The 57,671-nt window shown below is 69.4% G+C and carries 47 protein-coding genes (2 of these 47 cut by a window edge); 16 read left to right on the top strand and 31 right to left on the bottom strand.

Translation table 11 applies throughout. From position 1 onward, the window contains the following. Nucleotides 1-87: the final stretch of a hypothetical protein gene (locus tag ACFY3L_RS29580; protein ID WP_389331020.1), read on the top strand. Its footprint begins 681 nt before the window's first position; only the last 87 of its 768 coding nucleotides appear in the window; its start codon lies off the left edge, out of view; its stop codon occupies nucleotides 85-87. A 73-nt stretch (nucleotides 88-160) separates the two neighbouring features. Here ACFY3L_RS29580 and ACFY3L_RS29575 read toward each other — a convergent pair whose 3' ends face one another. Next, nucleotides 161-772 (bottom strand): hypothetical protein, encoded by a 612-nt coding sequence (locus ACFY3L_RS29575; protein WP_389331017.1) that lies wholly within the window; start codon nucleotides 770-772, stop codon nucleotides 161-163. Nucleotides 773-945: 173 nt separating this feature from the next. On the opposite strand from ACFY3L_RS29575, the gene ACFY3L_RS29570 reads away from it, so the two are divergent. From ACFY3L_RS29570 to ACFY3L_RS29560, 3 genes are read left to right on the top strand one after another with little or no spacing between them, the layout of a single operon-like run. After that, nucleotides 946-1,680, top strand: coding sequence for an NUDIX domain-containing protein (locus ACFY3L_RS29570; protein WP_389331014.1), 735 nt, complete (start codon nucleotides 946-948; stop codon nucleotides 1,678-1,680). Beyond that, a complete protein-coding gene (locus ACFY3L_RS29565) occupies nucleotides 1,677-2,831 on the top strand; it encodes a purine phosphorylase (RefSeq protein ID WP_389331011.1) in 1,155 nt (384 codons plus the stop codon). The genes ACFY3L_RS29570 and ACFY3L_RS29565 overlap by 4 nt, the downstream gene beginning before the upstream one ends. Further along, complete coding sequence (locus ACFY3L_RS29560; RefSeq protein WP_389331008.1) at nucleotides 2,828-4,819, top strand: hypothetical protein; 1,992 nt, start codon at nucleotides 2,828-2,830, stop codon at nucleotides 4,817-4,819. The genes ACFY3L_RS29565 and ACFY3L_RS29560 overlap by 4 nt, the downstream gene beginning before the upstream one ends. Here ACFY3L_RS29560 and ACFY3L_RS29555 read toward each other — a convergent pair. Further along, nucleotides 4,800-6,539 carry a hypothetical protein gene (locus ACFY3L_RS29555; protein ID WP_389331005.1) on the bottom strand — a complete coding sequence of 580 codons (1,740 nt, stop codon included), beginning with the start codon at nucleotides 6,537-6,539 and terminating at the stop codon, nucleotides 4,800-4,802. The genes ACFY3L_RS29560 and ACFY3L_RS29555 overlap by 20 nt on opposite strands. Next, nucleotides 6,524-7,276, bottom strand: coding sequence for an ABC transporter ATP-binding protein (locus ACFY3L_RS29550; protein ID WP_389331002.1), 753 nt, complete (start codon nucleotides 7,274-7,276; stop codon nucleotides 6,524-6,526). Before ACFY3L_RS29550 ends, ACFY3L_RS29555 begins: the two co-directional genes overlap by 16 nt. 413 nt (nucleotides 7,277-7,689) lie before the next feature. On the opposite strand from ACFY3L_RS29550, the gene ACFY3L_RS29545 reads away from it, so the two are divergent. Further along, a complete protein-coding gene (locus tag ACFY3L_RS29545) occupies nucleotides 7,690-8,457 on the top strand; it encodes a hypothetical protein (RefSeq protein ID WP_389330999.1) in 768 nt (255 codons plus the stop codon). A gap of 46 nt (nucleotides 8,458-8,503) precedes the next feature. Here ACFY3L_RS29545 and ACFY3L_RS29540 read toward each other — a convergent pair whose 3' ends face one another. From ACFY3L_RS29540 to ACFY3L_RS29500, 9 genes are all read right to left on the bottom strand, one after another. Further along, nucleotides 8,504-8,974, bottom strand: a complete 471-nt coding sequence (locus tag ACFY3L_RS29540; RefSeq protein ID WP_389330995.1) for a hypothetical protein — start codon at nucleotides 8,972-8,974, stop codon at nucleotides 8,504-8,506. 47 nt (nucleotides 8,975-9,021) lie between these two features. After that, entirely contained in the window at nucleotides 9,022-10,275 is a 1,254-nt protein-coding gene (locus ACFY3L_RS29535; protein ID WP_389330992.1) for a TIGR02679 family protein, read from the bottom strand. Further along, complete coding sequence (locus tag ACFY3L_RS29530) at nucleotides 10,272-14,558, bottom strand: TIGR02680 family protein (RefSeq protein ID WP_389330990.1); 4,287 nt, start codon at nucleotides 14,556-14,558, stop codon at nucleotides 10,272-10,274. The genes ACFY3L_RS29535 and ACFY3L_RS29530 overlap by 4 nt, the downstream gene beginning before the upstream one ends. Continuing rightward, nucleotides 14,555-15,781, bottom strand: a complete 1,227-nt coding sequence (locus tag ACFY3L_RS29525; RefSeq protein ID WP_389330987.1) for a TIGR02678 family protein — start codon at nucleotides 15,779-15,781, stop codon at nucleotides 14,555-14,557. Before ACFY3L_RS29525 ends, ACFY3L_RS29530 begins: the two co-directional genes overlap by 4 nt. Next, nucleotides 15,774-17,504 carry a TIGR02677 family protein gene (locus ACFY3L_RS29520; protein ID WP_389330984.1) on the bottom strand — a complete coding sequence of 577 codons (1,731 nt, stop codon included), beginning with the start codon at nucleotides 17,502-17,504 and terminating at the stop codon, nucleotides 15,774-15,776. The genes ACFY3L_RS29525 and ACFY3L_RS29520 overlap by 8 nt, the downstream gene beginning before the upstream one ends. A 167-nt stretch (nucleotides 17,505-17,671) precedes the next feature. Further along, nucleotides 17,672-18,862 carry an McrC family protein gene (locus tag ACFY3L_RS29515; protein ID WP_389330981.1) on the bottom strand — a complete coding sequence of 397 codons (1,191 nt, stop codon included), beginning with the start codon at nucleotides 18,860-18,862 and terminating at the stop codon, nucleotides 17,672-17,674. Further along, entirely contained in the window at nucleotides 18,859-21,021 is a 2,163-nt protein-coding gene (locus ACFY3L_RS29510; RefSeq protein WP_389330978.1) for an McrB family protein, read from the bottom strand. Before ACFY3L_RS29510 ends, ACFY3L_RS29515 begins: the two co-directional genes overlap by 4 nt. 36 nt (nucleotides 21,022-21,057) lie before the next feature. Further along, complete coding sequence (locus ACFY3L_RS29505; RefSeq protein WP_389330975.1) at nucleotides 21,058-21,954, bottom strand: protein NO VEIN domain-containing protein; 897 nt, start codon at nucleotides 21,952-21,954, stop codon at nucleotides 21,058-21,060. 13 nt (nucleotides 21,955-21,967) lie between these two features. Then, nucleotides 21,968-22,924: a hypothetical protein gene (locus ACFY3L_RS29500; protein WP_389330972.1), complete on the bottom strand. Its 957-nt coding sequence runs from the start codon at nucleotides 22,922-22,924 to the stop codon at nucleotides 21,968-21,970. Between the two features lie 175 nt (nucleotides 22,925-23,099). Between ACFY3L_RS29500 and ACFY3L_RS29495 the strand changes: the two genes are divergently transcribed. Then, nucleotides 23,100-23,855, top strand: coding sequence for an META domain-containing protein (locus ACFY3L_RS29495; protein ID WP_389330965.1), 756 nt, complete (start codon nucleotides 23,100-23,102; stop codon nucleotides 23,853-23,855). Here ACFY3L_RS29495 and ACFY3L_RS29490 read toward each other — a convergent pair. The 3 genes from ACFY3L_RS29490 to ACFY3L_RS29480 are packed head-to-tail and all read right to left on the bottom strand — an operon-like array spanning nucleotide 23,844 to nucleotide 27,232. Next, entirely contained in the window at nucleotides 23,844-25,346 is a 1,503-nt protein-coding gene (locus ACFY3L_RS29490) for a hypothetical protein (protein ID WP_389330962.1), read from the bottom strand. The genes ACFY3L_RS29495 and ACFY3L_RS29490 overlap by 12 nt on opposite strands. A 9-nt stretch (nucleotides 25,347-25,355) precedes the next feature. Continuing rightward, complete coding sequence (locus ACFY3L_RS29485) at nucleotides 25,356-26,726, bottom strand: hypothetical protein (protein ID WP_389330959.1); 1,371 nt, start codon at nucleotides 26,724-26,726, stop codon at nucleotides 25,356-25,358. Beyond that, nucleotides 26,723-27,232 carry a SigE family RNA polymerase sigma factor gene (locus ACFY3L_RS29480; protein WP_389330955.1) on the bottom strand — a complete coding sequence of 170 codons (510 nt, stop codon included), beginning with the start codon at nucleotides 27,230-27,232 and terminating at the stop codon, nucleotides 26,723-26,725. Before ACFY3L_RS29480 ends, ACFY3L_RS29485 begins: the two co-directional genes overlap by 4 nt. Before the next feature lie 11 nt (nucleotides 27,233-27,243). Between ACFY3L_RS29480 and ACFY3L_RS29475 the strand changes: the two genes are divergently transcribed. Next, nucleotides 27,244-28,914, top strand: coding sequence for a restriction endonuclease (locus ACFY3L_RS29475; protein ID WP_389330952.1), 1,671 nt, complete (start codon nucleotides 27,244-27,246; stop codon nucleotides 28,912-28,914). Between the two features lie 19 nt (nucleotides 28,915-28,933). Here ACFY3L_RS29475 and ACFY3L_RS29470 read toward each other — a convergent pair whose 3' ends face one another. After that, complete coding sequence (locus ACFY3L_RS29470; RefSeq protein WP_389330949.1) at nucleotides 28,934-32,254, bottom strand: helicase-related protein; 3,321 nt, start codon at nucleotides 32,252-32,254, stop codon at nucleotides 28,934-28,936. A gap of 233 nt (nucleotides 32,255-32,487) precedes the next feature. Between ACFY3L_RS29470 and ACFY3L_RS29465 the strand changes: the two genes are divergently transcribed. Both ACFY3L_RS29465 and ACFY3L_RS29460 read left to right on the top strand, forming a co-directional pair. Further along, nucleotides 32,488-33,405 (top strand): ParA family protein, encoded by a 918-nt coding sequence (locus ACFY3L_RS29465; protein WP_389330946.1) that lies wholly within the window; start codon nucleotides 32,488-32,490, stop codon nucleotides 33,403-33,405. Then, on the top strand, nucleotides 33,402-33,842 hold the full coding sequence (locus tag ACFY3L_RS29460) for a hypothetical protein (protein WP_389330943.1): 441 nt from the start codon (nucleotides 33,402-33,404) through the stop codon (nucleotides 33,840-33,842). Before ACFY3L_RS29465 ends, ACFY3L_RS29460 begins: the two co-directional genes overlap by 4 nt. A 6-nt stretch (nucleotides 33,843-33,848) precedes the next feature. On the opposite strand, the gene ACFY3L_RS29455 is transcribed toward ACFY3L_RS29460, so the two are convergent. Beyond that, nucleotides 33,849-34,784 carry an HNH endonuclease gene (locus ACFY3L_RS29455; RefSeq protein WP_389330940.1) on the bottom strand — a complete coding sequence of 312 codons (936 nt, stop codon included), beginning with the start codon at nucleotides 34,782-34,784 and terminating at the stop codon, nucleotides 33,849-33,851. Nucleotides 34,785-35,036: 252 nt separating this feature from the next. Here ACFY3L_RS29455 and ACFY3L_RS29450 point away from each other — a divergent pair, with 252 nt between their 5' ends. Beyond that, nucleotides 35,037-35,933, top strand: a complete 897-nt coding sequence (locus ACFY3L_RS29450) for a replication-relaxation family protein (RefSeq protein WP_389330937.1) — start codon at nucleotides 35,037-35,039, stop codon at nucleotides 35,931-35,933. Nucleotides 35,934-37,071: 1,138 nt separating this feature from the next. On the opposite strand, the gene ACFY3L_RS29445 is transcribed toward ACFY3L_RS29450, so the two are convergent. The 5 genes from ACFY3L_RS29445 to ACFY3L_RS29425 all read right to left on the bottom strand — a co-directional run bounded on the left by ACFY3L_RS29445 (nucleotide 37,072) and on the right by ACFY3L_RS29425 (nucleotide 40,776). Next, entirely contained in the window at nucleotides 37,072-37,395 is a 324-nt protein-coding gene (locus ACFY3L_RS29445; RefSeq protein ID WP_389330934.1) for a hypothetical protein, read from the bottom strand. Continuing rightward, nucleotides 37,392-37,661, bottom strand: coding sequence for a hypothetical protein (locus tag ACFY3L_RS29440; RefSeq protein ID WP_389330931.1), 270 nt, complete (start codon nucleotides 37,659-37,661; stop codon nucleotides 37,392-37,394). The genes ACFY3L_RS29445 and ACFY3L_RS29440 overlap by 4 nt, the downstream gene beginning before the upstream one ends. A gap of 171 nt (nucleotides 37,662-37,832) precedes the next feature. Continuing rightward, complete coding sequence (locus ACFY3L_RS29435) at nucleotides 37,833-39,752, bottom strand: hypothetical protein (RefSeq protein WP_389330928.1); 1,920 nt, start codon at nucleotides 39,750-39,752, stop codon at nucleotides 37,833-37,835. 300 nt (nucleotides 39,753-40,052) lie between these two features. Beyond that, complete coding sequence (locus ACFY3L_RS29430; RefSeq protein WP_389330925.1) at nucleotides 40,053-40,250, bottom strand: DUF397 domain-containing protein; 198 nt, start codon at nucleotides 40,248-40,250, stop codon at nucleotides 40,053-40,055. Then, complete coding sequence (locus ACFY3L_RS29425; protein WP_389330922.1) at nucleotides 40,243-40,776, bottom strand: DUF5753 domain-containing protein; 534 nt, start codon at nucleotides 40,774-40,776, stop codon at nucleotides 40,243-40,245. The genes ACFY3L_RS29430 and ACFY3L_RS29425 overlap by 8 nt, the downstream gene beginning before the upstream one ends. A 65-nt stretch (nucleotides 40,777-40,841) precedes the next feature. Here ACFY3L_RS29425 and ACFY3L_RS29420 point away from each other — a divergent pair, with 65 nt between their 5' ends. The 3 genes from ACFY3L_RS29420 to ACFY3L_RS29410 are packed head-to-tail and all read left to right on the top strand — an operon-like array spanning nucleotide 40,842 to nucleotide 43,020. Then, nucleotides 40,842-41,147 carry a hypothetical protein gene (locus ACFY3L_RS29420; RefSeq protein ID WP_389330919.1) on the top strand — a complete coding sequence of 102 codons (306 nt, stop codon included), beginning with the start codon at nucleotides 40,842-40,844 and terminating at the stop codon, nucleotides 41,145-41,147. Then, nucleotides 41,144-42,238, top strand: a complete 1,095-nt coding sequence (locus tag ACFY3L_RS29415) for a hypothetical protein (RefSeq protein ID WP_389330917.1) — start codon at nucleotides 41,144-41,146, stop codon at nucleotides 42,236-42,238. Before ACFY3L_RS29420 ends, ACFY3L_RS29415 begins: the two co-directional genes overlap by 4 nt. An 8-nt stretch (nucleotides 42,239-42,246) precedes the next feature. After that, entirely contained in the window at nucleotides 42,247-43,020 is a 774-nt protein-coding gene (locus tag ACFY3L_RS29410; RefSeq protein WP_389330914.1) for a hypothetical protein, read from the top strand. A gap of 23 nt (nucleotides 43,021-43,043) precedes the next feature. Here the strand turns inward: ACFY3L_RS29410 and ACFY3L_RS29405 are convergent, their stop codons facing one another. Next, nucleotides 43,044-44,282 (bottom strand): hypothetical protein, encoded by a 1,239-nt coding sequence (locus ACFY3L_RS29405; RefSeq protein WP_389330911.1) that lies wholly within the window; start codon nucleotides 44,280-44,282, stop codon nucleotides 43,044-43,046. Between the two features lie 250 nt (nucleotides 44,283-44,532). Between ACFY3L_RS29405 and ACFY3L_RS29400 the strand changes: the two genes are divergently transcribed. Continuing rightward, on the top strand, nucleotides 44,533-44,982 hold the full coding sequence (locus ACFY3L_RS29400) for a hypothetical protein (protein ID WP_389330908.1): 450 nt from the start codon (nucleotides 44,533-44,535) through the stop codon (nucleotides 44,980-44,982). Nucleotides 44,983-44,986: 4 nt separating this feature from the next. On the opposite strand, the gene ACFY3L_RS29395 is transcribed toward ACFY3L_RS29400, so the two are convergent. Both ACFY3L_RS29395 and ACFY3L_RS29390 read right to left on the bottom strand, forming a co-directional pair. Beyond that, nucleotides 44,987-45,508: an NUDIX domain-containing protein gene (locus ACFY3L_RS29395; protein ID WP_389330905.1), complete on the bottom strand. Its 522-nt coding sequence runs from the start codon at nucleotides 45,506-45,508 to the stop codon at nucleotides 44,987-44,989. Further along, nucleotides 45,505-46,692 carry a helix-turn-helix transcriptional regulator gene (locus ACFY3L_RS29390; RefSeq protein WP_389330902.1) on the bottom strand — a complete coding sequence of 396 codons (1,188 nt, stop codon included), beginning with the start codon at nucleotides 46,690-46,692 and terminating at the stop codon, nucleotides 45,505-45,507. Before ACFY3L_RS29390 ends, ACFY3L_RS29395 begins: the two co-directional genes overlap by 4 nt. 274 nt (nucleotides 46,693-46,966) lie before the next feature. Between ACFY3L_RS29390 and ACFY3L_RS29385 the strand changes: the two genes are divergently transcribed. Then, nucleotides 46,967-48,520, top strand: coding sequence for a restriction endonuclease (locus ACFY3L_RS29385; RefSeq protein WP_389330899.1), 1,554 nt, complete (start codon nucleotides 46,967-46,969; stop codon nucleotides 48,518-48,520). Nucleotides 48,521-48,529: 9 nt separating this feature from the next. Here ACFY3L_RS29385 and ACFY3L_RS29380 read toward each other — a convergent pair whose 3' ends face one another. Further along, nucleotides 48,530-48,952 carry a hypothetical protein gene (locus tag ACFY3L_RS29380; protein ID WP_389330897.1) on the bottom strand — a complete coding sequence of 141 codons (423 nt, stop codon included), beginning with the start codon at nucleotides 48,950-48,952 and terminating at the stop codon, nucleotides 48,530-48,532. On the opposite strand from ACFY3L_RS29380, the gene ACFY3L_RS29375 reads away from it, so the two are divergent. Then, nucleotides 48,951-50,099 (top strand): DUF6884 domain-containing protein, encoded by a 1,149-nt coding sequence (locus ACFY3L_RS29375; protein ID WP_389330894.1) that lies wholly within the window; start codon nucleotides 48,951-48,953, stop codon nucleotides 50,097-50,099. The two genes, ACFY3L_RS29380 and ACFY3L_RS29375, sit on opposite strands and share 2 nt — an antisense overlap. A 47-nt stretch (nucleotides 50,100-50,146) precedes the next feature. Here the strand turns inward: ACFY3L_RS29375 and ACFY3L_RS29370 are convergent, their stop codons facing one another. The 5 genes in view from ACFY3L_RS29370 to ACFY3L_RS29350 are tightly spaced (at most 32 nt apart) and all read right to left on the bottom strand, a layout consistent with a single transcriptional unit that may run on beyond the window. Beyond that, nucleotides 50,147-53,281 carry an ATP-binding protein gene (locus tag ACFY3L_RS29370; RefSeq protein ID WP_389330891.1) on the bottom strand — a complete coding sequence of 1,045 codons (3,135 nt, stop codon included), beginning with the start codon at nucleotides 53,279-53,281 and terminating at the stop codon, nucleotides 50,147-50,149. Continuing rightward, entirely contained in the window at nucleotides 53,278-53,940 is a 663-nt protein-coding gene (locus ACFY3L_RS29365; protein ID WP_389330888.1) for a hypothetical protein, read from the bottom strand. Before ACFY3L_RS29365 ends, ACFY3L_RS29370 begins: the two co-directional genes overlap by 4 nt. Nucleotides 53,941-53,946: 6 nt before the next feature. Further along, nucleotides 53,947-55,008: an endonuclease domain-containing protein gene (locus ACFY3L_RS29360; protein ID WP_389330885.1), complete on the bottom strand. Its 1,062-nt coding sequence runs from the start codon at nucleotides 55,006-55,008 to the stop codon at nucleotides 53,947-53,949. 32 nt (nucleotides 55,009-55,040) lie between these two features. Beyond that, a complete protein-coding gene (locus tag ACFY3L_RS29355) occupies nucleotides 55,041-55,448 on the bottom strand; it encodes a hypothetical protein (RefSeq protein WP_389330882.1) in 408 nt (135 codons plus the stop codon). Next, on the bottom strand, nucleotides 55,445-57,671 hold the 3' portion of the coding sequence (locus ACFY3L_RS29350) for an AAA family ATPase (RefSeq protein ID WP_389330879.1). Its footprint extends 119 nt past the window's final position; 2,227 of the gene's 2,346 nt are visible here — the last part of the coding sequence; its start codon lies beyond the right edge, outside the window; it ends in the stop codon at nucleotides 55,445-55,447. Before ACFY3L_RS29350 ends, ACFY3L_RS29355 begins: the two co-directional genes overlap by 4 nt.

Here is a 57,671-nt window from a genome sequence, read left to right as displayed (position 1 = left end):
TACTACCTGGTCAGCGTCTACGCGGTGCAGGACGGCGGCGTGCACTCGCGGGCCGCTACCGGCAACGTCCGCACCGCTGAGTACTGAACCTCCGGCACAGCAACGGCGGCACCCGGAAGGTCGACCTCCCGGGTGCCGCCCCATGTCCGGGGCTCGCGGGTTACGGGAGGGGTGCCTTCGGCAGCGACGGCACGGAGTTGAACACCTGCACCCCGGCCTCGTCGTCCCCGTCGAACGGCGTCACCGCCCCCTGACCCGCCCCGAGGCAGAAGTCGTCCCCGGCCGGGTCCGCGAACCACATCCCCACGTGCCCCAGCTCCTTGCGCACCCGCTCCTTCCCGACCAGCGTCGACGAGAACGCCTCCTCCGCGATCATCCGCAGCTCGGTCCGCCCCTTGCCGTACTTGTCGGTGAACACATCCCCCACGTACTCCGCCGCCCCGAACGGCGCCGCCGGCACCTCGAGCAGGAACACGGTGAACGCCGTATTCGCCGGCCCGCCGCTCACTTTGACGTCAAAGACGTCGAACCCCTTCACATCGGTCTCCAGCGCGACGCTCACGTCGACCTTGACCTTCGGCATGCACTTCGCCAGCTGCTCACTGCTCGGCGCCAGCCTGAACTTGACGACCTCGGCCTTCCCCTTGGTCGGCGAGTAGTTCGCCACCTTGTCGAACTCAACGTCCCCGTACATCGCCCCGTAGCCGACGAACGCCGCCGCCCCCGCGACCGCCCCGACCGTCAGCAACGCAAGACCCTTCACAACTCCCATGACTCCGACCTCCCTGTTCGGGCTCCACAGCGGCGCTTCGCCGTCGATTACCCCCAGAGCACGGCCCTTGCGATGCTCCCGTTCACCAACGGTTATGTCGTGACATCGACACGTGAGCGACAAACCCGGCCGCAGGCCTTCCTGTCAGACTGACAATAATCTATGCTCCATTCATGCATGACGATTCCTGGACGCCGCCGGAGGTGATGCTCGCGGTCGATCTGGTGATCCTGACGTTGCGTCGAGGCGCGCTGCACGTGCTGCTCGTCGAGCGCGGCGTCGAGCCGTTCAAAGCAACGCTGGCGCTGCCCGGCGGCTTTCTGAGCCATCGGGAGGAAGACCTCACCGCCGCGGCCCGCCGCGAGCTCTGGGAGGAGGCTGGGCTGGCGACGGACCAGTTGCATCTCGAGCAGCTGGGCGTCTACGGCGCACCAGGTCGCGATCCCCGAGGCCGCGTCGTCTCGGTGGCCTACCTGGCCATCGCGCCGAGGCTGCCTGAGCCCGTCTCGGGCACCGATGCCTTCAGCGCCTGCTGGGTTCAAACCGACCTGGTCCTCTCGTCGGCGGTCGACCTGGCCTTCGACCATCGCGAGATCGTGATCGACGGCATCGAGCAGGCCCGGCGGAGGCTGGAACGCTCCGCACTCGCGGCAGCGTTCTGCGGGCCGACATTCACGATCGCCGAGCTGCAAGAGGTGTACGAGGCGGTGTGGGGCATTGCCCTCGATCCCCGCAACTTCTACCGCAAGGTCCAGAGCGTCAACGACTTCATCGTCCCCGTGGGAGCGGTGCGCCGGACCGACGCCGGGCGACCCGCGCGGCTGTTCCGCGCCGATCCGCAGATGGTGCTGCATCCACCGATGATCCGACCGACCGGCCCCACCGAGGAGAAAGCGGAGCATCCATGAGCAGCGACCTCGTCGTGGTCCTCACCGCGCTGAACCTGGAGTACGAAGCAGTCCGGGCACGGCTCAGAAATCCACGGGTGCACCGGCACCAGGCCGGCACACGGTTCGAGGTCGGCCGGATCGGCCAGGACGGCTGCCGCATCGCGCTCGGTTTGGTCGGCAAGGGCAACCATCCGGCGGCGGTGCTGGCCGAGCGGGCAATGGCAGAGTTCTCGCCTGCCGCAGTCCTGTTCACAGGGGTCGCCGGAGCGTTGTGGCCGAGCATCCAGCTCGGCGATGTCGTAGTCGCGACCCAGGTCTACGCATACCACGGCGCCACCAGCGAGGACGACGGACTCAAGGCCAGGCCGCGGGCGTGGGAGATCCCGCACCATGCCGCCCAGATCGCGCTGCACATCGCCAGAAGCAACGACTGGGCCGACGGACTCGCCGACGGCGTCGTTCCCCGGATCCACTTCGGACCGATCGCCGCCGGCGAGGTCGTCCAGGACTCCGCGGTCTCCGACCAGGCTCGCTGGGTCCGGCAGCACTACAACGATGCGCTGGCGATCGAGATGGAAGGCGCGGGTGTCGCGCAGGCCGGTCACCTCAATCGGGCGACGCCGGTCGTCGTGGTCCGCGGCATCAGCGACCGGGCGGACGGCACAAAGACCGTCACTGACGGCGTGCACTGGCAGCCGCGGGCAGCCGCACACGCCGCCGCGTTCACGGTCGCGCTGGCACAGGAGCTGGCCGACGAAGGCACGGACAACCAGTCGACAACAGGGCAGATGGGCGGTCGGGCACGCATGGAAGCGACAACCACGAACATGGCCACCGGCAACGCACGCGTCGGCATCCAGGCAGGGCAGATCCGTGGCAACGCCGTCGTCGGCCTCGCGCCAGAGCAACCCGGCGACCTTGCGGCCGCCATCACCGAGTTGCGCGGACTGGTCGAGCAGGCCCGACGGGACGGGCGGCTCGACGATGCGACCACAGCCGCCGCGGAGGCCGAGCTGAACACCGCCGACGACTGCATCGACGACGGCGCGGTCCGCAACCGCAACTCGCTGCTGGTGGCCCTCAAGCGTCTGCTCGGACTGGTCACGGACGTCGCGGAACTGGCCACGAGGCTGCCCGCCGTCATCGGTGCGGTCCGGGACCTGACATGACCACACTGGCGACCAACGTCGCGGACGGCAACGCCAACGTCGGCGTACAGGCTGAGACCATCCACGGCAACGTCTACACCTATCAGTTGGCGCCGGACGCCTCACCAGAGGAAACATTCCGCACGGGCGTCCGCTACCTGGATGCCCGTATGCCGACCCAGGCGCGGGAGCTCATCGAGACGGCAGTGGTTCGCGGGTACGAGACCGATGAGGTCCAGTTTCACCGGCTGCTCGCCCTGCTGAGCGGCCGGACCCTGCGCCAGCTGGGAAGCGACGAATTCGACAGTCTGGCGGCGATCACCGACCGGATCGTCCGCGTCGATGGAGACGACGGCTGGTCTGCTGGCCTGAGGGTCATGCTCCAGTTGCTCGATTCCGCAAACAATGCCGACGTTGACGTGGTCCTGAAAGAGTTGATCCGCCTCCACCCAGAACAGCGAGACCGGATACTCGACCACCTCGGCGTTCTTCTTGAGGGCCCGATCGAGGATCAGCTCTGGCGCTATTCGATCGAACGGGCCGAGGCGGCGCAGACGGCAAATGCGCGAGAGGGCCGAATCTGGAAGTTCTTCCAGCCGTCGCCCGCGCCACCCCGGGTCGCTCCGGTGCAACCGGCAGCGATATCCGCGGCCCATTGGATCGGGGCAGCGCTGAGCACAGCGGTGTTCACGCTTGCCGCCGGAAATATCGGACGGACGCTGCTGCAGCATGGCGCCGCACTATCCGTGCTCGCCTTTCTGCTGTTCCTCGCGGGCACGGCCGGCGCCCTTGTGACCGGAGTCGACTGGCACTTCCGGCGCCAGCGGCTCCTTGCGAAGGAGGCCGAGTACACGCCTCCCCGGCACTGGATTCCAGAGCCTCCAGCGGACGGTTTCACCCGCAAGGTGGATCAGCAGTTCTCCAGATACTTCGCGCTGTACGTTCCGCGCGACACCGACCGTGCGACCTGGCTCGCCCACACGGCAGGCATCCGCCGAAGCCTCCGCAACGAGATCACCTCGTGCTACCGCGAATCGCGAATTGGCGCCGACCGGATCGCCTGGCTGATCCGGCACCTCGTGAGCGATGTCCGCCGGCAGTGGGAGCGCGGCGCCTTCATGGCGTACCGAACCGAACTGCGGACGCCATGGCGCACCATCGCGCTGTGCATAGTGAGTCTGGTGACGGCGGTCGTCGCCGGGTTGTACTCCATTGCCGCGGCCGCGTTCGTCGCCGATCCGTTCGGCTGGGCGCTGTCCGTCGCCGCTGTGCTCGCGACGGCGGCGACGGGGACGCTGTCCGTATTTCACATCGTTGCCGAGCGGCGGCGCGTCCAAGCCGACTCGATGGACCAGCAGCAACGGCTCGCCGCTCGCCAAACCGCGTTCGAGGCCTGGCAGCAGCGGTTGGCGGACAAGCCAACCGACGCCGAGATGGCCGTATGGTTGGACGCCGACCGGAGACTGCTGGTGGACGCGGCGATGCGGCACTACCGACTCCGCCCCAGCCAGGTGATCGCGCACACCTTCATCGAGGCCCCCGCACGGTCGTACGAGCGCGCTCGCGTCCGCCGCGGACCGTGGCGCTACTCCCGGTATCAGTTGCTGCTCTTTCTCCTCACCGATGACGGAGTACGGCAGGTCGACATCGAGCTGGACTTCAAGGGGTGCACCTCGCACACCACACAGCGCCTGAACTACCGCTTCGACGCGGTCGCGGCGGTTCGCGTACACGGAGTGGCGACCGACCGGCAGGTCTTTGAACTCACGCTCGTGAACGGCAACCCGATCACGGTCCGCGTGACCGAATCCGGCAGCGGACCGCTTGAGCCAGGCGAGGACGCCGGAGGACTGGCACGGGTTTCGTTGGACGCTTCCGGCCTGATGCACACGCTGAACGTCTTGGAGGGCATCGCCGCCGAAGGCAAGGAGTGGATCAGGCATCAGCGCCGCCGGGCGGACGAACGACTCGCCGACCTCACGACCGTCATCAGCGACTTGATGGAGTGAGTAGCTGGCCGTTGCGGGGGTTCGGGCGGGCGAGCCAGAGGCCCGTGCCGTACATGGCCAGGCCGAGGGCGATGAACGCGCCCGCCACCGCATACCGGAAGCCGGCCGGCATGTAGGTGGCCAGGAACCAGCTGTGGTGGAGCTTGTCGTTGGCGACGAAGATCGCGGCGACGATGCCCTGCGGAACGAGGGGGATGGCGCCGAGGCCGAAGCACCAGCCGGCAACCGCCTTCTGGGTGTTGCTCATGTGGTCGAACCGCAGGGTCTTCTGCGTGACCGGCTTGCGGCCCGTGCGCATCGTGTCCAGCAGCTCGGGGCCGTGGGACGCGAGGCGGCGCTCGGCCAGCGAACCGAAGAACCAGAAGCACGCCGCGCCGGTCAGCAGGCCGACCGCCACGCCCGCCCAGCCGAACCAGATCGCTGTGAGCAGAGCTGGCGCGGCCGTCAGCAGGACGAGGGCGATCATCAGGTATGCCAGGCCGGTCAGGCCGCCGTCGTTCTCGCTGGTGCGCAGCGGGTTGCCGGCGCGGCGGTGCGGGTCGGTGCCGGGGATCAGGGCGTACACCGAGACGAGCGGGATCAGGCCGGCGGCGCCGCCCAGCAGCGCTGGCAGCAGGGCGAGGACCAGGGGCCACGGGCCGCCCGAGACCGCCGTGAAAACCAACGTGACAAGGATTGCCAGCGGGGCCTGGACGGAGAGGAATGCGAGCTGGCGGCCACGCACGTCGGAGGCGTTGGCGAGCAGGGTGAGCCAGAGGGCGGTGCCGTCGGTGCCGTACAGGTTGGAGGACATCGCGGCGGCCATCACCACGAAGATGGGGCCGGCGTAGGGAAGCATGCCGTTCCAGCCGATGAGCAGCGGGCTGGCGGCGAAGCAGACGCCGTAGGAGAGCGCGAACGCCAGCTGGTGGTTGCGGACCAGGTCACGCGACCAGGTGAGCAACTCCTTCGCCACCACGGCGCCTGCGGCGGACGCGGGCCGCACAGACCACGCGCCGCGGCCGGACGACGGGCGGGAGCGCCGGCCGAGCAGCGCCGCCCAGAGCGCGAGCAGCACCAGTACCGACGCCGCCAACGCCGCAAGAGCCCACCAATGCCCGCGGGCGGCCTGCACGCCCCAGGACGACGGCAGATATTCAACGAACGATGGAATTCCGGTCTCGCCGAACGCGACGAAGAAGACCCAGACCTGCCCGAGCGCCGCCAGGATCGCCCCGTTGACGAGGCCGGAACCGATCGCACCGGCCCGCGACCGCAACGCGATGCCGACCAGGGCCACGCACACCTTCGACAGCAGCACGAAGACCGCGAGTTGCAGCAGCGTCGCCGGTACGGCCAGCAACACCGAACCGGAGCGGATTCCAACAACGAGCAGACCCAGCAGCGCGGTGAACAACACGAGCGGCGCGACACCGACGAACGCCGCGGTCAGCAGGCCCGTCGCCAGGCGCCGCGAAGGCAGCCCGAGCAGCGCGAAGTACTCCGGCCGGACCGTCTCGTCGCCGCCGCCCATGAACACGGGGCCAAGCATCCAGCCGAGCATCCAGACCGCGTACCCGGCGGCGAGGAGGTCCGCGTTGACGAAGGCCAGGTAGATCGTCCCGGCCGCCAGCACAGCCCCGAGCAGCGCACCCGTGCCGGCCGTCTGCGCGCGCGGCCCACGGAAGGCGTGCCGCAGGATGGCGAACTTCATCTGCGCCATGGTCACTTCGACAGCCACGACAGCTCCTTCTTGGTCTGCTCGGTGCCCACCAGCCCGACGAACGTGTCCTCCAACGACCGCCCGCCCCGCACCTCGTCCAGCGGCCCCGCAGCGACCACCCGGCCCGCATCGACGACGGCCACGTGATCGCAGAGCTGCTCGACCAGCGCCATCACGTGACTCGACAGCACGATCGACCCGCCACCCGCCACAAACCCACGCAGGATGGATTTGATGGTCGCCGCCGACACGGGATCGACCGCCTCGAACGGCTCGTCCAGCACCAGCAACCGCGGCGCGTGCAGCAGCGCCGTCGCCAGCCCGATCTTCTTCCGCATCCCCGTCGAGTACTCAATGACCAGCGCCTTCGAGGCGGTATCAAGCTCAAGCACGGCAAGAAGCTCCTCGGCCCGCTCGGCCACGACGTCCCGAGGCATGCCACGCAGGAGCCCGAGGTACGTGAGCACTTCCCGCCCCGTCAGCCGCTCCGGCATGGCAAGCCCGTCGGGAAGGACCCCGACCAGCGCCTTGGCCTGCGCGGGCGCCGCCCAGACATCCGCCCCGAAGATGCTGGCCGAGCCATCGTCCGGCCGCAGCAACCCGACCGCCATCGACAGGGTCGTGGTCTTCCCGGCCCCGTTCTGCCCAACCAGCCCGTAGAACGACCCCCGCGGCACCGTCAGATCAACCCCGGCCACGGCGACCTTGTCCCCGAACCGCTTGACCAGCCCCCGAATATCCAACGCCGTTTCCATGCCGACGACGCTACGGACGGATCGACCCCAGCGGATTGCCCCTGCCTACCTGACGGGGGTGGGGCTATCTACACCTTCCGGAGCGACCACAGCTCGCGATAGAGTGACGTCGTTCGAAGAGGTTCGTGTACCACACCCGCCGTATCGAACGCGGAGCCCAAATGTCAGGCGGTCATCACCGCCACCTGGGCTGAGACCCCGCACCACGGCACACCTCATCTTGTAGCGCTCATGCGTGTCGACGGACCTCTCCCGCCAATGCGATGAGGAGCACTGCCGTGTCCCAACCAGATTCCGACCCCCGACCCCGTTGGTTGTGTCCTCCGATCCGGAACAACTGCGAATGGCTGGCGTACGCCAGCGGTCTTGTCGCCCGCGCAACACCGCTGGCCGCGTCGGCCCCGATCCCGTCGTTGTTCGGCAACACGTTCGAGCTCTGCACCGTGTTCGACCTGGCCGATCACATGCCATACCCCCACCTGCTCGACGCGCTTCCTCCGATGGAGGGGCTCTGGACGGCTTGGCGCGCCGGATTCCAGCCCCCGCCGGACGACCACGAAGCCGACTTCCGGCACTGGCGCCGCGCCGAGCCGGTCCCGCCGGCATGGCTGCATGCGGCAGGGAGCGATCTGGCCCAGCGGCTGGAGGTGGTGTACCAGTTCGGCGACACCGCCGAGAGCAGCCGGCACTGGCTGGCGAAATGGGGCATGGTCTGCGATACGTTCAACGACCGCCGACGAATCACGGCGGCGGAGGCGGCAACGTTCCGGGCATTCTGGCAGGCACATCAGGCCGGTCCGAAGGACACCCTCCGGCAGCTCGGTCCCGTCCGGGCCGCGGACGTGCCACTGCTGGGCGGACACCGCATGGCCGACCTGATCGCAGGCACCACCATGGTCGAGATCAAGACCGGTCTCATGTCCGACGCGGTGCTGGCGGATACCGTTCTGCAGGCTGCCGAATACGCCTTGGCCGCGCCCGACGCCGGCTACGACATCGACAACGTCGTGATCTATCTCGCCAGGTATCGACTGATCATCCGGACTCCACTGCAGGAACTCGCCAACAGCCTGGCCGGCAAACCCGTCGACCTTGCCAGCGATCGCGCGGCGTTGCGGCAACCCGAACCGCTGCGCTCCCCGAACAGCCGCAGCCGACACCATCACGGCCCGCTGCCGTAGCCAGCACGAAAGTCGGGGGCGCCGCTACGCCCCCGACAAGCCGTCGTCAGGAGCAGTGGGCGGCCTCGAAGGTCTGGTGGCCGCGGCCCGACTGGCAGCGCTGGGTGCGGTCGCCCGAGACGAAGCGGAACCGGCCGTCGGGCTCGCGGTGCAGGGCGACCCGATAACGCATCGCCTTGATGGAATCGTCGCCGAGTTTGGTGAGGGTCACGGTGAGGACCGGGTCGTCGTCGGTCTTGTCGCGGTGCAGGTAGATGTCGACCGGGCCGTCGAAGCCGCGGTTCAGATCGAGCAGTTCCGCCACGGTGCTGTCCGCCGCCTCCGCCCAGGCCGGTGCGGTGGAGTCGATGTGGGCGTTGAAGCCGGGCGCTGCCAGTACACCTCCTGCATCGACGGTGACACGGTCCGGCCATGGCGCGCCGGGCGCCTGGGTCGCGGGCGGCGTCCAGGGTGCCGCGCCGGGCTGCTCGATCGGGTCGCTGCAACCGGCGAGGAGCGCGATCAGGACAAGAGGCATCGCTCGGAGTTTCACGGGAACAAAGACGCTCGTGAGCGCGGGTAGGTTTACACGAGATCCGCGAGCAGGGTGTCGGTGAGGCGTTCCTCGTGGACGGCGGCGTCTTCGCGGTGCATGGCTGCGGCGAGGTCCGGGTCCCACCACGTGGCAACCGGTGTGCCGGTCAGAGGGTGCGGCGGGGTCTGGGGGTCGCGGGTGGCGCGGACCGCAGCCTCGTAGTCGGCGGCGCCGAAGCGCCACGGAAGCGCGCCGGTGCGGCGCATGACGCGGCCGGCGATCGCGACGCCCGGCCAGTCGAAGTCGCCGTGGTACTTCAAATCCACGCCATCAAGAGCGGCCAGGGCGTCGAGAAGAGCGAGCGTGACCACGGTCGGGTTGCCGAGGGTGCAGACCATCGCGGCGCGCAGCGAAAGCTGGGCGGCGGCCTCCAGGACGCGGGGGTTCTCGCACACGTACACGGTCTGCGGTTCCATGACGATCGGCAGGAGCTGGCGCACGTCGCGCAGGGTCAGGTGGGCCTCGGCGTGATGGGATGCCCGGGAGCGCAGCTGGCCGGCCTGGAAGCCGTCGCCGAGCGGGCGCAGGCCGTACGTGAGGACGGTGGTCGCCACGGTGTCGCCGGCCACGCCGACGGACTCCCACAGGGCACGCCGCTCCACTGCCGAGCCGGGCGCCGGGGAGACGGTGGCCAGGGCGATCCCGCGCAGCACGACGCGGTTGAGCAGCGTGTCGTCGTCGAGGCCGTGGGCGGTGCCGGTGACCTGCTCGGCCAGCTCGCCCCGGGACCACAGCCGCGGCGCCTCCCCCAGGACCAACCCTAAACACGTCACAGCCTGGATCAGCAGGCGCTGCGCCGCGGGCGACGGCAGGCGGCCGATGATGCCGCTGCGCCAGACGGCGTCGAGCCAGTCGGTCACCCACTCCTGGCCGTCGAGGCCGACCTCGGACGCGGTGGCGAGGACCTGTCCACGCAGCACGGCTCGCCGGTCGCGTTCGGCGGCGGCGTCGGCGCGGCGGTCGGGGATCGGGCCGGTCACCGCCTCGACGACCTCGACGAGGCCCGTGCCGGCGGCGCTGGAGCGCAGCAAGCGGTCGAGCGCGGCGAGGTCGACGGTGACCGAGGCGCCGACGGCCCGGCCGAGCAGCTGTCCGATGGCGTCGCGGTCCTGCAGCGAGCCACAGTGGACGATCAGCCTGCCCTCAGCACGGCGGCCGTTGCGCTGCAGCCGCCCACGCACGGAGGTCCACAGTGGACTCAGCGACGGGGAGCGCAGCCACTGCAGCGCGACGGGCGGGATCATGCGGGCAGGACCGCGCGGCGGCTGCCGTCCCAGCGGAAGTGCAGGGTGGCGACGCCGGGCTGGGCAGGGTCGCGGAGGCATTCGTAGATGCCGAGCGACGGCACCTCCGGGAAGCAGCCCCACAGCCGTTCGCTGGTGAGGACGGCGTCAAGGTCGAGGGCGACGAGCAGGCCCAGCAGGCGGCCGTGCGTGGGCTCGTCGACCTTGGCGAACGCGTCGTCGAGCAGGATCAGCCGCGGCGCCGGCGGGTGGGCGTCGCCGACGGAGGAGAAGTGGGCCGCGGCGGCGGCGAACAGCACCAGGTAGGACACGACCCGCTGCTCGCCCTGTGACATGGCGGTGCGCGCCGACAGGGTCCGCTCCCGGTCCGGGTTCGCCTGGTCGGTGACCTTCACGGTGAACGTGAACCACTGCCGGTAGTCCAGCGCGGTCCGCAGATGCACGGCGTAGCCTGCGGACGGGTCGCCGCGGCGGGCGTCGTCGACCCGGCGGGCCAAGACCTCGCGGAGCCGGTCGTTCTGCTCGCGGGTCCGCAGGGCGAGCGGCGTCCTGAGCAGCCCGACGGCCGCGCGGGTGTCGGCGTCCGCGTCGGCGCGCAGCGACCACACGAGCCGGGCGCCGAGGCCATGCGAGGTGCGGACCTGGGCGAGGGTGGCGTTCATCCCGTTGACCAGCGTCTCGGCGGCGAGGATCTGCCGGGTGAGCGCGTCGCCGAGCTCGCCGAGCAGGAACCGCTCGAACGCCTGCCGCTCCCGGTCCGCGACCGCCGTCCGCTTCTGGTCCAGCTCGGCGCCGAGGCGGGAGGTGGCGTGCGCGACCGGGTGCTGCCCGATGTCGTCGGCGATCTCGACGACCTTGACGCCGTCGCGGTCCTCCCAGATCAGGTCGTACCCGCCGGCGAGCCGCCCACGCACGTCGATGTACTTGAGGTGCAGCGCGTTCTCGCCGACGTCGGTCCGCTTCGGGCCGAGGGCGTCGGCGAGCTTCGCGGCGAGCCCGTCGAGCCGCGCGATGCGTTCGCGGGGTGTCTCGGCGACGTCCGGCGGCACCGCGACGTCCTCACCGAGGTCCAGCGCGGCGGCGACGCCCGGCAGCGTCATGATCCGTGGCAGTGCGGTGCCCGCCTGCAGCGCGACGCGCTCCTGGTCGGCGAGCCGGCCTCGCGCCTCGTCACGGGCGTGCTCCGCGGTGATCCGTCGGTCGCGGCTGCTCTGGTACCGACTGCGCAAGGTCGGCAGGCGCTGCTCCGCGTCGCGCAGCCTGCTCTCGGCGGCGGCTTCCCGGGCCATGACCTCGGCCGCGTCGGCCTGCAGCGATTCCTGCAGCACAGCCAGCTCGGCGGCCGCCTCGGCGTGCTCGGTTGCCGCGGCCGTCGCCGCCTCGGCCGCCTCGTCGACCCGCTGCCGGGCGGCGGTGATGCCATCGAGGTGCTCCGTGGAGCGGTGCAGCAGCTCCAGGAGGCCGTCCGTGTCGCGGCGGTGCCGGGGCAGCTCGTCGGCGAGCCGCCGCAGCCGGCCGTCGACACGGGTCAGGTCGTCCGGGTCGCCCGGCAGGAGGTGCGCGTCGGCGGCGGCGGTGACCTTGCGGCGCTGCGCGGCGGCCTCGGTGGCGAGGTCGCGGGCCCGCCGCCGCGCGTCGGTGACCTGCGCGGTCAGCGCGGTGACGGCGGCCTGCCCCTCGTCGCGCCGGGCTTGAGCGGTACGCAGCGGCTCCGCGTCGGGAAGCGCGGCGAGAAGCCGGTCGAGGTCGCCGCGCAGGGTCGCGACGTCGGCGAGCTCCCGGTCGATCCCGTCGAGCGTGGCGACGCCGTCGTCGATCTGCGCCTGCAGCTCGGCGAGCCGCCGGGCGCGCAGGGCTGCCCGGTTCGCCGCCCCGACGTACTCGGCCGCCGGCTTCCGCCACGCCCCGTACGCCACCCCGAGCCGCCAGCTCCCGTCCGCCCCGATCCAACTCCCGGCGTCATCAACGCCGGCCGCGGAAACACCGACAGCGGCGCCAGCCACGGAAACGCCGGCAGCAGCGTCCGCTCCATCCGCGGGAACGCCGTCCACTCCAGCTCCAGCCCCAGGGACAGCGCCGGCCGAAACGTCGGCGGCGTCTACCTCGTCTGCGGAAACGCCGTCCGCTCCACCGCCAGGAACGGCAGCCGCAGAGCCGCCGGCGGCACCTCCATCGTCCACGGGAACGCCGTCCGCGGAAACGCCGCCGGCGCCTGCGTCATCCGCGGGTGCGGCGTCCGCGCGGAAGCCGATGGCGGCCAGGAGAGCGGTCACCTCGTCAGCGCCGGGAACAGGAACCAGTGCCGTGCCGAGCAGCGAGTCCTGGACGGGCGGGCCGGGGCGCAGCAGCACCTCACCTGTGCCGGGCGCGACAAGAGCGCCGGCCGCGGTGACCTCGCCGTCGAGCAGGCCACTCGCCTCCAGCGCCGCCTCGATCGAGGCCCGTCGCGTGTCGTCGAGCCCGTCGGCGAAGTCGACCAGCCGGTACAGCGGCCGCTCGGCGGCAGCGCCAGCGAACCGCGACCGGGGCGGTGACGGATCCGGCTTCGCCGCCCACTCCTGATACTCGGCGCGGACGGCCGCGAGCCGGTCCGCCGCCCGGGTCCGCTCGTGCAGCAGCGTGTCGCGCCGACGCTCCAGAGCAGCACGGACCGGGGCCAAACAAGCTTCGGCAGCCTCCCGTACCGACGCCGGAGACTCAGCGAGGAGCACCGGCGCCGCATCGATCCCGGCCACGGCCACGAGCGGGTCCTCGGTCCAGCGCTGCACGGCGGTCGAGTAGGCGTCCGCCGCCGCCTGCAGCAGGGTGGCGAGCTCGTCCAGGCGCTCACGGGCTGTGCCGAGCTGGCCGTCGAGCAGTTCCGCGTCGCCGGCGGCGCGGGTGGCCTGCTCCGCGGCCCGGGTCGCGCGGCGGATCAGGTCCTGCAGGTCGGCGACCGCGCGCCGGCGCGCCGCCACCGCCGCCTCGGCCTGCTTGCTCTGGTCGCGGTACGTCCCCAGCTCCCGCGAAGCGTCCCGCACGTCGACGGCGCGGACCTGCAGGCCCGGGACGGCGTCGTACCGCAGCGCCGGTGCCACACCGAGGTGGCCGACGTCCAGCCCGGCCTCGCCGGCGACGTCGCGGAGCCGGCCGTGGTCCTCCCGCAGCCGCGCGGACGCCGCCGCGATGCGGTTGGATTCGTCCTCGAACCGGGCGACGAGGTTGCCGAGGTTGCGCTCCTCGGCGGCCGCCTGGCTGGCGGTGGCCCGGGCCGCGGATTGCAGCGCTTGCACCGCCTGGCGGCGCTGGGCCAGGTCGCGGACCGCCCGGTACGCGGCGCTCTCCCGCACGGCGGTGAGCTCCGCCCGCGCCTCCCGCCCTGCCAGCTCCAGCGCGTCGGCCGCGGCGGCAGCGACCTGCTCCTCGTCGACGGCGGCGGACACCTGCCGTTCGTGCTGGCCGGCCTGCCGCCGCCGGTCGCGCAGCTCCTGCAGCGCCTGCTGGACGGCGCCGACGCGGGCGCGCAGCTCGCCCTGCAGGTAGCCGCGGTAGCCGGTCATGAGGTCGGCGAGCGCGCCGTGGGTGCGTTCGAGCCGGCCGAGGTCCTCGCGGACGGTCTCCAGGTCGTCGAGGTTGTGCGCGACCGAGTCGAGCACGTCGTCGTCCAGCGGCGGCAGCGCCTCGCCGAGCTCGGTCGCGAGCTGACCTGCCTCGATCCGGTCCCCGATCGTCGGCCTGCGCAGCCTGTACAGCAGGTGCACGAGATTCTGGTAGCGACCGGCGTCGTTGACGCCGAAGAGTTCCCGCCCGACGCGCGCCCGGTAGTCGCGCGCGCCGGCGATGACGGCACCGTCGCCGAGCCGCTCCCGCAACCGCTCCAGCGGCAGCGGCTGCCCGTCGACGACGAGCGCGACGTCGATCCCGACCCGCAGCGGCGTGATGAAGTACTGCAGCCGCGCCTCGCCCGTCGCGGAGGACCAGCGCACGACCGCGCCGAGCGTCAGGTGCCGCTCGCTGCCGTCCTCCGCCTGCCGCCGCAGCTCCAGCCACAGGAACCCCTGCCGGTTGACGCCGGTGGCGCCCTCGCTCATCAGCCAGCGGAACGTGGTCTTGCCGGCCCCGGTCGCGTCGAGCCGCTTCACGTCCCCGTCGAGCAGGAACGGCAGCAGCATCTCCAGCGCCTTCGACTTGCCCGCGCCGTTCTTGCCGCGCAGCAGCAGCCGGCCGTCCTCGAACTGGAATACCTGCTCGCCGTACTGCCAGACGTTGCAGATGCCCGCCCGGTGCAGCTGAAACCGCGTCACCGCTGCCCCTCGCTCTCGAGCACCGCGTAGCGGGCCGCCGCCGCGAGCAGCACCAGTGTGCCTTCGGGTGCGTCGCCGCGGACGTTGCGGGCGTCGACCGCGCGCTCGGCGGCGACGTCCTCGTCGGATTCGGCGTCGGCGACCGTCGCCCCCGCGCGGCCCAGCAGCCCGAGCTGCGTCAACAGGTCGACGACGGCGTCGCTCAGTGCGGTGGGGTTTCCGGTGTACGACCCGGCCCACCGCCTCGAGTGCCGCTCGATCAGCTCTGCGAGGATCCGCTCGACGAGCCCGTCCGGCACCGGCACGCCCACCGCCAGCGGCCCGCCCCGCGACACGGCCGGCGCGAGCTCACGGACCAGTGCCTCGACGGTCAGCAGCGCGGCCTGCGCGACGGTGCCCGTACCGGGGAAGTCCACATCGGACAGTTCATCGTCGGGATCGAGGAGCGCCGCCCCTTCGGCCCGCAGCTCGGCGTGCAGGCCCGTGTAGTCGGCGAACGCACGCTCGTCGCGGCGCTGCTCCTTGCGCAGCCAGGCCCGCTCCTTCGCGGTGAGGTCGTCCACGTACACGACCGGGCACTCCACGAGCCGTCTGCGCACGGCGTGCCGGGCGCCTCCGGGCCCTGCCACTGCCGCGGCCGCGATGAACTCCTCCGCGCTGCCCGCCCTGCCGATCGGCGCGGCGAGCAGGTGCGTCACCAGGTCCCGGTCCACGGTGAGCAGCGCCTCCTCCTGATCACCGTCGACGGTCCCCTGCTCTTCCACCAGCACCCGCCACCGTACGAGCTGCCGCAACGCCGTCGTCAGCGCCCGCCGCTCCACCGGCCGGTCGACGTCCCCGAGGTCGATCCCGGCCTCGACAGCGGCGCTGCGCACGTCTGCCACCAGCTGTGACAGCAGCAGCTGCTCCGGCCCGGTGAGCAGGACCGCCGCGGTGAGCGTCAGGTATGTGTAGGACCGTGGGGTGAACGGCCCCGTCGGCCGCAGCAATGGCCGCCCCTGCCCAACCGGCAGCCCCGTCTTGAACAGCCGGGCGAAGCCGGCCTCGACGACCAGCCGGTACCCGAGAAACTGCCCGAACCAGCTCTTGAGCCAGTCCGCGTGCCGCCGCACCAGCGGGAACTCGTCGTGCGTGGGGTGCAGCAGCGGCTGCCCGAGCAGCGCCCGGACCGCCCGCCGCCGCTCCTCGGCAAGGGCGATGTCGTGCTCGTGCTGCTCAGCCACGCCCGCTCTCCGTCAGCTCGGTTCCTGTTCGCTCGGGTTCTGGCTGCTCGGATTCCGGCTGCTCGGGCTCGCGGGCCGCGCTGCCAGGCTCACGGCTGGCACTGTCGGGCTCACGGCCCGCATTGCCGGGCTCATGGTGCGCGCTGGCGGGCTCGCGGTCCGCGCTGCCGGTCTCGCGGCCTGCGCTCTCGGGCTCACGGCCCGCGCCGCCGGACTCACGACCCGCGCTGCCGGGCTCACGACCGGCGATGTCGGGCTCGTGGCCCGCGATCAGGATCGCCAGGTCTTCGGCGGTGAAGTCGCCGCCGGCGGAGCGCAGGGTCAGCGCGTGGCCCGGCTTGGCGATGAGCTCGCAGCGCAACCCCAAGTCGATCGACACGGTGACCGCCGTGCCCGCCGCGGGATCGCCGGCGCCGAGGGCCTGCGCCATGAGCTCCAGCAGCAGCTGCATCGCCGGCCCGGACAGCCGCACCGCGGACAGGTCCGCCGCCGCGGACAGCAGCTCGGCCGCGGCCCGGACCCGTGCGTCCTGCGCTGCGGCCGCCTGCTCGACCAGCAGCCGCTGCTGCGCGCTACGGTCCACGATCCCGCCGGGCCGCCCACGCGCGGCCCGCTCACCGCGTTCGCGCAACGCCACGGGCACCGTCACCGCCGGCCGCGACCACCAGCTGTCCGTCGCCGGCACGACCGCCTCCGCGTCGGCGGCCAGTCCGAGGTGCCTGCTGCCGTACAGGCCGAACGCCGCGGTGAACAGATCCGCGGCGGTGCCCGCGTCCGCCGCGTCGAACCAGGCCGCCAGCCGCAACAGGTCGCGGCGCCGCGACGTGGCCTGCCCCGACGAGCGGATCATCCGTTTCGCGTTGGCCAGCAGCGACTGCAGTGCCCGCAGGGTCGCGTCACGCAGCTGGTTGACCTCGCTGCGCCGCCCACCGGTGTCCTCGAACCAGGCCCGCAGCGCCACCCAGTCGTCCAGCGAGTGCCCCCGGGTGCGCTGCACGACGACGCCGAGGTCCTTCGCCGCCTCCGCCAGCCCGCCCTCGTCGAGCCGCTCCAGCAGCCCGTCCAGGTGCGGCCAGATCCGCCGCAGGTGATGCTGGATCCGCGGCGACAGCAGCACCACCTCCTCGGTGATCGACTCGACGTAGTCCAGCAGCAGGTTCTTGAACCCGGCGTATTCGCTGCCGTCCAGGTCGTACCGCGCGAGCACCTGCCCCAGGTAGGCGTAGAAGTCGCGGACCGAGTCACGGAACTGCCAGAACTGCGCGAACACCGCCGCGACCGTGTCCCGCGCCCGGACCATGTCGGCACCGCCGGGATCTTCAAGCAGCTCGCTCAGCGCCGCGAGCCCAGTCGCCACCAAGCCAAGCAGCTCCCGGCTGATCTCCCGCGCCGTCTCCGCACTCGCAAGGACCTCGTCGACCTGCCGCTGCACCCGCTCCCCCAGCGGCGACAGCTGATACCGCGACCGGGTCCGCTGATACTCCTCGATGCTCTTCACCCGCACCGAGTGCGAGCTCGGCAGCAGGTTCCCCCAGGCGACCAGCTGATTGAGCCGACTGACCGCCGTGTCCAGCGGCAACCCGTCGACCGCCTCCACCACCTGCTGCGCCGACAGATCGGTCATCAACGAGGCGCTGAACAACCGCATGATCGCCAGGTAAGTGCCCCGCTCAGGCACGGTAAGGTACGTGTACGCCTCAAGCCGCTCCAGATCCTCGGACACCCGCAAAGGATAAACGCTGCCCAGCCCAACCAAACTGATCGCTGCCGATCGACTACCCACCGCTACCGTTGATGACGATGTACAGCGCCGGCATCTGGCGGGTGGGGCACGTCCCACCAACTCACCCACGTCGTCCACCAACTCACCCAGCGACCCAGTTAGAGCCGCTATGGCGCCGCCTGGGCAATGTCGGCGGCAAGGGCGGCAAGCTGCGCACGCACTGCGGCCAGTGGAGCCGCGAGATCAAGGCCGCGAGCGGCCACCCGCACACCACTGCCGACCAGGTGATATTCGCCGTGGCCGCGCGCCGGCGTGCCGTAGATCAGATGGCCGTGCCGGAGTCCGAGGCGAGAGCAGTAGGCAAGCATCTGGTACACGTCGGCGTTCGGCGAACTGGCACCGTGCAACGCCTTGTACTTGGCGTCGATCACCGCGGCACATTCGCCACCTCGCCACCAGGTGATGTCCGGATACATCGTCACGCGGCCGGTCTCGTCGAGATCGACCCGGTGATGCGCCACGATCGTCCCGCCATGCTGACTGGTGAGAGCAGCCCCAAGCGCGACGGTCAGCCAGCGCTCGAAGACCTTGTTCAGGTCGAACGCGAAGCCGACAGCGCTGACGTCGCCGGCGGGTTGTTCGGTGCTCTGACCCGCCAGGATGAGCCGGGCCAGCCGGAGCGCGGGCTCATATCTCGCGGAGAGCCGATTCGGGCGGGTCGCCGGCAGTGGTTGCCGGGGTGCGAGCGCGGTGACCTCACACAACGCAACGGCGAAGCGGTGCAGCTCGCGGCGGGATCGTGGACGGACTCCGGGTAGGCGGGTCAGCCGTTGGACCGCGGCGAGCAGGATCTGGTTCTCGGGAATGTCGGCGCAATAGTCGTCGTACCGGACCTCGAGCGGTGGAGCGAGCCCCAGCCTCCCGCGGACTTGGTCCGCCTCGCGGAGCCTGCCGCGCAGGACGGGCAGGGCTGCCTCGACCGTCTTGTAGCCGTGCAGGACTCCTGGAGCGAGCGCCCGGCGCGTGACCGCTACGAACGCCGCCGCGATGGCCGGCACCAGTTCTTCGTCCGGCGAGAAGGCGACGTCGTCCTCCCGCCAACCGCTGTCTTCGGCGGCGTGGCTGAGCATCCACATCAGACGCCGGATCGGCAGTTTCGGGTGTACGCGTAGTTCGACCACCTCGCCAGCGGCCTCGACGCGGGCGGCGCCCACCACCGACCGGGCGGTGAGCCGCAGCCGCCCGTCCAGGGTCTGCGCGGCGTCGACCAGACCGGTTCCGGCCAGGCCACGCCCGAGGTCCGGAGGTACCGGCGCGAATTCGGCCACCTCGTATTCGCGCAGGCTGAACTGTCTCACTCCGGTGTGCCGGCGAGGCGTTGGCGAAGGACGGCGAGGCCGTAGCGGGCGCGGATGTCGGTTCCGTCGCCGAGGTGTCGCTCTTCGAGAAGCGGCTCGATCGCCGTCCGCCAGATTCGCTCCAGGCCACGCTCGTCTGCGACGCGGGGGTTCATGAGGTACGAGGGGCCGACCGCCGCGTCCCGGTCGCCGATGGATCGGTTGAGCTCGTCGAGCAGGTCGGCGCGGTCGGCGGGCAGCTGGTGCACCTCGAGCCAGCGGCGAAGCATGTGCTGTAGCGGCGGCTCGCCGGGAAACAGCCCTTGGAACAGGAACCTGCGCCGCATCGCCGCGTCGACCAGCGCGATCGAGCGGTCCGCGGTGTTCATCGTGCCGATGATGTAGACGTTCGACGGCAGCGTGAAGTCCTCGGTCGGCGAGTACTGCAGCTGGATGCTGCGATCCCGGTACTCCAGCAGGAAGTACAGTTCGCCGAATACCTTCGCGAGGTTGGCGCGGTTGATCTCGTCGATGATCAGCACGTACGGCTGCCCGGGGTTTTCCTTCGCGTCGGCGACGAGCTGCTTCAACGGCCCGGGTTCCAGGGAGAATGTGATCCCCCCGGAGTGGTCACCCCGGACGGGCCGGAAGCCTTCGAAGAAGTCTTCGTACGAGTACGACGGATGGAACTGCACGAGCCGGAAGGCGTTGTCCGCCTGGCTGGTGATGAACTGCGCGATTTCCTGGGCGAGGTACGTCTTTCCGGTGCCGGGCGGCCCGTACAGGATGATCTGCTTCTTCTCACGGAGCAGGTCGATCGTCTCGGCGAGCCACTCCAGTTCGATGAAGAGCTTGTCGGCGAATGGCTTTGTGGGCTCGGCGAGCTCGGCAACCGGTTCCGGATCGATGACGTCGGTGATGCCGGCAAGGGCGATGAACTCGCTGACCGTCCCACCGAGGTCGGTGACGGTGAGCTGGCCGGACAGCTTGTCGCGCGCCTGGGGCGACAGATCCTCCCGGGCGATCGGCGCGCCTGGATTTGCCCAGGTGACAGCCCGGCGGCGATTCGAGAAGCCGTCGTCGGTCTCGGTCCAGGTGGCGGGTCCGGTGACCGTACCGACGTAGACGCCTTTCCAGTCGACGGTCACCACGATGTCGTCTGGCCGCATTCGATTGAGGAACCGGTCGAGCACACCGACCCGGACCGCGCGCTGCGATGCGGAGAAGTCCGGGACATGTTCGATGAACTGTTGATCCAGCTCGGATTTCGAGATTCCCGGCCGCAGTTCGGGCAGCTCCGGGAACGCGATGGAGCAGAAGCCATCGGTCAACCACTGCTCAATGAGGTTGCGGCCATGAACCTTCGCTCCACGGACGAGCCAGCCGTGCCCGGCCGGCGTACCGTCCTCTTCGGCACCGGGCGTGTTCTTGCGCCACTGGTCGACGAATGGCGGAGCGTAGAAGCGGACTGGAGCACCGGTTCTACGTTCCAGTGTCGCGCGGATCGCGGCGAGGTCCCGATCGACGTTGCCGGTGGGCTGCGACAGCTCGCCGCCGAACGCGGCTACGATGCTCTGCTTGTGCCTGCGTGCCACCACCGGCGCGAACACCTCGGGAAACGCAAGGTTCAGCATGATGTTGCGCTGGCTGTAAGCGCTGTTGACAGGCACCTCGTCGACCACGCCGAGAAATGCCCACGGATCGCCGGACGCCTGCCGCTGCCGCTCGGTAGGCAGGCCCTTCCAATGCCGAACGAACCGGACCAGCCAAGCGATCTGCCGGTCCCGCTGGGTCATGTACGCGGTGCCGGCCCGCACGACACCGGAGTCGAGGACGTGATCGAGCTCCGCTGGTATGCCGACCGGCTCGGGCAGCAGATCGAGCGCCCCACGGATGACCGCACGCTTGGCCGGCCCGCCGATGTCCTTCGGCAGCAACAGATGCAGGTAGACCAGCTCACCCATGAGCTGCACCGCCGCGGGCGATGCCCCGCCGAGCTGTCCCCGCAGTTTGCGGACGAAGCTGTCCTTACCGGCGTCCGGATGCTGGACAAATCTGGCGTGCAACACCTCCGCCGCATCTGCCGTCCACACTGGCCGCCCAGGCGTGAAGGCCGAATCGTCGCGTTCCAACCCAGCCCGCAACACCTGCCGAGCGGCGGCATAGATGGCGTCGTCCACAACACTCCTTCATTCCCGGCAATCAAATCTCCACCGTCAGGCACTTTCCAGACGTGGATCATAGACATACGTCGTTGGCTTAAGACTCTGATCGGAGGGTGACCAGGGAGAGCTGGTCCACAGCTGTCCACCATCCGCCTGCCATTCGCCAGTGTCCCCATCCAACGTCAGACGAATGCTGTGAACGATCGCAAGCATCGTCGGCACGTTTCCTTGTCGAGCCGACATGACTTCACCCGCTGTCACTTGGACTGGTCCGAACGCTCCTGTCGTGCCCTTCACCTCGACCCGGAGCATCGGAGCATGCTCTGGCCCGATCTCGAAGTCGTAGGGTCGGGTCGCCGAGGTGTCCCTGATCTCGCGGTAGCCGTTATCCACCAGCCAGTCTTCGACGTGCGACATCGCCTCGCGCTCCACCATGCGGCGCTGCTCAGGGTCCGCCATCCGGCCCTGTCCTGGCTGTAGCGGTGCAGCCGTCTCGCCGCCGATTGCGATTTGATCAGCGACGTACCAGCCGTTGGGACGAAACCGAACCTGCTCCGGCCGCGGCAACATCAGTTCACGCCGTGGCTTGTACGCCCATGCCAGCAACCAGCCGGCTGGCGGAGCCTGCAAGGTGTAGTCATCCGTGAAGAAGTCACGGCGCCTCAATCCGGCGATCTCCAACCGCTGTGCGCCGATATGACTTCGTAACAGTCGCCACGCCTCTTCGTGCGAGTCGTAGCGTTCCTTGGCAACAGCAACGACCTCTACCTCCCAGGTCAGCAGGCCCACCTCGGGGCCGCCGCCGCTGACGAGGATGACTCTGGTGCCGACGTCGAGGGCATTGTAGGGCGGCTGGCGATGCTTCCACATGTTCCAATCAATGTTGACGTCGGCTTCGGGCTGCAGCCCGTCCGTGTTCCAGGGCTGATGCTTGAGCAAGATGGCCATTCAGTGCCTCTCTTCAGCCATTTGCGGAGCGTAGGCGGTAGCGACCACGGTCGAGGCGTTGGAGGTCGTCGAAGGTCGAGGCGTGGTGGCCGGGTGAGTCACCGCACATCCTCGATGTGACGTGGGTTCGGATCGTCGATTCGGCATACCGGCTTCCGCGCTGGCGCATCTCGGTCAGCACATCACTCAGTTCGAAGTGGTCGCGACCCGAGCGACCCATGATGTCGGCGATCGCCAGCAGGATCTCCTCGCGTGCTGTCGACGGTGTCGTGACGATCGGCGCGGGCGATTGCGTCCTTGATGGCGCAGCAGACCGGCGCTGCGGGGGTGCCGTCCGATCGGGCGCTTCACGACTGACCGCAAACGCCAGATAGCGCAATTCGGAACTGCGGCCACTGTCAGCGGTCACCACGCCGTAATGGCGCCATTCGCAGGTGTACAGGCCGGCAAGGGCAAGTGGCGTGTCCCGCTTGTCTGTCGTCCCCGCACGGGCCAGAGCGGACCACGTCAGCGCCTCGGTGAGCACCTTGCCCTCGTGGATGCGGAAGGCGGCGTCGACGGGGTCGGCCTTCAACCCCGGGCGCCAGTACGCTCCGTCATTGGTCAGTGTGAGACCGACGCCCTCGTCCGCTTCGCCGTCAGCAACGATCCGCTCCAGACGCACGATGTCCTTCACCACGTCGTGACGGATGACGTCATGCGCTCCCTGCGCCGGCAATTCGAAGCGCTCTCCTCGAACATCACCAGTGAAGGCCGTGACGCGATACTTCAATTCGATCGCGATCCGCCGTGACGGCAGCCGCACCAGCAGATCGAGGTGGATTCCGCGCCGCGGTCTGGGCTCCAGCCGCAGCTCAGCTTCGGGATGGCGCTGCTGGATCAGCCAAGCCAGGGCGTGCTGGAAGTCGCGTTCAGAGTGGAACAGCGGGCGGCGCTGCGCCAGCTCTGCCATGAGCTCGGGGACATCCACGCCATCGATCCTGGCCGTCCACGGACGTCTTCGTCTCCACCGGTCGGGCATCACCGACACGCGATTCAGGCACTCCGACCCCGGCAGTCTGACAACAGCGGCCATGTCCCCTTGGAACCGCGAGGGGCGGTCTCGCGTCCAAGGGGACATGAGGCGTTTGGGGACCGTGCTGGTGGTGGTGCTCCTATCGGCCGTCGGGCTGGCGGGGTGCGCCCGCGGGAATGCGGCGGGTGGCGGCGGGCCGTGGGGGCGGACGTTCCTGTCGCAGGAGACGAGTCGCCCGCTCGTGCCCGGCACCCGGATCGAGCTGCGGTTCGACAAGGGCAAGGTCGGCTTCCGGGCAGGCTGTAACTACATCAGCGGCGACGGGCGGATCGACGGCGGGCGGCTGGTCGTCAGCGAGGTCGTGAGCACGGCCATGGGGTGCGACCCGCAGCGGGCCGAGCAGGACACCTGGATCGCGACGTTCCTGCAAGCCGGGCCGGAGTTTCGCCTTGAGGGCACGGGTCTGGTGCTGGAGGGCGGCGGCACCACGATCAGCTTCGTCGACGGTGCGGCGGCCGAGCCGGACCCGCAGCTCGCCGAGACCGAGTGGACCGTCGACACGCTGATCGACGGGCAGACCGCCGGCTCGATGCCGGCCGGTGTGCGCGCGTACCTGACCTTCACGATCGACGGGAAGGTCACCGGCTTCGGTGGTTGCAACAACCTCACCGGCACGTACACGGTGGACGCCGAGACGATCACGTTCACGGCCATGGGCTCGACCCGCAAGGCGTGCAGCGATGCCGGCATGGTCGAGAACAAGGTGCTGCACGTCCTGCAAGGCACGGTGCAGTTCCGCATGGAAGCCGGCCAGCTGACGCTGACCGCCGCCGACGGCACCGGGCTGCGTCTCACTGCCGGCCGCGCATCGCCTTCACCCTCCTGAAGACGCCAGTTGGGCGAGGCGCTGGTTGATGGTGTCGAGGTCGAACGGGGTGGAGTTCGGGCCGTCGTCCTCGTTCCAGTCCTCGACCGGAGCGTCGCCTGCGCCGCCCGTACAGGCGATGGAGCCCGGATCCGCTGGGACGGTGACGCTCTCGACGGTGATGGTGTGCTCCCACCAGTCGCCGAGGTCGTAGACGTACGTCATCTGCGCGCCGCGGCCGGGCAGGAGCTTCGACAGGCGGACCGCTGACTCGTCCTCCGAGTCCTCCAGTTCGAAGTACACGTCGCTGTACTGCCGGCCGCCGGCTTCGAACAGGTGAAGGTGCTCGTCGTCCCAGTCGAACGCGACCTGGATCGCGGCGTGGAGCACCTCGAGCGTCGTCGGACCGGGCAGGCGCAGGCGGCGCCATACTGTGCGGCTGAGGGCGACCTTCAGCTCGTACACCGGAATCTCCGGACGACCGGAAGCCTTCAGCAGATCGAGGAGGTGGGCACGGTCGGGGTGGTCACTGGCCTCGATCGCGGCCGTGCCACCGCACTCCTCGACCAGGTGGTAGCGCTCCTCCGGGTCCTCCTCGGCGAGCGCGCACTCGACCGCGAGCCAGCGCCGGTCTGCCTCGGACGGCTCCTCGTCGGACAACGTCGTCCGGGCGTGCACCGCGAGCATCGGGTGCGACGAGGCCCGGCGCAAGAGGGGCCGCGCGGGTTCGCCGATCACGGCGATGACACCGAACGCGTCCAGCCGGTCGGCGGCACCACCGGCCTCGGCGACGGCAAGCAGCTCGGCGGCGGTCGCGGCGAGGTCCCTGCCGTCGAGCCAGCGCCAGGCGGCGCGCCCGGCGTCGGCGTCGGGCAGGTCCCGCAGCCTGGTGAGCAGTTCGGCGGCCGGCAGGTCGGGCGTCACGGGTGGCGGCACCGCGAAGCGTGCGGCCGTCTCGCGGCCCAGTTCGGTGAGGCGGCCTTGTTCATCGACCGCACCGAATTCGGCGAGCAGCGTGAGCGCCCCCGCGACCGGCAGCACGCCGCGCCGGAACGCCCGGTACACCGCCTGGAACTCCCGCGGCGACCGGTGTTCCAGCCGCTCGTCGACGCGGTCGTCGAGGTTGGCGAGGCTGGCGCCGTCGACCAGGGCGGCCAGCACCTCGGCGCACGCGATGAGGGCGCCCTCGTGCCGCGGGTCGTCGGACTCCATCGCCATGACGGCGAGCAGCGCGTCCCACCACGCGTCGGCCGGGTCACGGCCGGGGCCGTCGACCAGCGTCGCTCTGTTGCCGTCGATGCTGATGTACCCGGCGGCGACCGCAGCGGTCCACGGCCGGTGCAGGCCTTCCATGTCGGCGGCGGACCTGACCCGCGCGGGCACCTCGACGCCGACGACCGCCGCGGCCGCCGGGATGTCGGCCGGCCGCGGCACGCCCTTGGCCGTGACGGGCCGGCCGCCCGGTCCGACCCACTCCGCGAGTTTCCGGGCACGGGCCATGATGTCGAGCATGGTGAGGTTCTACCAGCCGTGGATCTCCGGCTCGTACCCGCCGGACGGCTGGCCGCCGGTCAGGTCCGCGAAGGCGCGCTGCGCGATGACCTTGCCCTGCGCGTCGTAGGCGCGGACGGTCAGCTGGAGCGGGCCGGGCAGCTCGATCCGGCCGAGGCCGTTGCTCAGCGGTACAGTCGCCAAAACCTCTTCACCCTTCAGCAGGTCGACCCGTACGGCCTGCGGTGGCGCGACGATCTGGAGGGTGTCCGGCGCCGTGTCGTCGAAGTGGGGCATGCGCATGGCGATCACGGTGTGTTCGGGGTTGCCCGCGACGCCGGCGCCGGTCGGGTGGTTGCGACCGTTGGGTTCCGGGCTCGTGTCGGTCGCGATGGTGATGTACGGCCCGCCGCCCTGCTCAGTCACCGCCATCACGGTGGCGATCTGACCGACGCCTGATCCGGTGCCGTTCGGGTCGTTGACGACGAAGTCGTCGCTCCACAGCACCACGTACTGAACGCCAGGGCCGACAAGCCCGGTGCTGTACGCGAGCGCGTCCGCCGCCACCTGCGCCGCTCTCGGAGCGGGCTTGCCGCGGCCGTGCAGCGGGCTCGGGTCGATCCGCTCCGGGCGGACGGTGCCGGGCGAGGCGACGGCCGCCTCGTAGAACACGACGTCGCCCTTGCTCATGCGGACCCGCAGCCCACGCGGCAACGTGGCGGTGTCGCGGACGACGTACCCGGCCGGCTCCGGCTCCCACGTGCGTTGGATTGTCCCGTCGTCCATGTACCGCGGCGCGTCCGAAACCGACACTTCGTAGTCCGCAGGCCCGAACACCAGCGCGTAGCCCTGGTTCTTGTCGTCGCGCCACCCGTCGTGGACGACCGGCTCCTCCACATCGGACCAGCCGGTGAGCTCCAGCTTCTTCGCCTCCGTCTTGGCCGGTCCGGTGAGGTGGACCATCCGCGGCGCAGCGGTGACCCCGGCAACGATGGCCAGCCTCCGGTTCCCGGGCAGATCCCCGGCGAAGAGCACGCGCAACCGCGCCCGATCCCCCGGCAATCCAACGGCCGATGGATTATCGACGACCCGGTCCAGCAGCGCGTCGACGAACGCGGCGTCATCTTTCAGGGATCCACGCGTCGGCGCTTCGAGCAGCGGCAACACCTTGCTCGACGGCTCCCCGTCGAGCCTGCCGGGCCCGCCCTCGGGCCTTGGATGACTGCCGGACGGCAGCACGAACGCGACCACCCCGGCGAGCACCGCCACCATCGTCCCCATCGCCACGGCGGTCTTCCGCACCCGCTTGCGCCGCCGAGCCACCCTGATGGCGGTGTCGGTGACGTCGTACAGCTTGGCCTGCTCAGCGACGTCGCCCAGCACCTCCACGAGCCTCGTCACGACCACACCTCCATCGCGTCTTCCAACTCCGGCGCCAGCACCCGCAACCGCCCCAGCGCATGACTGGTCTGACTCTTCACCGTCCCCACCGACGTCCCCATGACCTGCGCCGTCTCCACTTCGGACAGATCCTCGAAGAACCGCAGCACAACAACGGCCCGCTGCCGCTTGGTCAACTTCGCGAGCGCCTGCTCCAGCACGACCCGCAGCTCCGCCCTGCCGGTCTCATCACCACTGACTGCCTTCTCCGGGACGCTGGCCGTCGAGTGCTCGAGGAAGCGGCGCCTTCGCCAGGACCGGACGTGCTCGTGGTAGAGGATCTTCCGCACGTACGCCTCGGGATCCCCAGCCCTGACGACCTTCGACCAGTGTGTGGCCGTCTTGATGAGGGCCGCCTGGATCAGGTCTTCGGCCTGGGCATGGTTCCCGGCGAGCAGATAGGCAGCCCGGGACAGCCTGGGCAGCCGCGCCCGCACGAACTCCCGGAACCCCGCTTCATCCTCCACATCTGAAGTACATGCCTCCACCGCCCGGTCAGGTTGGAGCCGGGTCACCATCAACTTCGCAACGGCTTGCGTCTATACGAGTCTGTATCGGCTCGGCTACTCTGCGATACAGCCGGGGGAGGGTGGAGATGGCGTCACGTTCTCGACCAACGGAGTTCCAGCGCGCTGTTGCGGCACAACGCCGCGCCGCCGAAGCCGCCAAGCGGCAACAGGCACGAGATACCGAGCAGGAACGCAAGGAGCAGGTCAAGCAGTACGAGCAGCGTCGGACGGCCGAGGCCGCCCGGCTCACCGCGGATGCTGAGCGGCGGATGGCGGCGCTGAACGGTGTCCTGGCGGCAGCGCTCGCGCACCCTCCGGCAGGTATCGACTTCGCCGCTCTGCGCAAGCACCCACCGGCGATGCCGATCGACCTCGGGCAGGACGCTCGGCCTCTGACGGCACCCGCCTGGGCGGACTTCGAGCCGGCGAGACCCGGCACCCTGGGGCGCCTGCTCGGGGGCGACGCCCGGCACGCGCGTGAACGAGCTGAGGCCGAGCGCAGGTTCGCCGCGGCAGTCGACGGCTATCAGGCGGCGGAGGCCGCTCGGCAGCGTCGCGTGACCGAGGCACGCCGGATGCACGCGCAACGGCTGGCCGCCGCGCGGGCCGAGGTCGACGCGCACAACGCCTCGATGGATCGGTTCGCAGCGGGCGTCCGCGACCGCGACCGGCACGCGGTCAGCCGGTATTTCCAGATGGTGATCGACCAGGTCCAGGATCCTGCTGGGTTTCCCTCCCATCGCCTGGCTGGTTACGTCCCCGAGTCCACCCTGCTCGCCCTGGAGTGGCGGCTGCCGGCTGTCCAGATCGTTCCCGATCAAAGGGCATTCAGGTGGGTGAAGACGAGAGACGAGATCGTCGGGACCGCGCGTACCGCGGCGGAGATCCGGCGGGCCTACCAGAACCTGGTCGCGCAGATCGCGTTGCGTGCGGTGCACACCGTCTTCACCACCGGACGCCTCTCGCTGGTGAACACGGTCGTGTTCAACGGCATCGTCGAGGTCATCGATCCTGCGACGGGCCAGACGGTCACGCCGTGCCTGATCACGCTGCGGGCCAACCGTGAGCAGTTCACGGAACTCGTCCTCGCGAACGTCGATCCGGTCGCGTGTGTCCGTAAGTACTTCGCCGCCGACGTCTCACCACACCCTGAGGAGCTGCAGCCGGTCCAGCCGGTCATGGAGTTCAAGATGGCCGATCCGCGGATCATCGATCCGGTGGACGTCATCAGCCAGATCGACAAGCGCCCGAACCTGCTGGAGCTCACCGCCAAGGAGTTCGAACACTTCATCCACAACCTGTTCACGCGGATGGGGTTCGACACCAAGGTCTTCAGTGCCAGCGGTGACGGCGGGGTGGATTGCGTCGCCTACGACCCCACCCCGATCCGCGGTGGGAAGTACGTCATCCAGGCCAAGCTCTACACCAAGACCGTGCCGCCGACGGCGGTACGGGACCTCTTCGGCACGATGCAGCACGAGGGCGCCAAGAGCGGCATCCTGATCACCACCAGCGGGTACGGCCCGAGCAGCTACGAGTTCGCCAACGGCAAGCCGTTGCAGCTCATCGACGGCAGCGGGCTGCTCGCGATCTGCAAGGACCATGGCATCCCGGCCAGGATCGTTCCGATCGTGAAATGACGAACGCCTGAGTTGCGGGTCAGTGAGGGTCGGTGCCGCGGGACCACATCTGGGGCCACTTGAACTGCACGCCGTTGACCAGGGCGGAGACTCGCACGTCCGTGAACGGGTCGCGAACGTAGTGCACCCGGTCGGCTGCGGGGTCGTGTTCATCGACCTCGACGAGCGCCAGCCGGTAGTTGTCGGCGTTCTGCCCGGCGCGGATCTCGCGGTTGGTGACGAAGAAGCTGTCGTGGCCGGCCATCCGGCCCTTCACCTCGATGTGGACGATCTGCTCGTCCTCGCCCGCCGATCGGACGTCGTAGCCCGGGTTGTTGTGCGCCATCACCTGCGGCACGCGGCCGAGGCGCTGCTCGGCCGCGACAACGGCCCGGATGGCGCGGCGCTCGATCGCGGCGAGATCCTCCATGTACTCGGCGACCGGCTCCTCCCGGCGTCCGGCGCGGCGGTCGATCAGACCCTGCGGCACGACCAGCGCGACGGCCGCGATGGCGGGTGGACGCACCTGCGTGTGCGCCTCCTGGTCCAGTTCGGTCATGCGGCGGGCGAGCCGGAGACGGAGATCCTGCGCGCGCTGCTCGGCGGTCGTCGGCTGCATGGCGGGCTTGCCGCCCTGCATGACGATGTTGGTGAGGCGGGCTACCTCGTCGCGCCAATGCTGGATTTCCTGTGTCAGCCGCTCTTGTACGAGGCTTCGCGTGCGGCTGACCTGTTCTCGCCGGGCCGCGCCGACGTGTGCGTACCAGGCGGGCAGGTCCGTGCTGGCGGCCCAGTGTTCCGCGGTGCGCCGGGCACCGTTGAGCCAGGGGGCGTGCAGGAGGTCGGCGGTGAGCTCGCGGTCGTAGTCGCTGGGCGCGTCGTAGTCCAGGAACGGCGCCACGCTCGGCTGGCTCCGCCCGTCGTTCCACAGCTCGACGTACTGGAACCGTTTGGCGACGGTGCGCTCCAGCCCGTCGATGATCTCCTCGTGCAGAGCGATCAGCAGGCGCGGCTCCTCGGTCGGGTCGAGCCTGTCGACCATGATCGTGCCGCGTTCGAGGGCTTCCCCGTACAGGTCGATCATCCGCTGCACGAGCGCGTCGAGCAGTGGGTGGCCAGGTGCGAGGAGCTGCGCGGGCGGGGCGCCGTCGACGCGGAGGTGCGAACGATCGAAGCAGATTCGTTCGTACCGCAGGTTGATCGGCGCCGCGGGCGTGCGCAGCTCCCGGACTGACTGCGGCACGCTGGGGACTTCCCAGCGGCCTGGCTCGCGTCCCCGGATGCGGCCGCCGGCGCGGTCGAACGCGTCACGGAAGAAGCCTTCGATGTAGTGCGGCTGGAGGCGCAGCAACCGGGCTTCTTCCAGGTCACGGCGGGCGGTGCCGGCATCGGACACGGAGCGCAGGTCGTGGTGCAGCGCGCGTTCCTGGATCAGCTTCACGGCGGTGTCGCCGACGCGCTCGTCGATGACCCGGTCGAGGTGCGCCCTCACCTGCGGATCCTCGCCGCGCCGGATCGCGTCGAGCAGCAGCTCGTGCAGCGGCTGACCCTCGAACGCCTCGCCCAGAACGTCGAAGACCTTGCCGCCGAGCGCGGCGTTCTGCTCTTCGATCTTGGACAGCAGCCGCTCGAAGACGGCGCCCTCGCGGGTGTTGACGGCGACGAGGTTCCACAGGTGGCACATCTCGTACTGACCGATGCGATGGATACGGCCGAAGCGCTGCTCGATCCGGTTCGGGTTCCACGGCAGGTCGTAGTTGACCATGAGGTGAGCCCGTTGCAGGTTGAGACCCTCACCCGCCGCGTCGGTCGCTACCAGTACAAGACAATCGGCGTCGGACGTGAAGCGCTCCTGGACGGCCCGTCGGGCGTCGCGGGACATGGCGCCGTGGATGGAGACGACGGCGTTCTTCCCGGGCAGCGCCTGGCTGATCCCTTCGACGAGGTAGGTGAGCGTGTCGCGGTGCTCGCTGAAGATGATGAGCTTCTGCGGCGCATGCCGCTCCAGCAGGAGCTTCAGCTCGGTCCACTTGCGGTCGGTGCCTGAAGCGCGGACCTTCGCCGCCAGGTCGACCAGTCCTTGCAGCACCGAGATCTCGAACCGCAGCTCTTCGGCGGATTGGGCCGCGGTGGCCGCGTCGACGAGCTGCTCCTCGGTGTCCTCCATCGTGTCGGTGAGGTCGTCGTCGAGGATGTCGGCCAGTTCGATGTCGGGCAGGCGCTCTTTCGTCGCCGGCTTGGTGAGCAGTTCGTTGAGGCGCTGTTCGAGGCGGGCCTGGCGGCGCTGCAGGGAACGCAGGATCGCCTCAGGGCTGGACGCCAGCCGGCGCTGCAGCACGGTGAGCGCGAAGCCGACCCGGTTTCCGCGGACCGTCTCACCGGCGCTGCGCAGCTGGTCGACGCGGTCCCACTCCTGCCGGACGTACTCGGTCACTGCCTCGTACAGCTCGACCTCGAGCTCCGACAGCTCATACGGCACGGTGTACGCGTTGCGCTGCGGGAACAGCGGCTTGCCGGCGAACGTCAGCAGCTCCTCCTTGACCCGCCGCAGCATGAGACCGTCAGCGCCGAGGTTGTGCTCGTCTTTACGGTACTTGCCCTCGAACCGGTCGGGGTCGAGCAGCGCCAGGAAGAGCTGGAAGTCCTCCTCCTTGCCGGCGTGCGGTGTCGCGGTCATCAGCAAGAGGTGCTGCGCCGCCTTGCCGAGCGCTTGTCCGAGCTTGTACCTGCGGGTGCTCTGCAGCTTCTTGCCGAAGTAGTGCGCCGACATCCGATGCGCCTCGTCGACCACGACGACGTCGAAGGCCGAGTGGCCGATCTGATCGACCAAAGCGTCACTGCGCGACAGGTGGTCCATCCGGGCGATCAGCCGCGGATGCTCGTCGAAGATCGACTCTCCCGGCGGCGTCGCGGCCACCAGGTCGGCGGTCAGGATCGCGAAGCGGAGGCCGAACTTCTCGCTCAGCTCGTCCTGCCACTGGTTGACCAGGCCGCCGGGCGCGACGATCAGGCAGCGCGACAGGTCACCGCGGAGCATCAGCTCCTTCAGGTACAGCCCGGCCATGATGGTCTTGCCAGCTCCCGGGTCGTCCGCGAGCAGGAAGCGGAGCGGGACCTTGTCGAGCAGGTGCCCGTAGACGGCCTCGATCTGGTGCGGCAGCGGCTCGAGGTCGCTCGTCGTGACGGCGAGCATGAGGTCGGACTGGGCGGCCGCACGGATCCGCATCGCCTCGGCGGCCAGCTTGAAGTCCGTGGCGTCGGCGTCGAACGTCGTGCGGTGGACCTCGACGATCTCGAGCGCCGGCTCGTTGACCCGCATCAGGATCTGCTCGCCGAGCGCCCCCTGCTCAGTGCGGTACACAAGCCGGACGGAGTCCGGCCCCATCGGCGCTACGGCGATGACTTCGACCGGGCCACCTGGCACCACACCGCTAACAGAGGATCCGGGCACCAGGTCTTCGAGCCGCATGGTCCTGAGCTAACCCGAAATCGCATCGACCGGTCATAGGTCTCCCGTCGATGAAAGCTCGTCTTAACGGTTGGTGGTGACCTTCCACTTCCATCTCTACCGTTACCTCGGTGCAAGTAGTTTCGGTGATCAACTACAAGGGCGGGGTCGGCAAGACAACGCTGACCGCGAACCTGGGCGCCGAGTTGGCCCGACGCGGACAAAACGTCCTACTGATCGATCTCGATCCGCAGAGCAGCCTGACGTTCTGCTTCTACCACCCCGACGAATGGCGTTCGGAGCTGCGCGAAGCGCTGACGATCAAGCGGTGGTTCGACTCCATCGAGGACGGCATCCCCAAGGTCGCCCTGGCTGACCTGGCCGTCCAGCCACGCCCGGTCAATGCGGCCCTTCCTGAGGGCAGCGGACGGCTCAGTCTGATCGCGTCACATCTGCAGCTTATCGACGCCGATTTCAAGCTTGCCCGCAGCATCGGTGGAATCGAACAGAAGTTCGATCCGGCGCTCTATCGGGTTCGCTGCGCACTGGCGAGCGCGCTGCATGACCAGTCGTTCGCGGAATACGACTGGGTGCTGATCGACTGCCCGCCGAACTTCAATGTGGTGACCCAGGCGGCCATCGTCGCCAGCGATCACATCCTGATCCCGGCGAAGGCCGACTACCTGTCCACGTTGGGCATCGAATACCTCTACGGCAACGTCGATGAACTCGTGCAGCGGCACAACGAGCACTCGCTGAAGCACGCGAGGACCCGGCACAGTCGCATCGATCCGAACATGGCCGGCGTCGTGTTCACCATGATCCAGTTCCACGGCGGCCGTCCGATCTCGGCGCTGCAGTACTACATCGACTCGGTGCGCGCCCTCGGCGTGCCGGTGTTTAGCACGTACATGCGCGAGAACAACACCTTGTTCGCCAGCTCCGTGCCGCGCGGGGTGCCAGCGGTGCTCCGCGAGCGGGTCACCTCGCAGATCAACATCGAGCTGCGCACCCTGGCCTCCGAATTCCTCAACACCCTCCATGCCGAAGGGGCAGCCGCGTGAGCGACGTCGCGAAGCTTTCCATGACCGTCCTGCAGCGGATCTCCGAGTTCCTGGCGACCCTGCCCGAGGACCAGCTCGTCGACATCGCGGAAGGCCGGGCCACGCTGACCTACCACCCGTTCGGCGCCGCCGCGCCGGCCGCACCGGTTGCGCCGGTTGCGCCGGTTGCGCCGGCCAAGAAGGCTCCTGCTCAGCGGGCCGCCGCCGCGAAGCCGGCGAAGGACATGTCGGCAGTGGTAGAGGAACTCGCAAACTTGCAGACCCGGGACGAGGGTGAGCGCTACCTTAAGCCCATGCTGGTTGGCGACCTCCGCGCCATCGCCGCACAGCTCGGCATCGGCGGCGTGAGCAAGACTCCGAAGGGCGACCTGATCACGATGCTGGTCGAGCGGACGATCGGCGCCCGGCTCAACTCGCTCGCCGTCCGCCAGTTGTAGCGGTCGTCATCCGGCCTGGAAGACAGTGTCGACGTGCCATTCCAGGAACTCGCGGTGCGGGCGGTCGGCGGCGCGGTCCGGCACGGCGATCGGCTGGCCGTGGCGTGAGTAGAACTCCTCGCCGTTGCCGAAGTCCTCGCGCAGCCTCGGGCTGACCAGCAGCCGGTGCTTCGGGTCGACGCTCAGATACCCGCGGTCGAACATGATGTGCACGTCGGACCGCAGTAGCAGGCCGTTGTCGAGCCGGTGCTGGCCGCCGCTCGGCAGCGGCAGGATGTGCGCCGCCTGCAACACGGGCCGGATCTTCGCGCCGGTGATCGCGCAGCGGTGGCGGTACGCGTCGAGGACGACGCCCTTGAACGCCTGCTGGCCGAGTCGCTGCGGCTGCAGGCGCGGGTCGCCGTAGACGGGTCCGGCGCGGTGCCAGGGTTCGCTGAGGTCCAGCTCGACGGCCGGACCGGTGAGCCGGTGGATCACGTCGCGGAAGTAGCCGGCGTACGCGTCATCGGCCAGGTCGTAGCCCTTGCCCTGGACGATGTTCGACGCGAAGTCCGGCGGCGGCCCGGCGTCGGCGTCGGCCCCGAAGAACCGCGTGTCGCGGACGAAGAGGCAGCCGATGATCGGGTCCTCGCGCGGCGGGATCCGCTGATGCCGGTACCGGCTGATGGCGTCGCGCATCTGCTGGAGGCTGGCGGCGCCGTTGCCTTCGCCGAACAGCTCCCACGCCTCCGAGATCGGCAGCCGGGCGAAGCCGCTGTAGAAGCCACCGCCGACGACCCGGTTGTGCGGGGCGTGGGACTTGAAGAAGAACGGCTCGCCGACCTGCAACGCCCGGAACGCCTTGTCGCTGGCGGGCCGCCAGAAGTTGACCTCCTGCAGGTGCGGGCGCTCGGCGAGGAACCTGTACCACTGGCCGTCGGTCACGCCCACGTAAGCCCTCACGGCGAACAGTGTGCTCCATCGATGCCGCGGTGACCTCACGACTCGCCTCCTGCACGTACATGGTCTCCGGTTGGCCCGGTTGGTGCGTCCCGATCCGGTTGGGGAACCAACCGCCTCCAACCGGTTGGCCTGCGGTTGGCGGCGGTTGATCGCGGTTGGGGCTTCGCGGCGCACGGAGGCACCCAACTGGAGGCCATGCGTGGGTAGGAGGAGCCGCACACGCGCGGCACCGCTGGTGCCTTGGAGGCATGGATGACGCAGCCCCACCACGACCCGGTGCTCTACGCACAGTCGTTCCTCACCGACCGGGACCATCGCCTGCTCGACTGGCTGTATGACCACCAGGTCCTGAGCACGGTGCAGATCACCGCGGCGCTGTTCAACCGGCAGGACTCCGCCCAGGAGCGGTTGCTGCGGCTGTACCGGCTGCGACTGCTGGAGCGGTTCCGCTCGGCGCGGCTGGCCTCGCCGGGCTGGCACCACGTCCTCGACCAGGCCGGCGTCGAACTGGTCGCGGCGCTGCGCGGCGACGCCGTCCCGCGGCGCGTGGACATCACCGCGCAGCGCCGGCGCATCGCGGCCAGCGCGAACCTGCCGCACCTGCTCGGCGTCAACCAGTTCTTCGTCGACCTCATCGCGTACGCCCGGCGCCGCCCCGACGACGCCCTGCTGCGCTGGTGGTCGGAGCGGCAGTGCGCGGCCCCGCTGCGGTTCGGCTCGGTGAGCATGCACCGGGTCCGCGCCGACGGCCACGGCATCTACCAGGAGGGCGACCGCCGGGTGGCGTTCTTCCTCGAGCTCGACCGCGCCACGGAGTCCGTGCCGACGCTGGTGGAGAAGGTGCAGCGGTACGAGCAGCTGGTCACCGAGGGCGGCCCGGCCTGGCCGGTGCTGTTCTCGCTGCCGGACCGCACCCGCGAGCAGCACCTGCACCAGGCCCTCGGTCGGCAGCCGCGAGCGGTCCCGGTCGCGACGGTCGCCCGTGATCGGCTGCTGGACGGCACGGGCGTCGCCGACGCGGTCTGGCTGCCGACCGGCGCGGCGGGTGCGCCGGAACCCCCGCGCCGCCTGATCGACCTCGGCCGGCTCGGCGACCCCGCGGACGACAGCGCGCTCCTGCGCCTGGATCGGCGCCCACTCGCGCAGTAGCAGGCACCCGGTTCGCCGGTCGGATCACGGCCGGCGAACCGCCTGTTGGATCTTCGCTGCCCCGGGTGTTGCCCCGGGCGGATGGGTAGGCGTACCCCTAGGCGGGCCAAAGCCCTGATTTCCGGCACCTAACGGACCCAACCTCGCAGCTCAATGGGCGAATGGGGCGCCGTTCGGAAAACCCTAGAATGTCTCTGTAGAGAGTCATTCCCGAGGAGAGAAAGGGCGCTTAAGGCTTCCGCGACCTCGAACTCTCGCCGGCAGATCCGGTACGACGTGGCCTGCTGAGCCTGTCAGCGTCGACGGGGAGCCGCCTGGCCACCGAGCGCTCGTTCTGGCATCTCGCGACGTGCTCAGAAGCCCGCTGCGGCCCGTACGGGCAGAACACCCTCTCCAGCACCTTCGACAGGCTGCCGACCGCAGGCGGCCGTACAGACGCCGCGTAGCGGGTACGGTCGATCCTTCCGCCGCCGAAGCGGCATCGTTCCCGATGCCACTCGATCCCATACCGCCGGCTGGCGTACCGGACGACGGGTACAACCCGGTACGGGAGCACAAGCCGACCCGGAACGACGCGGTACTCGGGAACGACCGGTACGCGGTATCGGGCAAGACCGGGAACGGGAACGGGTACATCAGCGCGGCACGGTACGCGGAACCGGAACGGCACGCCGGAACGCATCCCGGTACGAGCGCGCATGACCACGGGATCTGCGGCTGGCGGAACCGCACGGCGTTCCGCACCCGTACCCGTTCCGGCCGCCCGTACCGCTCCCGACGGCGGTTGCCCAACACGTTGGGCAACTCGTTGTTCAACCAGCACCAACACACCCGTACCGGCCGCCCGTACCCACCAACCGGTTGGACAACGTCTGGTGGCGGTTGCCGTACCCGTACCCAGTTGACCAACGTGTTGTCCAACCCGTTGTCCGACCAACCCGCCAGCCCCGTTCCCACCGCCAACGGGTTGGTCAACCCATCGGCCGTTCCCGTACCCGGTTGGTCAACCCCGTCTGCGGTTCCCGTTCCCGGTTGGTCAACGCGCCCGCCGTTCCGTACCCGTTGCCCAACCCCCGTCCGCCGTTCCCGTACCCGGTTGGTCAACCCCGGTACGGGTACCGGCGAGCCAGCACTTCGCTCACGACGGGAACGGGGACGGGCTCGCTGAAGAAGACGGCGCCGTGCCCGGTGACACCGTCTTGCAGCGCGCGTCCCATTCCGGGACCCGCAGCAGCGACGGCGCGCTCATCCCCTCCCGGCTGGCGGTCGCGGCGAACGCGATCCCCCGCACACACACCATCGCCACGTTCGGGAAGTTGTCCGCGTTGCGGAAGACCTCGATGTAGTCGACGTCGGAAATCTTGTCCGGCGGGGCGCCCTCTTTGCCGCCGCGGTCGCCGAGCTGTTCCGAGCAGCCCGCCAGCGCCAGTACCAATGCCGCCGCCAGCGCCAGGCGTTTCATTTCGCGGCCGGGCAGGTCGGGTCCCATTCGGGGACGCGGACGAGGTCCGGGGCGGCGTAGGAGTCCTCGCCGCGGGCGCCGCTGGAGGTGGCCGCGAACGCGATCCCGCGAATGCACACGCGGGCGATGTTCGGGAAGTTGTCCGCGTTGCGGAAGACCTCGATGTAATCGACGTCGGAAATCTTGTCAGGCGCGGCGCCCTCGTCGCCGCCGCGGTCACCGAGCTGGTCCGAGCAGCCGGCCAGCGCGAACAGTACGGCCGCCATCGCAAGCATCCGTTTCATCGGCTCCCCCGTGAACTCCGGATGGGGTGGAGGCCGCCGCGGCATGGCAGCGCTGGCATGCCGCGGGTACAGCCCCCGATACCGATGAAAGTAGGGACAACCGTCGAAGTGTTGTGCGTTTCACCCGACGGGTTGACCAAGTCTTGAGGAGTCTCAGATGCCGGTGCGGAACTCCATGGTGCCCTTGCGCTGCCCTTGCATGAGACGAATGGCGAGCTCCGCGTTCATGGCGAGCTGGTTGAACAGCTGCACGACCGTGCCGAGTACCTTGATGGCCTTGGTCATCGCGGCGAGTGCCTTCTCCTCCTCGAGAAGTTTCGCGGCGGCCTTGGTGGCCCGTTCGAGCGCCGGCGGGCGGGCCTTCTCCACGAGGTTCTTCAGCTTCGACGTCAACCGCTGGATCTCGCCGTCGAGCTGCCGCTGCTTGAGCAGGCACTGCTGCACCTTCGGCGGGCACACGAGCGCCGCACGTTCGGCCTTTCGCGCGTTCAGGTCCGTCCCGACGCTGGTGATTTCGTCGTCGATTTCCTTGAGCCGCAGGTCCTTCTCGGCCTTCTTGGTGGTCGCGTCGATGACGTTCTGCTCCTGGTCCGGCAGGCGTTCCTGAAGGTTGGCCTGACGCCGTTTCAGCTGTTCCTCGGTCGTGCGGTCGCCCAGTTTGTACGGGTCGGCGCCGAGCCCGAGCCACGCCTTCGTCGCCTCCTCCGCGAGCTGCGCGAAGTCGCCGATGACCGGCACCGCCCCGAGGATCGAGAACAGGAACTCCCGCAGCCTGGTCGCCTCGGGCTCCAGCGTCAGCGCCGCATACAGGTACCCACCCGCGACGGCGATCTTGCCCTTCCCCTGGGAAATCCGAACCATCTCGTCGATCGCGGCGCGGGTGTTCGGCAGCGGCCATTCGGAGACGTTCTCCCAGTACGTCATGGCCCGCGTCATTGCGTTCACGTCGATTCTGCCGCCCGAGACGGAGCTCAGGAACCCAGCCAACGCCGTCGCCGCGAGCGCCCGTTTGTCGGCGATGTCGGCGTCCACCCAGAAGCTCTGCCCGGCCTTGTTGAAACACCCGCCGGTCCACGTCGCGACACCGTTCGGCGGCAGCAATCCAATCGTCGCGGTGCCACCCGGTACAGGCGGAACAGTCAACGCGGGAGACGCCGCGGTTCGCAGCGTCGCCCAGATCCCGATGTCCGACGTCACCGTCAGCACGGTCCGGTCCCCGTCGCACGGCGCTTTCGGATCCGCGACCAGACCCTTCATGAGCCCATTCGCAAGGGTGTCAACCACGTCGATGCGGTACCCGACCGTGACCTGCCGCCGCACGGTCCGCCCGGTCCCGTTCCTGGTCGCGGTCATCGCGATCTCATAGGTCCCCGGCAGCGGCGCATTCCACACCACACTCGGTCCGTTTTCGCCGAGCGGCGTGCCGTTGACGCTCCACGTGTACGAGGTGTCGGCCGCCGGACCGGGCACCACCAACCTCCGCGACAGCGCCCTTCCGGGAATCTCGACAACCTCGAAATCCACCGGCGCCGTGATGGTGAACTCTCCGGTCGCGACGTGACAGCTGATCGGCTGCGACAGCGAGCAGTACCCGAGTTTCACGAGGTACCGCCCGGGCGCCAGCCCGTTGACGATCGCCTCGGCACCCTCCCGCTCAGCGATCGGTTCGGTGGCGCCCTCCAGGTACACGCCCCAGTTGAAACCACCCGTGTTCGGCTTCGTGTCGACGGCTTTCAACGCCACCGACGTGCCGTTCACGGTGATCCCGGCCGCCGCGCCGGGCCCGCTGTCACCCTTGACCGTCCCGGTGACCAGCCCCGCCGGATCGGACAGCCCCGCCTCATTGACCTCCGCCGACCGGCACCCGACAAGCTTGCCGGCCACGGGCGCCACATACGTGAAGTCGGCCGGCACGTATGCGCCCTGTGTCCGCTGGTACATGACGTACGCGAGCTCCTCGACAACGCTGTACGAATTGTCGACGAACATCAGCTGGAAATGGAAGTCGTTGGACCCCTTGCCCGCCATGGTGGCCGTGCCGGACAGCTCCGCCCCGGCACTGATGTTGTCCATGACAAGGTGCGCCGACCCGAGGTCCGTGTTGCACCCGTCGGCCGGATAACCGGTGTTGCTGCTCGTAAAGGCGATAGGCCGGTCCCCTGGATCAGCCTGCGCAGCGGTCTCGGAAAACGACAACGTCGCCACGACAACGGCACCCGCCAAGGCACCTGCCAGGACACGACGCGAGCGGGATAAGCGCATGCCTCATGGAACCGCAGGACCCGCCGCCCAGCCTTCAGTCAAACCCGCGAACCGTTACGCCGTGTGGTCATCCGACATCAGCCGGTTCGCTACATCACTGTACCGGTCGCATCAGATGCGATCACCCTTCAGCCCATCGACGAACGCCACAAAGGCAGCGGTCTCAAAGATGAGCGCCGGCCCGTTCGGGTCCTTGCTGTCCCGCACCGCCACGATGCCGGGCAGATTGTCGGCCACCTCGACACAGTTACCGCCGTTGCCGCCACTGCGCGTGCTCTTGCGCCACCGGGCGCCCGTGAGGTCATGCATCGTCGTACTCCTTGGCGAGCGAGCTCATGAGGTCTCTCGAATCTTCCACGCTGAGGACCAGGTCGTCCAAGGTGTTCCACGCACTCTCGTATGTCTCGACCTCGACCTTCTTGTCGAGGTAGACGGCGCCGGTCAGGCCTTCGCTGTACACCGTGGTCGGCTCGGCCGGCCGATGACCTTCTGCCCGGAAGTCGAGGATCACGAACGGACCGCTCTGCGTCGCGCGGTGTGGGCCTGCCGAGAGCGGTAGCACCCGCACGTGGACATTCTTGGCGTCCGATGCCCCAGCGAGGCGTCGGAGCTGGGCCTGCATGCCAGCGGCGCCGCCGATGGGCCGCCGGAGCACTGCCTCGTCGAGGATGACGTCCAGTGCCGGTGGACGCGGGGCGCGTCGTGCGAGCAGCCGTTGCCGCTCCATCCGCAAAGCAACCAGCCGAGCGACCTTCTCCCGCTGCTGACCCGGGGCGGCATCTGGCGGGCGAACGGAGGCAGGTGGTGATGGCCGGCTCGATCGAGATCCCCACACTGCGACCCGAAGGGCAGCCTCAACGAGGCCGGGCTCACGGGCAGCCGCACACCGCAAGGAGAACCGTGAACGCTGAGTTCCACCCAGACTGGTGCTCGCGGACCGCGTGCACCGCCTACCTGCCCGACGGCGACGAATACCACCGCTCCGAGCCACTGTTCCTCAAGACCGACGACCCGGCTATCAACCTCGTCATCTGCAAACTCGCCGACCCCGACGGCACCGAGGAACACATCGAGCTGTCGATGCTCCAACTTTCCAACGGCCAACCATGGCACCTGACCGAACCCATCGCCGGCCGGGAGTTGCTGCTTCCGAGCACCACAGCCGACGCCGCCCGTCGTGCCCTCGCCGAACTGGTTGACGCTTGACCGTAGGCGTCTACCACCACAAGCCGCGGCAAGTCGCCGACCTGCATGTTGTAACCTACCTAGAAAATTTCTATGTAGGTTACATTGAGGAGGTGGACAGTAGTGACGGCGTCGAGCTGCTGCTGGATGCCGGCCTGGATCGGCGAGTTGTAGGTAGCACCGAGGTCGAGATCGGCGTCGGCGACGGCCAGCGGTCGCGTCACCAGGTGATGCTGCTGCGCCATTCGCCGAGCCCGGGTGAGATCGACCGTGCCGTGGCGGCGCTCCGGCCGCATGTCGACGGAGTGCTCTTCGTGGTCGCGCGAGCGGGACGTGCCTTGAGGCAAGCTGCCGAGCGGGATCACCGCATCGCGTACGCAGCGGTCGACGACGCGGTCGTCCACTTCCGGGGTGAGGTACACCAGGCCGGTGAGCAACGGCCGGCCGCTCCTGTGCGTCCGGGGCGCTCCAGCTGGGCCCGGCTGGCGATGCTCCGGCTGTTCGCGCTGAGCGCTGCCGAGCCGTTGTCGCAGTCGGAGATTGCGCGCCGGCTCGGGATGTCGCACGTTGCGATCGGCAAGCAGCTTCCGCTGGCCGACGAGCTGGTGGCGCGCACCTCGGGCGGATGGCAGGTGATAGACCGGGCAGGGTGCTGGGACCGGTTCATGCTGGAGTACCCGGGGCCACGCGGCCTGACCACGTACTGGTCGGCGACCGGAGACGTCGCGGCGCAGCTCGCCCGGATCGAACAGGTCGCACGGGACCGAGGCGGCGCCCCACCAGTCGTGTCCGGTGACCTCGCCGCCGATCTGTACGCACCATGGCGACGTCCGGACCGCGTCATCGCCTATGTCGCCGATCAACCTCCGCTGGAGGAGCACGGCTTCGCGACCGTACGGTCCGCGGATGCGACGGTCGAGTTGTGGACTCCCCGGGACCCGACCATCCTGACCATGTCCCGCGAATTGCCGTCGATGGCAGGCGAGAGCCGGCGCCGGTACACCGACCCGCTGATCGCGGCGTGGGACCTACGCAGGTCACCCGGCGGCGACGTCGACGAAGCCGTCGAGCAGCTTCGAGCGCTAGCACTCCGGGAGCGACTGTGGTCCTGAAGCGTCACGTGGAGTTCGTCGCCACCTCGTACGCCGACGAGCTGTCCATCCGATCGCTCGCGGAGATCAGCGCGATCACCGCCGACCAGAACGTGCGCATCATCGGCGGGCAGATGGCTTCGCTGCTCCTGACCGCCTTCCCCGTCCCTGGCGTCGCCATCCGCCGCACCCGCGACGCCGATGCCGCGATCACGACCGAGCTCGCCGGCTCCGGCGTCATCCACCAGCGCCTCGTCGAACACGGGTATGCCGCCACGAGCGGCAACAGCTACATGCGGCCGGTTCCGGAGCTGGCGGTCTCGGGTGGCCCCGTTCCGGAGCTTGCCGTCGACCTGCTCATACCTTCGCTCGACGGACGCTTCCGACCCCAGGAACACGGAGGTCGCGCGTTCGATTCAGCCCCTGGACTCGCCCCCGCCCTGGCCGCCGACCCCATCGTGATCGAGGCCGGAGCACGGATGCTCGACGGCACCAGGCTGGAGTTCACCGTGCGGGTGCCCACAGTGGAGCTCGCACTCGTCATCAAGGCGCTCGCGTACGGCTCCCGCCTGGAAGCCCGGGACGTCGAGGACATCTACCGCCTTCTTGAAATCCGCGACAGTCACGCACCCGACGAGATCGGTGGCTGGCGGCTGCACGAGGCCCCATTGCGAGGCTCGCGCCGCGATGCCGCAGCCCATCTGCACGAACTGGCCCGCCGCAGTCGACGCCGCTCCGACGTCGAAGTGCCGACCGCCCGGCTCGCAACGCTCATCGCCGCCCTGGTTGCTCGACCCGACTGACCACACGAGCCTCTGAGCTGTGGTCACAGTGGTGGGTCGAGCAGGCGCCTGGCGATGTTCTCGGCGTTGAGCTGCTGGATCACGTCCTCGACGGCGTCCTCGTCGGTGAGGTCGACACCGCGGGCCTGCAGCTCGGCCGCGATCTGTTTCGCCGGGCCCCAGGATGTCTCGTCGTCGACCGTGGCCTCGAACTCGGGCAGCCACATGTCGACGTCGGCCACCACCGGCGTGATCCACTCGTCGGCGACGCCGCGGCGTTCCAGGGCGAACCGCACCCAGCTGCGCAGCGCGTCAGGCAGGGCGGCCCGCTCGTCATCGTCGAGGAACGCCTTTCGCGGCAGCCAGTCGGCGAGGAACATGCCGACCGCGCCGGGGCTCCAGCCGAGGGGGCGGTTGTTGAGGTACCCGTCGCCGTAGTCGAGGAAGAGGTCGGCCAGCCGCCGGTACGCCTCGGAATCCACCGTCTGCCCGACGAAGGCCTCGATGAGCTCGTGCCGGTCCGCGTCGCTCAACGCGACGAACTCGGGCCACTCCGGCAGGTGCTCGCGGCAGCGCGCCCACGCGAGCGCCCGCAGGTCGACGAAGTCCTCGTCGTCGTGCCGCGGCCACAGCATGTCGGTGTGCCGCAGCGCGTCAGCGAGGTCGGCGAGCGCGTCGGCGACCGGCACCTCCTCGATCGGCATCGGCACCTCGTCGTCCTCCCGCGTGTCCTCCCACACTTCGGCGGCTCCGGTCTGCAGCAGCTGGAGCTGCTCCACGACGGTGCCGCCGCTGGTAAGGATCTGCGCGAGGAGAGTGTGCGTCCCATACTCGATGAACAGGACCCGCTCGCTGTCATAGACGTCGACGGCGCGCATGGCTCGTACCGGCGAAAATGCCGCATCGGGCCAGGGCGGCGCCGGCTGAGACTCTTGCAGGATCTCGATCGTCCCGTCGAGCAGCTTGTGGTCGCTGGGCTGGGCCACCATCCGCAGCGCGACCACGGCGGCCAGGCCTTGCGGGGACGGGTGGGAGATGCAGCGGCCGACGACCTCGAGGATGAAGGTGTGCTCCGCTTCCCGGTCACCGAGCGGCGCCTGCAGCCACGCCTGCCCGAGCCACCCGGACGCCCACTGCTCGACCTCGAGGCGATCGGTGTAGGCGAGCAGGTCCCGAGCCGCGTGGACCAGCCGGTCGGAGAGCCGCAGCTGCCGGACGGGCCCCTGCCGGCGGGACTTCGGCTTACCCCGCCCAGCCGGGCGTCCACGACTCTTCGGACTCATTCCGACAGTGCACCACAACGGTGGCAGGCATTGAGCGACTTCGGGTCTGGCGCGCCTACGGTTCACCTCGCTCGGCTGCCTGCCATTCAGTCGTGTGGACGCTTACGGCGGCGGCCAGCAGGGCCAGTCCGTCGGTCCCACCAGCGCAGGCTCCTACGTGACGGATCGAAGTGACGTTGGAGTACTGACGCGCGTTCATTGCGCACCTTCTGCGCTGTTCAACGCCTTGCCCAACACGTTCGATGTACCTATGACCAGGAGCATCCGGCCGCCAAGGCCCTCCGCGGAATCGAGCGCCATTGCCTACGCGCTGCTCGAAGTGGAGGTTGCGATCGATGTGATCGCACTCATCCACGACGTCGTAGAAGACCACGACGACCGGGCCCTCGTCGTTGCGGACATCGTCGAATGCTGGCTGCGGCTTTCACCCAAGGCGAGGGCCGAGTACGACAGCTGGGCGCCGTTTTCAGGACTTCGGTGGTTCGCCGGCGACTACACCGCCGAGGTAGATCGGGCGTCGCTTCCCGCCGAAGATGCGCCGGTGTCACCGCCGTTCCCCGCCGACACCGACGAGCTCTGCTACAAGGGCTGGCAACGACACGTAGCCGACCTGCGCAGCCGTCGCCGCACCGGTGCACCTCCGGCCGCGGCGTGGCTGGCTCGTTTTGCCGCGCCGACGCCCCCGTCGCGGTGCGCGTGAACGTTTAGCTGCGACACCCATCGTGCAGGTAGTGCGTCCGCCCTGTCGCGAACGCGTCGAGGGCCTGATCGACCCGACGCGAGACGTACGGCCTCAGCAACGTTCTCGCCTCCGGGACCGTGCAGAATCGAGCCGCGTTCAGCTCGCCGTCCTCCAGTCGAATCGAACGCTGCTGGTCCGCGCTCAGCACGCCACCGTCGAAGATGAACGCCAGCAGGTCGTCCCACGGTTCGTGTGGCGCGACCCAATCAACGACGAGCAGGTCGCCGCCGGCGTACTCCAGTCCGAGTTCCTCGGCCACCTCACGAATGGCGGCAGTCAGCGGCGGCTCATTCGCCTCAACCATGCCGCCCGGTAAGTCCCAGGCCGGCTTGTACTGCGGGTCGACCAGCAAGATCCGGCCGCCGTCATCTCGGAAGAGCACATCGGCGCTGACCCGCTTGCGTGGCTGGATCCGGTTGCCTTCCGCGAGATGCGCGCGCCAAGCGGCGGGATCGCGCTCGTACAGCGGAATGTCCGAACTCATGCCGGCGAGCCGCCTACCGAATTCCGGCTCGGGCGCCAACGAGCGAGCCATCGCCGGTCTCGAAGGTCGCTCTGCAGCATCGCGAGGAAGGTGGCGACACCGTCATTCGGCTGGAACGGCACGAGCCGTCGTCCGATGTCCTCAAGCTGCCGCATCACAACTGCCGAGCCTAGTGCGCTCGTCGAGCGCAGCGCATCCGATGCGATCTCGCAGGCCTCCTCCGGGAGTGCCTGGGCAACCAGCGTCGCGGCGAGCTCCAGCTGCGACAACGCACGACTGCGAGCACGCTCGGAAGTGCGCGCAACGACTGCCTGCTCCGCAGCGGCGCGGGCCGCGCCGAATTGTCCGATTCGCCGGAGGCAACGGGAAGCCTCCAACGCCAGCGACGCTTCATCGAAGCGACTCACCCAGACCGAGCCAGATGCTGCAGTACGACCCAGCGCGCGTTCGGCATGACGGAGGTGATCCAGGCACCCGGCCCGATCGCCAACCGCTGCATGCCCGCGCGCCTGGAGCGCGAACAACTTCGCCGCCAGGCCCGCATGTGACGGGCCCGCCTTCAACCGGTCCTGACCTTGGTTCGAGTGCTTCAGGGCCTGGTCAGGGCGATTGAGGTGTAGAGATAGGTGGCTGAGGCTTCCACAGATGTGGGCTTGGAGCTGACTGTCGTGCGCGATCGTGGCGAACTGGAGCGCCTGCTGGAAGTGTCTTCCGGTTACAGCGTCGGCGCCGGCATCGTGCGCCATCCATCCAGCCATCTCTGTCAGTCCGGCGGCAACCGCAAAGACCTCATCGCGACCGCGGTCTGACACAAGCCCGAACATGCGAGGTGCAACGTCGTACTGAAGATAATTGGAGACATTGGCGTATAGACGCGCGCCGCCCATCGAACTGTCCGCCTGGCGCAATGACCGCACCATCTTGAGGTCATCGCCCTCAGGAAACGTCCGCAGTACTGGAACAACTACATCAGGTACTGCTGCGTCTGCTGCGAGAAGGCGCGCCAGCTCTTCGATTGAGACTTCGAGTGCTTCAGCGAGTCCGGGGCGATAGCACGGTTGCGGCGAGGTCTCGGCACGCTCCCACCGCACCACGGTCGAACGATCAACTCTCAGGACCTCAGCCAGCCTCTCCTGGCTGAGGCCGACGTCTTTTCGCCGCTGAGCCAGCGCCCGTCGTCGCACGCTACCGAACCTCCTGTTCTAGAACATTCCCCCACATGGGGCCTCCTGGAGCAACGCACTGCATCAAAACTGCGCAGTAGTTGGCGGCCTACCCTCGCTCGGATACATCGGCTACGTCGCAACTCCGCCGAACAGTCATTGACGCTGCCGCATCAGCCGTACTGGCTTCCCAGGAACGGCTTTAGGGTCATCTCGTGCTGCGGCTTGCGCGGTCGACTCGCGCCGGAAGGAGTTACCGATGACGCGGGGCCGACGTGGCGGGACACTCAGCATCTTGGTCGAAGCACAACGGCGTCATCAGCGACAGCAATGGGCACAGCACCGCGCCTGGGAGGCTGCGCAACAGCAGTACGAGAAGGCGCAGAGAGCAGCCCAGCGCGCGGCGGCCGGTGCGCACAAGGCAGCCATGGCCGCCTACCAGAACGCCCGGGAGTCCGAGGCCGCCCAACAGACCGCCGATCTGGAGCGGCAGCTCAGCGCACTGCGAGCGATCCTCGCCGCCGGCGCCGCGTGCCCACCGATTCAGCTCGCGCACCTGCGGGCAGTACCGCCGAACGTCGCCTTCAACCCGGGTCGGCTCGCCCTTCCAATTCCGATGCCAAACCCGGCGCGGTACCAGCCGCCGGCGCTCACCGCAATGCAACTCCTCAACCCTGCGACCCGGCGGAGACACGAGGAGGAGACGAGTCGCCTCCGGAGCCAGTTCGAACGCGACTGGCACGGTGCGCAAGCTGCGGAACTCTTCCGTCAGCGCCGGTTGGAGGAGCTCCGCCAGCAACACAACGCATGGATGCAAGCGCAGGCTGAGCACGCAGCGGCATACAACGCTCGCATCGATGAAGTCAGCCTCGGCCTCCGCGCCGGACGTCCGGACGCCGTCGCCGAGTACTTCGCCGCGGTGTTCTGTGCCGGCCAGGCGTGGCCTGTGCAGTTTCCCCGTGAAGTCAGAACAGCCTGGGACGCCGACGCTCGCCAACTGATCGTCGACTGGCAGTTGCCCACCCTCGACGTCGTGCCAGATGCCAGCCGGATCCGGTACGTCAAGAGCACTGACGAGCTCAAGCGGATCGCGATGCCCGCAGCGCAGCGAACTGCGCTGTACCGCGACGTGTTGTCGCAGTCCTGCCTCCGCGTGGTGGCTGACGCGTTCCGCGCGGATCATCACGGACACCTTGACTCGGTGGCGATCAACGGGTTCGTCGCCGGACGCGACCCAGCCACCGGCATGGATGAAGACCGGTGCCTGGTGACTGTGACAATCCGCCGCGATGACCTTCGCGGCATGCAGTTGACCCGGGTGGACGCCGCCGACTGCATTACCGCGCTGCGTGGCCAGGTCTCGGCCAAACCAGATCGCCTCGTTGCAGTCCGGCCTGGTCGCCGACCGGAGGCAGTATCCGGCGCCATCACGTCCGAGGACGACGACATCGATCTGTACGAGATGGACCCGCTGCGGTTCGAGGACCTCGTCGCGGACCTCTTCCGCGCTCGAGGGCTCAACGTCATGACCACTGACCGCACCGGCGACGAGGGCGTCGACGTAATAGCCGAAGACGCCGATCCGATCACTGGCGGCTTGATCGTCATCCAGGTCAAGCGCTACCGGGCCACCGTCTCACCCAGCGTCGTGCGCGAGCTGTACGGCGTCGTCCAACACCGCGGTGCGACGAAGGGGATCCTGGTGACGACGTCAGGGTTCGGCCCGGGCTCGTACGAGTTCGCCCGTGACAAGCCCTTGACACTCATCACCGGCCAAGAACTGGTGACGCTGCTCGCCCAATACGGTCTACCGGGCCGACTCGGCCCGGCTGGCAACGGCGGACTGTAAGCCTGCGTCCTACAGCTCACCTCGTTCGACTGCCTGCCGCATCAACTCAGCGAGGTACACGCCGACCGGCTGTTCCACAAGCTCCGCGCTTCCCCATCGCAGGTCAGGTACCGCGACACGGATCGTGAGCAAGCGGCAGGCACTCACTGCGGCCGCCAGCGCAAAGTGCAGGCCACGGGCAGCGAACCGGAGATCTTCGACGACCCGGATGAGCTTCGACGCCGCCGCTGCGATGACCGGGTCGCTGCTGCCACTCTCGCGATCCAGGACGCGATACACGGCGTGCGGGTCGCCCTCTGTCTCCGTGCGAAGGACCACACGCATCGCCTCGGTGAACCAGGCGTCTGCCTCCTCGTCGTCATCTTGGAGCTCGAGCTCGGCGGCATGCTCGTCGAGGATCGCCGCCGCATCGGCTCGGGTGGTGTGCAACATGCTGGTGCCCAAGAGGGTCAGAAAGACCGTCCTCGTCATTCTCAGCGCCGAACACGGCCTGATTCGGCCGGACATGCTGCTGGAGCCCTACGACACGGCACTCGGACAACGCAGCAGTGCCTACCGACGGGCATGGGGACAGTGGGTAGTCGCCAAGCTCCAAGCAACCGAGCCGACTCTTCGGGGGCTCGTCGTCGACATCCATGCCGGCGAAGAGTACGCGGCGGCTGTCGTGCCGTTGTTGGTTGAGGCCGGAGCACAGGTGCAACAGCCGTTGGCTGGACTCGGACTCGGGCGGCAATTGGCGTGGTACCGCCAGGAACAACCGAACACGACGTTCGGTGGAGACTTGCCTGTCATCGACGGTCCGATTGAGGCGGTCTCCGCTGGCGACCCTGCTTCGGCCGGCGTGGTAGCGGCGTTGCTTCGCTATGGGCGGGAACACCGCGAGGATCGAGCTGGCACCGAACCGGTGTTCACTGCCTCTCCCGAAGCCAACGCGCTGCTCCTCGCGGATCCGTTCGCGTTTCTGCTGGCAGTTGTGTTCGATCAGGGAATCCCCGCTGAACGCGCCTGGCGTGCACCGCACGACCTGCAGAAGCATCTTGGGCACCTCGATCCGAAGCGCTTCGTCGCCGAGCCCGACACCGTCCGAGCGGCCGTGTCGCAGTCGCCCGCTCTGCACCGGTACGTCAACAACCTGCCTGCCTGGCTCGTCCACGCGGCACGGATCGTGGTGACGCAATACGACGGCGACGCCCGCAGGATTTGGAACGACCGTCCACGGGCCGCAGCGCTCAACGCCCGGCTGCGGCGGTTCCCTGGCATCGGGCAGAAGAAGGCAGCCATGGCGGTCGAGATCCTCCACCGCGACCTCGGTGTCGAGGTCCGCGAGCTGTCTGGCAGCGACATCGCCTACGACGTGCATGTGCGTCGGGTGTTCTTGCGCACCCGACTTGCCGAGGTCGACGACTTGGATCATATGGTTGAGGTGGCCCGATGGCTCCATCCGGAACGACCGGGTGAGCTCGACTTTCCGGCCTGGCTGATTGGCAGGCGATGGTGCGGCCCCGGAACACCAACCTGCGGTAGTTGCCCATTGGCCGATGCGTGTCCGAAGGACATCCAGCGCGCCGCACAGATCTGACGGATGTCAGGAGCGCCTCGTATGCGTGGCGCTCCCGACATCGTGCGTTATCGCCTGGCTCGTTCGATGACCTCTTCCGGGGACAGGGGTGCCTTCGGGTGGTGGGTGAGACACAGCGGTGTCCGGACCTTCACGAACGAGAAGCCCTCGCCTGCGGCGTAGAACTGGCCGCTGCCGAGCAGGCCGATGTCCGGCAGCTTGCCGCCCTTGGCCTGGGCGAGCTCCCGGGCGGCATCGATCTGGGCCGGGGAGTTCAGCAGGCCGAAGAACTGCGTGGTGGCGTTGCCGGAGATCTGGTTGTGCAGGCCTTTCGGTGCCTGCGTGGCGAAGACCAGACCCAGGCCGTACTTGCGGGCCTGCGACGCGAGGGTGATGGTGCTCGCGGTGGCGGTCGTCGTGCCGGACGAGGGTGCGAGGGTCTGGGCCTCGTCCATGATGAACAGTCCGCCGAGAGGGCGGTCGCCGGCGGGGTTGCGCTTGAGCCAGGTGAACAGGGCCATCTGCAGCTGGTTGACGAAGCTCTGCTTCTCCGTGTCCGACATGAGGCCGATGAAGCTGATCACCGACACCCGGGCGCGTTTGCCCGGCGGCGGGGTCAGCAGGGTCCCCGGGTCGGCGGCGGTGCCGCGGCCGCCGAAGAGCGGGTCGTTGACCATGGCGGCCTTGAGCGTCTCGGACAGGTCGTGGGCGAGCTTGTTGGCGCGGGTCATCCGGCTCACGTCGTCGGGCAGGTCGGCGAGGAAGTCGGTGAAGCCTTCCAGTCCGACCTTGCCGCTGCGGGCGTACACCTGCAGGGCTTCGGTGAGCACCGCCTTGCTCTGTGCGGCGAGCCGGGTGGTGCCGCTGGCGCCGGCGCGCGGGGCGAGTGCTTCGACCGCGGCGCGGACAGCCTGGTCGAACTCGTCCCGCGAGTCACGCAGCGGAGCGAAGTCCGGTAGCGGCTGAAACGTCAGCGGACGGCCGCTGCTGACGTTCGGGGTCCACACGGCGACATCGGTGTGCTCCAGGTAGTCCTGGGCGCGCAGGTCGTCGCCGGTACCCCAGCCGGCGGGTGGCTCGGGCCAGGGATCGCCGAGCCGGGCCAGGTCGTTGTTGGGGTCCAGGACGATGGACGACACGCCTTGCCGGGCGCACTCTTCGACGAGGCGACGGATGAGGACGGTCTTGCCGGATCCCGATCCGGCGAAGACGACGGTGTGCCTGCGCAGGGATTCGAGGTCGACCCTGAACGGGGTGTCGTCGTTGATCAGGCGCCCGAGGCCGATGGAGTGACCGTCGCCGGTCACGTCCGCCGACTTCGGGGAGGTCGGCTGCCCAGGGCCGACGTCATGACCGTCCGTCGGCTGCGGGGAGCCGCGGTGCGGCGCCAGGACCGCGCTGAAGAGTTCGGTCCGGCTCGCCGGACGGCGGGCCACCAGCCACTCGCCGAGCAGCGCATGCTGAGCGGTCTGCATGCGCCGGAGCGCGTCGAACGTCTTCAGATCCTGTTCACTGATCCGGTGCCACACGCCGCCCGCGGCGAGGAACGCGTCGACGGTTTCCTTGGTACGGGCGCCGGTCGGCCACGGCTGCTGCCGGAGCAGGACCAGCCGGCGTTGCGGGATCGCGAGGTCAAGGCCTGCCATCGTGCACGCGTCCTTGATCCGGGCGGTCGCCGCCCGGGCGTTGGTGTGCGCGATGGCGCGGAAGGCCCAGTGCGCCTCGTTCTCGGTGGCCTCGTCGACGACCTCGATGAGGCGGCCGTGCAGCGCGGGCTTCGGGCTCGGCTTCGGGTCCTGCTTGTAGACCACGCCGCTGGGGGCCTGCTCGTCGATCCACGCCTGGATCCCGGCGGCGAGCAGCGGCGGCATCTCGGCGTCCTCGGTGAACCGGCCGAGCGCGCCGGTGACGTCGGCCGTGTTCACGAACTGCTCGAACATCGCGTCGAGGGGTGCCAGATCCGCAGGGTTGTCGGTTGGCGGCGGCGGTGAGGTCGGCCCCGGCACCGTCTCGGGGAACCGGACGAGCTCCTCGACAGCGTCCTTGTCCAGGCACTGGCGGATGTGGTGGTCGACCCGCTGCAGGAGCGTCCTCGGCGTGAACCGCCGGGCGTCCTCGAACGCCTCCTCCCGGATCGGCCAGGTCGGGTACAGCGGGCGGAAGTGCTCGGACCCGTACGCCTCGGCGAACCGCTTCTCGACGATCAGACGCGCGATGTCCGGGCTGTCGATCCGGTCGGGCAGCTGGGTCTCCCGGAACCGTTGGATCACGGGGCTCGGTGTGCCCCGTTTCAGCAGCTCCCAGGTGTCGGGCAGGCATGACATCACCACGAGGGTCCGCTGGGTGACCTCGCGCAGGGTCAGCAGCCCGTCGGCGATCGGACCCACGGTCGCGGTCTGGTCCGGGTCGAGCGCCTCGCTGCGGTTGAAGAACGCCGTCGTGGTCTGTGCGAACAGCGTGTCGAGCTGGTCGATGGCGATCACGCTCGGGCTGAGCGTCAGGGCGATGAGCCGCGAGATGTCGCTGACGACCTCCTGCGGTTTGCGGACCGCCGCCGTGAACCCCCAGTCGGTGCGGTCTGACAGCTCGGTCGGCTCAGAGACGAGATGGGCCTGACCGATGTCCTGGTGATCGAAGTTGAGCGAGCCGTACAGCACCAACGCCCGTGCGGTGTCCTGGCACTCGCGGCCGGTGACGTTGTCGTACTGCCGCAGGGCGGTGATGAAGATGTCGAGGTCCGCACGCGTGAGGGTGTCGTTGCCCATGATCGCGTCGCGGACGTCGGCCGGGATCCCGAGCTGCGGGGTGAGCCGGCGCAGGAACGTCTTGAGCTGGGTGCCCAGGCCGGCGATGTCACGGGTCAGACCGTTCAGGATGCCCTGAACGGTACTTTCCCAGAACGTCCTGCCATTGATCAATTTGACGAGGAAGAAGTATCCACCACCATCGGCGCGCTGGATGGTCTCGCGGACCGCGCCGAGCAGGTGGGTCTTGCCCGCGCCGGCACGGCCCTGCAGCGCGACGCTGAGCGGGGTGATGGTGTCGCTGCGGCGCGCCCGGCCGACCCCGCTGAGGATCTCGCGGACCGCGCGTTCGTGCAGCTCGGGTACGTCGTAGGGCGATGCGTGCCAGATGTCGTCGGGGGTGGGCGCCGGGTTGAAGTGCAGCGCTTCAAGGGCGGCGCGCTCGGCAGCGGGAATCACGGCTGGCCGATGGCCAGGGCGTGGTTGTCCTCTCCACCGATCTTGACCGCCGCGGCCAGATCCCGGTTGGTGAGGGCCTTGGTGTTGGCGGCCGGGATGATCCGGACCCCGTCCTGGTCTAGCAGCGCGAGCAGCGCGTCGTCGACCTCGTCCCGGCGCAGGTCGGTGAGCTCGTCCCGCAGGTCGGCGAGCCCGACCCAGTCACCGGGCTTCGCCGCCAGCGCGGCGTACGCGACGCGGATGCGGGACTCGGCGTCGCCCTCGGCCGCCGGTTCGGCGTGCTGCATGAAGAACTCGCCGACGCTGACCTTCACGCCATGCGTGCGCTGCAGTTGCTCCAGCGACCGGTGCAAATTGCCGAGCAGCGTCAGGATGGTCCGCGACGACGATTTGCCTGCCTTCGGCGGCTCCGTGGTGTGGAGCTGGCGCATGACCCGCCAGCCCTGCTCGGTCAACTGATGCGAGAACGGCCGGTGCGACCGGTTGGTCTCCACCAGTCCGAGCTTCTTCTCCAGCTTCACGTTGTCCGCACCGGTGAGTGCGAAACCGGCCAGCTCCTTCAGCTCGTTGTTGTCGAGCTCGCGGGCCTCGGACATCAGCACGACGAGCGCGAGGATCTGGTTGGGGGTGAGGGCTGGAACGTCGTCGGAGGTTGGCATGCGTCCTCATTTCGCGGAGAGGGGTGAGCGCCGGAGGGCAAGCAGGTCGCGGATCGTGAGTGCTGCCGCGTGGGGGTCGGTCAGCACCTGGTCGTTGGTGAAGCGCAGGACGTCGTGGCCGAGCAGCTGCAGTCGTGCGTCTCGGTGCCGGTCGTCGGCGAACTTCCAGCGTTCGCGGTGGTCGTCGCCGTCGACCTCGACAACGAGCCCGTCGTCGGGCCAGTACAGGTCCAGCCGGTACTCCTTGCCGAGCAGATGCCACTCGAGCACCTGGTTCCACCGGCGGCCGCGGGCCCACTCGTGCGGTGCGAGGGCACGCTCCAGCGCCTGCTCAGCGGCGCTGTCGGCGCGCGGCATCCCGGCCAGCGGCGGATACGTCAGTACCGGCGGAGCCGGCAGATCAATGGCCGGCGCAACGTCGGCGGTGAGGCGTCGCAAGTAGTCGGGCAGCGTGAGCTTGACGACCGGGATGCGCTCCGCCACCTGCGGGGCATGGCCTGCAAGCCATACGGTGAAGCGACCCTGCTCCGCGAGCCACACTGCGGCGGCGATCAGCGCCCGCTCGCCGTCGGGATCGAGCTCAGCCGGTACATCGGCCAAGACCGCCACGGAGGGCCGCTGATAGGCGTCGGCAAGGATGCTGCACAGACCACGCGCCCTGAGTTCCGCCGGGAACCGGTGCTTGTCGTCAGCGCTGTCGCCGCTGTGGTGACGCAGGGCGCGTTCGGCGGTGGCGGCCAGGAACGGGCCGAAGTGCGTTGACCGGGCGGCCATCCGGCTGGCGAGCGATCGGACGGCCGCAACGGTCAGCCCGGAGGTGCCGTCGAGGTGCTCGGCGCCGGCGAGCCACCGCGGGAACAGGTCGAGGGCGGCGCGGTCCAGCGCGTCGAGGAACGCGGTGACGTACTGCCCGACGTGCCGGGCCGGCGCCGGGCGGAACCGCACAACGGCGGGCGCCCCGGCGGGCAAGGGATCGATGGCAATGCTCAGCTGCGCGGGATCGACGTCGGCCAGAAAGCTGGCCTGACCAGGTGGTGGTTCGGCCCACCACCGGTCACCGGTCGTCATGGTCGCCAACCTTACGGTAAGAAGCTGATCGATTACAGGGGGCTCTTCACCTGAGCCTGCCGAGGGACGACAGGCTCACGTGCGCTGGCCGTAGCGGTCAGTCCGGCCACCAGGAGGCTGACTTCTATGTGCAGTCGGCGGAGTTCGCCGGCGGTCGGGGCGGTGTCGTAGCAGTGGTGGTGGGTGGCCTGCGACAGGGTCGCCCAGGCGAACGCGGCCCGGCGGGCCAGGTCCCGCCCCGAGCGCCGGCGCAGCATCAGCAGGCGGGTCCGCTGGGCGCCGCAGGCGGCGACCGCCGGGCTGGTCGCCTGCCAGTACTGCTCGATGGCGAGCTCCAGCGCCAGCCGGATGAGGCACGCGCACGCCTTGGGCCACCACGCGCCTGACGGGCCGCGACGGAGCAGGCCGTCGGCGGCGGACAGGCACCGGGCCGGGGTCATCGGAGGGCCTCGGCGAGGCGGCGGGTGTCGCGGACGAAGCCGGGCAGGTCCGGGACGGGGTGGTTGCCGTGCACGGCCTTGCGGCTCAGGTCGTAGGCGTTGACGGCCCAGCCGCCGTACGCGTTCCGCAGGTGGCGCAGGACGTCGCCGCCACGGTCCGGGTCGTCGAACAGGGCCAGGGCGAACAGGGTGGTCGTCTTGTGGGCGTGCTGCAGGGTCTCCTCGATCGAGGCGTGGCGTTCGCCCCGAGCGGTCCGGACCCGCCAGACGACCCGCTGGCAGGCGTACTCCAGGGCGGACCGGCACAGCTCCGCCACGACCGGGGTCCGGACGTCGGCGTCGACCTCGGCCGAGCAGGCCAGGGCGCGGGCGTCATCGAGGTAGCGCAGCGCCGGGTCGGAGGCCGGTTCGACTGACACGACGGACCGCTCACCGCGCAGCACCTGCAGCGTCACGGCGTCGATCTCCAGGCGGCGCACCGCTTCCGGCAGGCGCGGGTCGTGCGTGAACACGATGACCTGCCGGTCGGTGGCGATCGTCGCCAGTACACGAGCGAGACCGTCCACTTTGGAGGGATCCATGCTCTGGACGGGGTCGTCGATGACCACGAACCGGAACGGGCTCTCCGCGGCGCAGGCCCGGGGCAGGAACATGGCCAGGCCCAGCGCCTGCATCTCGCCCTGGCTCATGACGCCGAGCGCCGCACCGCTGTCGGCGCCGTCGACGCTGATCGGGAACTCGATGCGGCGGCGGGTGGCGGTGCCGGCGAGGCTCATGGTGCCGAGCTGCACGTTGCTCTCCTGGCGGAGCTCCTCCCAGATCTGCTGGGCGTGCGCGGCGAACGGCGCCAGCCGCTGGTTGCGCAACTCGATCGCGGCGTCCTTGAGCCAGCTCCGCGCGGCCTTCAGGGAAGCGAGCACGCCCGCCTGCTGCGGGACCTCCCGCGCGGCGGCGACCCAGCGGCGGAGGTCGGGCAGGATCTGCTGCCAGCCGGTGTCGCGCTCCTCCAGCCAGGCGGCGGCAGCAGCTCGTACGACATCCGCGGCGGCAACCAGCGCCGGATAGTGCGTGAGGAGGTGGACGGCAAGGTCCTCGCCGGCCGAGGGCGCGGCGCGCAGGGTGGCGACCGCCGCGGCGATCGAAGGGTCGGGTGGCAGCGACACCGCGGTGACGGCGCGCGCCCGGCGGACGAGGTCGTTGCGGCGGGTCGTGGCGCGCTGGGCGCCGAGGGCGGTGTCGCGCAGCTCGTCGAGCGTCGCGGCGGCGGAGGCGCGCCAGGTCTCGTCGAGGGTGCCGACGTGGCAGACCGGGCAGGAGCCGGCGCCCGCCGCGTCGTGGTGGTCGACCGCGAGACGGAGCAGCTCGGCGAGGCGGACCGTCGCGGTGGTATCGCCGGCGGTGCGGGCCTGGGCGGAGAGCTCGCGGAGCTCCTCGGCCAGCGTGGCGACGTCGGCGAGGTCCGGCAGGGAGAGCGTGGCCCACTGCCGGTGGTGGTCGATCAGCTCCCCCGACAGCGGCTCTTCAAGGATCGCCGCCACCGCTTCGGGATCCGCCAGCGCGGCGGCGGCACGGCGGGCACGGTCGTCGTCGATGCCGGCGAGGGCTTCCTTCAGCCGGGTCCGGTCGGTTCGGACCTGCTTCGCCGCCGCGTCCAGAGGCTTGATGGCGGCGTGGAGCCGCTGGTCCGCGGCGTTGAGCGCGTCGAGGCCGAGGATCGCGTCGATGGCGTCGAAGAGCGCGGACGGGGTGCCGGTGACGAGCCGCCCGACCTCGGCGGCGGTGAGGAACGGCCGGTAGAGCTCCATCGGCCGGCGCAGGTCGGCGAGGTCGCTGCCGGTGGCTTCGATCAGCGCCGCGCCGGGCGCCCAGTCGCGGCGCAGTCGCATCAGTGTGGTGTCGCCGTCGACGCGGAGCTCCGCCTCGATGCTGCAGGGGTCCGGCTGGTGCAGGTTGCGCCAGCCGGTGCGCCACACGCTGGAGCGGTCCGCCCAGCGGGCGCTGTCGCCGGTGAGCAGCAGCTCGATCGCTTCGGCGAAGCTCGACTTGCCGGACCCGTTGCGGCCGACGACCAGCGTGAGGCCCGGTCCCGGCCGGATCGAGAGCGTTCTGGCGGGCCCGACCCCGCGGAACCCGGCCACCGTGACGGCGGAAAGGAAGAGATGACCGGCCGATTCCGGAGGTGCCGGATCGATGGCCAAGGTGGCATTGGTACCGCCGAGCGTG

It is taken from the genome of Dactylosporangium sp. NPDC000521, assembly GCF_042898305.1.
Lineage (GTDB): Bacteria > Actinomycetota > Actinomycetes > Mycobacteriales > Micromonosporaceae > Dactylosporangium.
Note: the sequence above shows the minus strand (reverse complement) of the source record. Positions and strands in the feature narration are given on the sequence as shown.

What these genes read in the sequence shown, in the direction of transcription:
- ACFY3L_RS29475 (WP_389330952.1), top strand. Translation starts at nt 27,244, where the DNA reads ATGCCTCCACCGCCCGGTCAGGTTGGAGCCGGGTCACCATCAACTTCG.
- ACFY3L_RS29445 (WP_389330934.1), bottom strand. Translation starts at nt 37,395, where the DNA reads ATGAAACGCCTGGCGCTGGCGGCGGCATTGGTACTGGCGCTGGCGGGC.
- ACFY3L_RS29380 (WP_389330897.1), bottom strand. Translation starts at nt 48,952, where the DNA reads ATGTTGCACACCACCCGAGCCGATGCGGCGGCGATCCTCGACGAGCAT.
- ACFY3L_RS29430 (WP_389330925.1), bottom strand. Translation starts at nt 40,250, where the DNA reads ATGCATGACCTCACGGGCGCCCGGTGGCGCAAGAGCACGCGCAGTGGC.
- ACFY3L_RS29440 (WP_389330931.1), bottom strand. Translation starts at nt 37,661, where the DNA reads ATGGCGGCCGTACTGTTCGCGCTGGCCGGCTGCTCGGACCAGCTCGGT.
- ACFY3L_RS29400 (WP_389330908.1), top strand. Translation starts at nt 44,533, where the DNA reads ATGACCAGGAGCATCCGGCCGCCAAGGCCCTCCGCGGAATCGAGCGCC.
- ACFY3L_RS29505 (WP_389330975.1), bottom strand. Translation starts at nt 21,954, where the DNA reads ATGGCCATCTTGCTCAAGCATCAGCCCTGGAACACGGACGGGCTGCAG.
- ACFY3L_RS29575 (WP_389331017.1), bottom strand. Translation starts at nt 772, where the DNA reads ATGGGAGTTGTGAAGGGTCTTGCGTTGCTGACGGTCGGGGCGGTCGCG.
- ACFY3L_RS29360 (WP_389330885.1), bottom strand. Translation starts at nt 55,008, where the DNA reads ATGACGACCGGTGACCGGTGGTGGGCCGAACCACCACCTGGTCAGGCC.
- ACFY3L_RS29570 (WP_389331014.1), top strand. Translation starts at nt 946, where the DNA reads ATGCATGACGATTCCTGGACGCCGCCGGAGGTGATGCTCGCGGTCGAT.
- ACFY3L_RS29540 (WP_389330995.1), bottom strand. Translation starts at nt 8,974, where the DNA reads ATGCCTCTTGTCCTGATCGCGCTCCTCGCCGGTTGCAGCGACCCGATC.
- ACFY3L_RS29405 (WP_389330911.1), bottom strand. Translation starts at nt 44,282, where the DNA reads ATGAGTCCGAAGAGTCGTGGACGCCCGGCTGGGCGGGGTAAGCCGAAG.
- ACFY3L_RS29550 (WP_389331002.1), bottom strand. Translation starts at nt 7,276, where the DNA reads ATGGAAACGGCGTTGGATATTCGGGGGCTGGTCAAGCGGTTCGGGGAC.
- ACFY3L_RS29355 (WP_389330882.1), bottom strand. Translation starts at nt 55,448, where the DNA reads ATGACCCCGGCCCGGTGCCTGTCCGCCGCCGACGGCCTGCTCCGTCGC.
- ACFY3L_RS29365 (WP_389330888.1), bottom strand. Translation starts at nt 53,940, where the DNA reads ATGCCAACCTCCGACGACGTTCCAGCCCTCACCCCCAACCAGATCCTC.
- ACFY3L_RS29375 (WP_389330894.1), top strand. Translation starts at nt 48,951, where the DNA reads ATGCTGGTGCCCAAGAGGGTCAGAAAGACCGTCCTCGTCATTCTCAGC.
- ACFY3L_RS29490 (WP_389330962.1), bottom strand. Translation starts at nt 25,346, where the DNA reads ATGCTCGACATCATGGCCCGTGCCCGGAAACTCGCGGAGTGGGTCGGA.
- ACFY3L_RS29435 (WP_389330928.1), bottom strand. Translation starts at nt 39,752, where the DNA reads ATGGACAACATCAGTGCCGGGGCGGAGCTGTCCGGCACGGCCACCATG.
- ACFY3L_RS29565 (WP_389331011.1), top strand. Translation starts at nt 1,677, where the DNA reads ATGAGCAGCGACCTCGTCGTGGTCCTCACCGCGCTGAACCTGGAGTAC.
- ACFY3L_RS29450 (WP_389330937.1), top strand. Translation starts at nt 35,037, where the DNA reads ATGACGCAGCCCCACCACGACCCGGTGCTCTACGCACAGTCGTTCCTC.
- ACFY3L_RS29535 (WP_389330992.1), bottom strand. Translation starts at nt 10,275, where the DNA reads ATGATCCCGCCCGTCGCGCTGCAGTGGCTGCGCTCCCCGTCGCTGAGT.
- ACFY3L_RS29560 (WP_389331008.1), top strand. Translation starts at nt 2,828, where the DNA reads ATGACCACACTGGCGACCAACGTCGCGGACGGCAACGCCAACGTCGGC.
- ACFY3L_RS29395 (WP_389330905.1), bottom strand. Translation starts at nt 45,508, where the DNA reads ATGAGTTCGGACATTCCGCTGTACGAGCGCGATCCCGCCGCTTGGCGC.